Annotated in this window: 59 protein-coding genes (2 of these 59 running past the window's edge); 25 read left to right on the plus strand and 34 right to left on the minus strand. The window is 52.0% G+C overall.

Annotated features, from left to right (window positions below):
* The 4 genes in view from B9P82_RS16855 to B9P82_RS16870 are tightly spaced (at most 10 nt apart) and all read right to left on the minus strand, a layout consistent with a single transcriptional unit that may run on beyond the window.
* Positions 1–384: the 5' portion of a 3-hydroxyacyl-CoA dehydrogenase family protein gene (locus tag B9P82_RS16855; protein WP_016153099.1), read on the minus strand. It extends 540 nt beyond the left edge of the window; 384 of the gene's 924 nt are visible here — the first part of the coding sequence; it begins with the start codon at positions 382–384; its stop codon lies beyond the left edge, outside the window.
* Positions 374–1,579 (minus strand): acetyl-CoA C-acetyltransferase, encoded by a 1,206-nt coding sequence (locus tag B9P82_RS16860; RefSeq protein ID WP_016156539.1) that lies wholly within the window; start codon positions 1,577–1,579, stop codon positions 374–376. Before B9P82_RS16860 ends, B9P82_RS16855 begins: the two co-directional genes overlap by 11 nt.
* A 10-nt stretch (positions 1,580–1,589) precedes the next feature.
* Positions 1,590–2,246 (minus strand): CoA transferase subunit B, encoded by a 657-nt coding sequence (locus B9P82_RS16865; protein ID WP_101700660.1) that lies wholly within the window; start codon positions 2,244–2,246, stop codon positions 1,590–1,592.
* A gap of 2 nt (positions 2,247–2,248) precedes the next feature.
* Entirely contained in the window at positions 2,249–2,956 is a 708-nt protein-coding gene (locus B9P82_RS16870) for a CoA transferase subunit A (protein WP_016153096.1), read from the minus strand.
* A 142-nt stretch (positions 2,957–3,098) separates the two neighbouring features.
* Between B9P82_RS16870 and B9P82_RS16875 the strand changes: the two genes are divergently transcribed.
* Positions 3,099–3,989, plus strand: a complete 891-nt coding sequence (locus B9P82_RS16875) for a LysR family transcriptional regulator (protein ID WP_016153095.1) — start codon at positions 3,099–3,101, stop codon at positions 3,987–3,989.
* A 28-nt stretch (positions 3,990–4,017) separates the two neighbouring features.
* On the opposite strand, the gene B9P82_RS16880 is transcribed toward B9P82_RS16875, so the two are convergent.
* From B9P82_RS16880 to B9P82_RS16910, 7 genes are read right to left on the minus strand one after another with little or no spacing between them, the layout of a single operon-like run.
* The gene (locus B9P82_RS16880; RefSeq protein ID WP_016156538.1) at positions 4,018–4,953 is read right to left on the minus strand and encodes an ABC transporter ATP-binding protein; all 936 of its coding nucleotides are present in this window, start codon (positions 4,951–4,953) and stop codon (positions 4,018–4,020) included.
* Complete coding sequence (locus B9P82_RS16885) at positions 4,946–5,932, minus strand: ABC transporter ATP-binding protein (RefSeq protein ID WP_101700661.1); 987 nt, start codon at positions 5,930–5,932, stop codon at positions 4,946–4,948. The genes B9P82_RS16880 and B9P82_RS16885 overlap by 8 nt, the downstream gene beginning before the upstream one ends.
* Entirely contained in the window at positions 5,929–6,825 is an 897-nt protein-coding gene (ddpC, locus tag B9P82_RS16890) for a D,D-dipeptide ABC transporter permease (protein WP_101700662.1), read from the minus strand. The genes B9P82_RS16885 and ddpC overlap by 4 nt, the downstream gene beginning before the upstream one ends.
* Positions 6,822–7,844 carry an ABC transporter permease gene (locus B9P82_RS16895; protein WP_016153091.1) on the minus strand — a complete coding sequence of 341 codons (1,023 nt, stop codon included), beginning with the start codon at positions 7,842–7,844 and terminating at the stop codon, positions 6,822–6,824. Before B9P82_RS16895 ends, ddpC begins: the two co-directional genes overlap by 4 nt.
* A gap of 43 nt (positions 7,845–7,887) precedes the next feature.
* The gene (locus tag B9P82_RS16900) at positions 7,888–9,450 is read right to left on the minus strand and encodes an ABC transporter substrate-binding protein (protein WP_016153090.1); all 1,563 of its coding nucleotides are present in this window, start codon (positions 9,448–9,450) and stop codon (positions 7,888–7,890) included.
* 15 nt (positions 9,451–9,465) lie between these two features.
* Entirely contained in the window at positions 9,466–10,053 is a 588-nt protein-coding gene (gene ddpX / locus B9P82_RS16905; RefSeq protein WP_016156534.1) for a D-alanyl-D-alanine dipeptidase, read from the minus strand.
* Between the two features lie 14 nt (positions 10,054–10,067).
* On the minus strand, positions 10,068–10,934 hold the full coding sequence (locus B9P82_RS16910) for a MurR/RpiR family transcriptional regulator (RefSeq protein ID WP_016156533.1): 867 nt from the start codon (positions 10,932–10,934) through the stop codon (positions 10,068–10,070).
* A 400-nt stretch (positions 10,935–11,334) separates the two neighbouring features.
* Between B9P82_RS16910 and hdeB the strand changes: the two genes are divergently transcribed.
* Positions 11,335–11,664 (plus strand): acid-activated periplasmic chaperone HdeB, encoded by a 330-nt coding sequence (gene hdeB / locus B9P82_RS16915; protein ID WP_003019999.1) that lies wholly within the window; start codon positions 11,335–11,337, stop codon positions 11,662–11,664.
* A 155-nt stretch (positions 11,665–11,819) separates the two neighbouring features.
* The gene (locus B9P82_RS16920; RefSeq protein ID WP_101700663.1) at positions 11,820–13,763 is read left to right on the plus strand and encodes a methyl-accepting chemotaxis protein; all 1,944 of its coding nucleotides are present in this window, start codon (positions 11,820–11,822) and stop codon (positions 13,761–13,763) included.
* 65 nt (positions 13,764–13,828) lie between these two features.
* Here B9P82_RS16920 and B9P82_RS16925 read toward each other — a convergent pair whose 3' ends face one another.
* On the minus strand, positions 13,829–15,196 hold the full coding sequence (locus B9P82_RS16925) for a glycoside hydrolase family 10-like protein (RefSeq protein ID WP_101700664.1): 1,368 nt from the start codon (positions 15,194–15,196) through the stop codon (positions 13,829–13,831).
* A 12-nt stretch (positions 15,197–15,208) separates the two neighbouring features.
* On the minus strand, positions 15,209–15,496 hold the full coding sequence (locus tag B9P82_RS16930) for a VF530 family protein (protein ID WP_101700665.1): 288 nt from the start codon (positions 15,494–15,496) through the stop codon (positions 15,209–15,211).
* A gap of 454 nt (positions 15,497–15,950) precedes the next feature.
* Between B9P82_RS16930 and B9P82_RS16935 the strand changes: the two genes are divergently transcribed.
* The 3 genes from B9P82_RS16935 (at position 15,951) to B9P82_RS16950 (ending at position 18,703) form a co-directional block, all read left to right on the plus strand.
* The gene (locus B9P82_RS16935; protein ID WP_046276377.1) at positions 15,951–16,667 is read left to right on the plus strand and encodes a YebC/PmpR family DNA-binding transcriptional regulator; all 717 of its coding nucleotides are present in this window, start codon (positions 15,951–15,953) and stop codon (positions 16,665–16,667) included.
* 768 nt (positions 16,668–17,435) lie between these two features.
* Complete coding sequence (gene tam / locus B9P82_RS16945; protein WP_016153083.1) at positions 17,436–18,194, plus strand: trans-aconitate 2-methyltransferase; 759 nt, start codon at positions 17,436–17,438, stop codon at positions 18,192–18,194.
* 131 nt (positions 18,195–18,325) lie between these two features.
* Positions 18,326–18,703, plus strand: a complete 378-nt coding sequence (locus tag B9P82_RS16950; RefSeq protein ID WP_016153082.1) for a GFA family protein — start codon at positions 18,326–18,328, stop codon at positions 18,701–18,703.
* On the opposite strand, the gene B9P82_RS16955 is transcribed toward B9P82_RS16950, so the two are convergent.
* The 6 genes from B9P82_RS16955 to sad all read right to left on the minus strand — a co-directional run bounded on the left by B9P82_RS16955 (position 18,700) and on the right by sad (position 24,839).
* Entirely contained in the window at positions 18,700–19,614 is a 915-nt protein-coding gene (locus tag B9P82_RS16955) for a bestrophin family protein (protein WP_016153081.1), read from the minus strand. The genes B9P82_RS16950 and B9P82_RS16955 overlap by 4 nt on opposite strands.
* A 208-nt stretch (positions 19,615–19,822) precedes the next feature.
* Positions 19,823–21,274: a tagaturonate reductase gene (locus B9P82_RS16960; protein WP_046276380.1), complete on the minus strand. Its 1,452-nt coding sequence runs from the start codon at positions 21,272–21,274 to the stop codon at positions 19,823–19,825.
* A gap of 106 nt (positions 21,275–21,380) precedes the next feature.
* On the minus strand, positions 21,381–21,908 hold the full coding sequence (locus B9P82_RS16965) for a GNAT family N-acetyltransferase (protein WP_049042173.1): 528 nt from the start codon (positions 21,906–21,908) through the stop codon (positions 21,381–21,383).
* A gap of 81 nt (positions 21,909–21,989) precedes the next feature.
* The gene (locus B9P82_RS16970; protein WP_101700666.1) at positions 21,990–22,349 is read right to left on the minus strand and encodes a DUF4186 domain-containing protein; all 360 of its coding nucleotides are present in this window, start codon (positions 22,347–22,349) and stop codon (positions 21,990–21,992) included.
* Positions 22,349–23,275 carry a glutaminase B gene (glsB, locus tag B9P82_RS16975; RefSeq protein ID WP_016153077.1) on the minus strand — a complete coding sequence of 309 codons (927 nt, stop codon included), beginning with the start codon at positions 23,273–23,275 and terminating at the stop codon, positions 22,349–22,351. Before glsB ends, B9P82_RS16970 begins: the two co-directional genes overlap by 1 nt.
* A gap of 175 nt (positions 23,276–23,450) precedes the next feature.
* Entirely contained in the window at positions 23,451–24,839 is a 1,389-nt protein-coding gene (gene sad, locus B9P82_RS16980; protein WP_046276382.1) for a succinate-semialdehyde dehydrogenase, read from the minus strand.
* Between the two features lie 102 nt (positions 24,840–24,941).
* On the opposite strand from sad, the gene B9P82_RS16985 reads away from it, so the two are divergent.
* Both B9P82_RS16985 and B9P82_RS16990 read left to right on the plus strand, forming a co-directional pair.
* On the plus strand, positions 24,942–25,817 hold the full coding sequence (locus tag B9P82_RS16985) for a putrescine utilization regulator PtrR (protein ID WP_016153075.1): 876 nt from the start codon (positions 24,942–24,944) through the stop codon (positions 25,815–25,817).
* 221 nt (positions 25,818–26,038) lie between these two features.
* On the plus strand, positions 26,039–27,235 hold the full coding sequence (locus B9P82_RS16990; protein WP_019076778.1) for a sugar transporter: 1,197 nt from the start codon (positions 26,039–26,041) through the stop codon (positions 27,233–27,235).
* 35 nt (positions 27,236–27,270) lie between these two features.
* Here the strand turns inward: B9P82_RS16990 and B9P82_RS16995 are convergent, their stop codons facing one another.
* Positions 27,271–27,936, minus strand: coding sequence for a MarC family NAAT transporter (locus B9P82_RS16995; protein WP_016153073.1), 666 nt, complete (start codon positions 27,934–27,936; stop codon positions 27,271–27,273).
* 257 nt (positions 27,937–28,193) lie between these two features.
* On the opposite strand from B9P82_RS16995, the gene marR reads away from it, so the two are divergent.
* From marR to marB, 3 genes are read left to right on the plus strand one after another with little or no spacing between them, the layout of a single operon-like run.
* Positions 28,194–28,628, plus strand: coding sequence for a multiple antibiotic resistance transcriptional regulator MarR (gene marR, locus B9P82_RS17000; RefSeq protein ID WP_016156485.1), 435 nt, complete (start codon positions 28,194–28,196; stop codon positions 28,626–28,628).
* A gap of 18 nt (positions 28,629–28,646) precedes the next feature.
* A complete protein-coding gene (marA, locus tag B9P82_RS17005) occupies positions 28,647–29,030 on the plus strand; it encodes an MDR efflux pump AcrAB transcriptional activator MarA (RefSeq protein WP_003032424.1) in 384 nt (127 codons plus the stop codon).
* Positions 29,031–29,060: 30 nt separating this feature from the next.
* Positions 29,061–29,279: a multiple antibiotic resistance protein MarB gene (gene marB, locus B9P82_RS17010; RefSeq protein ID WP_016153071.1), complete on the plus strand. Its 219-nt coding sequence runs from the start codon at positions 29,061–29,063 to the stop codon at positions 29,277–29,279.
* Positions 29,280–29,310: 31 nt separating this feature from the next.
* Here marB and eamA read toward each other — a convergent pair whose 3' ends face one another.
* Entirely contained in the window at positions 29,311–30,210 is a 900-nt protein-coding gene (eamA, locus tag B9P82_RS17015; protein ID WP_019076776.1) for an O-acetylserine/cysteine exporter, read from the minus strand.
* Positions 30,211–30,407: 197 nt separating this feature from the next.
* On the opposite strand from eamA, the gene ydeE reads away from it, so the two are divergent.
* Positions 30,408–31,595, plus strand: a complete 1,188-nt coding sequence (gene ydeE / locus B9P82_RS17020) for an efflux MFS transporter YdeE (protein WP_046276385.1) — start codon at positions 30,408–30,410, stop codon at positions 31,593–31,595.
* A 40-nt stretch (positions 31,596–31,635) separates the two neighbouring features.
* Here ydeE and urtE read toward each other — a convergent pair whose 3' ends face one another.
* From urtE to urtA, 5 genes are read right to left on the minus strand one after another with little or no spacing between them, the layout of a single operon-like run.
* Complete coding sequence (gene urtE, locus B9P82_RS17025) at positions 31,636–32,334, minus strand: urea ABC transporter ATP-binding subunit UrtE (RefSeq protein ID WP_046276386.1); 699 nt, start codon at positions 32,332–32,334, stop codon at positions 31,636–31,638.
* A gap of 9 nt (positions 32,335–32,343) precedes the next feature.
* Complete coding sequence (gene urtD / locus B9P82_RS17030) at positions 32,344–33,141, minus strand: urea ABC transporter ATP-binding protein UrtD (RefSeq protein WP_016153067.1); 798 nt, start codon at positions 33,139–33,141, stop codon at positions 32,344–32,346.
* Positions 33,141–34,214 carry an urea ABC transporter permease subunit UrtC gene (urtC, locus tag B9P82_RS17035; RefSeq protein WP_046276388.1) on the minus strand — a complete coding sequence of 358 codons (1,074 nt, stop codon included), beginning with the start codon at positions 34,212–34,214 and terminating at the stop codon, positions 33,141–33,143. The genes urtD and urtC overlap by 1 nt, the downstream gene beginning before the upstream one ends.
* On the minus strand, positions 34,214–35,788 hold the full coding sequence (urtB, locus tag B9P82_RS17040; RefSeq protein WP_101700667.1) for an urea ABC transporter permease subunit UrtB: 1,575 nt from the start codon (positions 35,786–35,788) through the stop codon (positions 34,214–34,216). The genes urtC and urtB overlap by 1 nt, the downstream gene beginning before the upstream one ends.
* Positions 35,789–35,831: 43 nt before the next feature.
* A complete protein-coding gene (gene urtA / locus B9P82_RS17045) occupies positions 35,832–37,103 on the minus strand; it encodes an urea ABC transporter substrate-binding protein (RefSeq protein ID WP_016156478.1) in 1,272 nt (423 codons plus the stop codon).
* A gap of 486 nt (positions 37,104–37,589) precedes the next feature.
* On the opposite strand from urtA, the gene mgtS reads away from it, so the two are divergent.
* Both mgtS and B9P82_RS29445 read left to right on the plus strand, forming a co-directional pair.
* The gene (gene mgtS / locus B9P82_RS17050; RefSeq protein ID WP_003032406.1) at positions 37,590–37,685 is read left to right on the plus strand and encodes a protein MgtS; all 96 of its coding nucleotides are present in this window, start codon (positions 37,590–37,592) and stop codon (positions 37,683–37,685) included.
* 399 nt (positions 37,686–38,084) lie between these two features.
* Positions 38,085–38,258, plus strand: coding sequence for a YnfU family zinc-binding protein (locus B9P82_RS29445; RefSeq protein ID WP_213083734.1), 174 nt, complete (start codon positions 38,085–38,087; stop codon positions 38,256–38,258).
* Between the two features lie 166 nt (positions 38,259–38,424).
* On the opposite strand, the gene dcp is transcribed toward B9P82_RS29445, so the two are convergent.
* Entirely contained in the window at positions 38,425–40,470 is a 2,046-nt protein-coding gene (gene dcp, locus B9P82_RS17060) for a peptidyl-dipeptidase Dcp (protein WP_101700668.1), read from the minus strand.
* Between the two features lie 136 nt (positions 40,471–40,606).
* Between dcp and ydfG the strand changes: the two genes are divergently transcribed.
* The 3 genes from ydfG to ydfZ all read left to right on the plus strand — a co-directional run bounded on the left by ydfG (position 40,607) and on the right by ydfZ (position 42,518).
* Positions 40,607–41,353, plus strand: a complete 747-nt coding sequence (gene ydfG, locus B9P82_RS17065) for a bifunctional NADP-dependent 3-hydroxy acid dehydrogenase/3-hydroxypropionate dehydrogenase YdfG (protein WP_016153061.1) — start codon at positions 40,607–40,609, stop codon at positions 41,351–41,353.
* An 86-nt stretch (positions 41,354–41,439) separates the two neighbouring features.
* Positions 41,440–42,126, plus strand: coding sequence for a GntR family transcriptional regulator (locus B9P82_RS17070; protein WP_101700669.1), 687 nt, complete (start codon positions 41,440–41,442; stop codon positions 42,124–42,126).
* Positions 42,127–42,314: 188 nt separating this feature from the next.
* A complete protein-coding gene (gene ydfZ, locus B9P82_RS17075) occupies positions 42,315–42,518 on the plus strand; it encodes a putative selenium delivery protein YdfZ (protein WP_003032393.1) in 204 nt (67 codons plus the stop codon).
* A gap of 74 nt (positions 42,519–42,592) precedes the next feature.
* Here the strand turns inward: ydfZ and B9P82_RS17080 are convergent, their stop codons facing one another.
* The 4 genes from B9P82_RS17080 to B9P82_RS17095 all read right to left on the minus strand — a co-directional run bounded on the left by B9P82_RS17080 (position 42,593) and on the right by B9P82_RS17095 (position 47,262).
* Positions 42,593–44,059, minus strand: coding sequence for a mannitol dehydrogenase family protein (locus tag B9P82_RS17080; RefSeq protein WP_101700670.1), 1,467 nt, complete (start codon positions 44,057–44,059; stop codon positions 42,593–42,595).
* Between the two features lie 159 nt (positions 44,060–44,218).
* Positions 44,219–45,553: an MFS transporter gene (locus B9P82_RS17085; protein ID WP_049041486.1), complete on the minus strand. Its 1,335-nt coding sequence runs from the start codon at positions 45,551–45,553 to the stop codon at positions 44,219–44,221.
* 60 nt (positions 45,554–45,613) lie between these two features.
* A complete protein-coding gene (gene rspA, locus B9P82_RS17090; RefSeq protein ID WP_016153056.1) occupies positions 45,614–46,828 on the minus strand; it encodes a starvation-sensing protein RspA in 1,215 nt (404 codons plus the stop codon).
* Positions 46,829–46,935: 107 nt separating this feature from the next.
* Positions 46,936–47,262 carry a YnfA family protein gene (locus B9P82_RS17095; protein ID WP_016153055.1) on the minus strand — a complete coding sequence of 109 codons (327 nt, stop codon included), beginning with the start codon at positions 47,260–47,262 and terminating at the stop codon, positions 46,936–46,938.
* 153 nt (positions 47,263–47,415) lie between these two features.
* On the opposite strand from B9P82_RS17095, the gene B9P82_RS17100 reads away from it, so the two are divergent.
* A complete protein-coding gene (locus B9P82_RS17100) occupies positions 47,416–47,757 on the plus strand; it encodes a DUF1283 family protein (protein WP_046274464.1) in 342 nt (113 codons plus the stop codon).
* Between the two features lie 35 nt (positions 47,758–47,792).
* Positions 47,793–48,353, plus strand: a complete 561-nt coding sequence (speG, locus tag B9P82_RS17105) for a spermidine N1-acetyltransferase (protein WP_006684613.1) — start codon at positions 47,793–47,795, stop codon at positions 48,351–48,353.
* Between the two features lie 7 nt (positions 48,354–48,360).
* Here speG and B9P82_RS17110 read toward each other — a convergent pair whose 3' ends face one another.
* The gene (locus B9P82_RS17110) at positions 48,361–49,071 is read right to left on the minus strand and encodes a YnfC family lipoprotein (protein WP_029139534.1); all 711 of its coding nucleotides are present in this window, start codon (positions 49,069–49,071) and stop codon (positions 48,361–48,363) included.
* Positions 49,072–49,173: 102 nt separating this feature from the next.
* Between B9P82_RS17110 and B9P82_RS17115 the strand changes: the two genes are divergently transcribed.
* The 6 genes from B9P82_RS17115 (at position 49,174) to clcB (ending at position 55,619) form a co-directional block, all read left to right on the plus strand.
* Complete coding sequence (locus tag B9P82_RS17115) at positions 49,174–49,482, plus strand: DUF1161 domain-containing protein (protein ID WP_101700671.1); 309 nt, start codon at positions 49,174–49,176, stop codon at positions 49,480–49,482.
* A gap of 148 nt (positions 49,483–49,630) precedes the next feature.
* Positions 49,631–52,069 (plus strand): selenate/tellurate reductase subunit YnfE, encoded by a 2,439-nt coding sequence (ynfE, locus tag B9P82_RS17120; protein ID WP_101700672.1) that lies wholly within the window; start codon positions 49,631–49,633, stop codon positions 52,067–52,069.
* A gap of 10 nt (positions 52,070–52,079) precedes the next feature.
* Positions 52,080–52,697 carry a DMSO/selenate family reductase complex B subunit gene (locus B9P82_RS17125; RefSeq protein ID WP_046276317.1) on the plus strand — a complete coding sequence of 206 codons (618 nt, stop codon included), beginning with the start codon at positions 52,080–52,082 and terminating at the stop codon, positions 52,695–52,697.
* Position 52,698: 1 nt separating this feature from the next.
* The gene (locus tag B9P82_RS17130; RefSeq protein WP_047417536.1) at positions 52,699–53,553 is read left to right on the plus strand and encodes a dimethyl sulfoxide reductase anchor subunit family protein; all 855 of its coding nucleotides are present in this window, start codon (positions 52,699–52,701) and stop codon (positions 53,551–53,553) included.
* A 42-nt stretch (positions 53,554–53,595) separates the two neighbouring features.
* Positions 53,596–54,210, plus strand: a complete 615-nt coding sequence (gene dmsD / locus B9P82_RS17135; protein ID WP_101700673.1) for a Tat proofreading chaperone DmsD — start codon at positions 53,596–53,598, stop codon at positions 54,208–54,210.
* A gap of 119 nt (positions 54,211–54,329) precedes the next feature.
* Positions 54,330–55,619 carry a voltage-gated ClC-type chloride channel ClcB gene (gene clcB, locus B9P82_RS17140; RefSeq protein ID WP_101700674.1) on the plus strand — a complete coding sequence of 430 codons (1,290 nt, stop codon included), beginning with the start codon at positions 54,330–54,332 and terminating at the stop codon, positions 55,617–55,619.
* Here clcB and bioD read toward each other — a convergent pair.
* Positions 55,575–56,270, minus strand: coding sequence for a dethiobiotin synthase (gene bioD, locus B9P82_RS17145; RefSeq protein WP_065554461.1), 696 nt, complete (start codon positions 56,268–56,270; stop codon positions 55,575–55,577). The two genes, clcB and bioD, sit on opposite strands and share 45 nt — an antisense overlap.
* A gap of 125 nt (positions 56,271–56,395) precedes the next feature.
* Positions 56,396–56,595, minus strand: partial view of a sugar metabolism global transcriptional regulator Mlc gene (gene mlc, locus B9P82_RS17150; protein ID WP_016153045.1) — the end only. Its footprint extends 1,021 nt past the window's final position; 200 of the gene's 1,221 nt are visible here — the last part of the coding sequence; the start codon falls outside the window, past its right edge — the gene reads right to left on this strand; its stop codon occupies positions 56,396–56,398.

A 56,595-nucleotide genomic window follows, 5' to 3' on the forward strand; every position in this document is an offset into this window, starting at 1 on the left:
TTCTGCCAGCGCATCCGGCGGCAGGCCGCTGGTGTTACTGGCAATGACGGCCTCAGGCGCGATCAGTGCTTCCAGTTGTGCATACAACGCGTGCTTGAGTTCGAGTCGCTCCGGGATGGCTTCGATCAGTAACCCGCACGCGGCAATATCGTGCAGCGAGGTAGTACCATGCAGACGACTCACAGCCTGTTCTTTGTCGTTTTTAGGAAACTGTTCGGTGGCAATCAGTTCATCCAGAATACCGCTGGCAACTGCGCCAATGTCTGCAATACGGTTGCTATCAGTGTCGTACAGCCAGACATCGTGACCATAACGGACGAAGTGGGTGGCAATACCGACACCCATTAACCCCGCGCCCAGTACGCAGATATGCTTACTTTTCATGAGATACCTCCTGCGGGCGCTCAACCGCCAGCGCCACCCCCTGACCGCCGCCTACGCACAGCGTAGCCAGCCCTTTGGCAGCGTTACGGCGGGCCATTTCGTGCAGCAAAGTCACCAGAATTCGGCAACCTGACGCGCCAATGGGATGGCCCAGCGCAATCGCGCCGCCGTTTACGTTCACCCGATTGCTGTCCCAGTTCAGGGATTCGCCAACCGCCAGCGCTTGCGCGGCAAAGGCTTCGTTGGCTTCAATGAGATCGACATCATTCAACGTCCAGCCAGCTCGCTTCAGGCACTGAAGTGATGCCTCTACCGGCCCAATGCCCATAATCGCAGGGTCGACGCCGGAGACGGCGTAGCCCGCCACTCTGGCAAGAACCGGCAGATTGAGTTCTGCTGCTTTGGCGGCGCTCATCAACATCACCGCGGCGGCGCCATCGTTGATTGAAGAGGCATTCCCGGCGGTCACCGTGCCGTTACCTGGGCGAAACGCTGGTTTGAGCTGCGCCAGCTTTTCAGCCTGCGTATCCGGACGAGGCTGTTCGTCACGATCCACGACACGCGGCGGTTTTTTGCCCTGTGGGACGCTGACTGGCGTGATTTCCGCGCTAAAACGACCGGCTTCAATGGCGGCGGCCGCTTTTTGCTGTGAGCGCAGGGCAAAGGCGTCCTGCTGCTCGCGACCGATCACGAACTTATCCGCCAGATTTTCCGCGGTAATCCCCATGTGATAGTCGTTAAACGCATCCCACAGACCGTCATGCACCACGCTGTCTTTCATGCTGGCATGACCGAGCCGCAGTCCCGCCCGGGCACCGTCGAGGAAATAGGGCGCATTGCTCATGCTCTCCTGCCCACCGGCAATCACAATTTGCGCATCGCCGCAGCGAATCGCCTGGACCGCCTGATGCACCGCCTTCATGCCCGAGCCGCACACCAGATTCAGGGTTAACGCGGGCGTGGTGACCGGCAGTCCTGCGCGTAACGCCGTTTGCCTGGCAGGGTTCTGGCCGCAGCCTGCCGTCAGAACCTGGCCGAAGATCACTTCATCAATTTGCTCAGGTGCCACGGCGGTTTTTTCCAGCAGCGCACGGATCACCACTGAACCTAGTTCAACCGCGGAAAGCGGCGCCAGCGCGCCATGAAAACTGCCAATTGGGGTGCGCGTTGCCGCGACAATAACAACATCCTGCATGGTCAGCTCCTCAGCTAAAGTGCATTTCGGGGACATTTTTGGGAACGATCAGCTTGCCGGCGGTTCTGGCGACAATCTCATCGACGCTGATGCCCGGCGCTCGCTCGCGCAGAATGAACGCCCCATCGGCAATCTCCAGCAGCGCCAGATCGGTAAGCACGCGTTTAATACAGGCCACGCCGGTCAGCGGCAGGGTGCAGGCGGGAAGCAGTTTCGACTCGCCGCTTTTAGAGGCATGCGTCATCACCACGATGATGTTGTCGGCTCCGGCAACCAAATCCATCGCGCCGCCCATGCCTTTCACCATTTTTCCGGGGATCATCCATGAGGCGATATTGCCGTTAACATCCACTTCAAACGCGCCGAGCACCGTCAGGTCGACGTGACCGCCGCGGATCATGGCGAAGGATTGCGCCGAGTCGAAGATTGCCGCGCCTTTGCGCGCCGTCACGGTCTGTTTCCCGGCGTTGATCATGTCAGCATCAATTTCATCTTCCGTGGGAAACGGGCCCATACCCAGCAAGCCGTTTTCCGATTGCAGCATTACGTCCATGCCTTCAGGAATGTAGTTCGCCACCAGAGTAGGAATACCAATCCCGAGGTTGACGTAATAACCGTCTCGCAGCTCGCGGGCGACACGCATCGCCATTTGTTCACGCGTTAACATGGTCAGGCTCCTTTCTGGCGCAGGGTGCGTTGTTCAATACGTTTTTCAAACTGGCCCTGGATAATGCGGTTAACGTAAATTCCGGGGGTGTGAATTGCGGCGGGGTCCAGCTCTCCGGGAGGGACAATTTCTTCAACTTCCACGACGGTAATACGCCCAGCGGCAGCCATTAGCGGATTAAAATTCTGTGCGGTGTGGCGATAAATAACGTTGCCGTACCAGTCGGCTTTCCAGCCTTTAACCAACGCAAAATCACCGGTTATCGCCTGCTCTAAGATGTAAGGGCGTCCGGCAAACTCGCGAACTTCTTTCCCTTGCGCGACCGGGGTTCCGTATCCGGTCGCGGTAAAGAATGCCGGGATCCCCGCGCCGCCCGCGCGCAGCTGCTCAGCCAGCGTGCCTTGCGGCGTCAGGATAGCTTCCAGTTCACCGCTGAGAACCTGCTGCTCAAACAGGGCGTTTTCACCTACATAAGATGCGACCACTTTGCGTACCTGGCGCGTTTCCAGCAAAACGCCAAGGCCAAAACCATCCACGCCGCAGTTGTTTGACACAACCGTAAGCCCCTGAACCTCCCGACGGCGTACTTCGGCAATCAGGTTCTCAGGGATCCCACATAAGCCAAAACCGCCCGCCAGCAGCGTCATGTTATCGGTCAGTCCTTCCAGCGCCTCTTGATAGGTGGCAACCCGTTTATCCAGTCCAGCCATACACTTGCCCCTCCTGTTGTCCTTGCCGACATCATTGGGGGTGAAAAATGATTTGTTAATTTTAAATTTGTGACTCACTCATTGGGTTTTTTTATCAATTTAATGTTAATTAAAGGTATTCAACAAGTTAAAGGAATGCGAAATGGGAATGAGCATCAAACAGTTACGCGCGTTTTTAGCGGTAGCTCACACTCTGAATTTTGCTCATGCCAGTGAAAGACTGAATATGTCGCAACCCGCTTTAAGCCTGGCGATTAAAGGACTGGAGGATTCACTGGGCGGGGCGTTACTGTTGAGAACCACCCGCAAAGTGACTCTGACGCAGGAGGGGGAAACGCTGCTCAACATGGGGCGACAGCTGCTGGCGGACTGGGAGAATACGGAAGAGGCTATGCGCCAGCGCTTTACGTTGCAGCGCGGGAAAATCTCTATTGCCGCCATGCCCTCATTCGCCGCTAACGTCCTGCCATCGGTACTGAAAACGTTTCGTGATTCCTACTCCGGGATCAACGTAACGGTACATGACGTCATTAACGAACAAGTGATTGAGATGGTCAGTGAAGGGCGGGTGGAGATGGGCATCGCCTTTGAGCCGGACTCTTCAGGGCATCTGCATTTCACCCCGCTCGGCGTGGATCGTTTTATCGCGATTGTTCCGCCGACATGCAAACTGGCGGGCCGGGATCGTATTGCGTGGCGCGAATTACTGACGCTGGATTTTATCACCCTGCAACGTCCTTCCGCCGTGCGCCTGATGCTGGAAGAACAGCTGGTGCAAAGTGGGCATACGCTGGAAGTGGCGCTGGAGAGCCATCAACTGGTGACGGTTGGTCGCCTGGTGGCGAGCGGACTGGGCGGCAGCGCCGTGCCCGCATTGTGCCGCACGCAAATGACAGAGCTGGGTGCAACCTGTATCGATCTGGATACGCCGGTGATCCAGCGTCGGATCGGCGTTTTGCGTTCGGCGCATCATAAGTTATCTACCGCTTCTGAAGTGCTGGTGGATTCACTGAAAAAGGCGTATTGCACCTGACTCTCACGCAATACGCCAACCGTTCAGCTCATGCAACCGCCCGCCAGCAGCGAACTTCACCACCGCTATCACTTTTCAGCAATGCCTGTTTCTTCTCACAGCCGCTGGTTGCCAGTGGGCACCTGTCACGGAAAAAACAACCCTGGGGCAGCGTTCGGTTCCCCGGTAGTTCGGTTTTCCGTAACACCAAATCCTCCGCCAGCGGTGCTCCCGTTTTAGGGACCGAATCCAGCAATAATCGCGTGTAGGGATGGGCGGGCTGCGTGAGAACCTGCTGCGCATCACCCAGCTCAACAATTTGCCCGAGGTACATCACCGCCACGCGGTCGCTCATATGGCGAACCACCGACACGTTGTGCGAGATCAGCACGTAGGTCAGGTTCCTGCGAGCCTGCAATGACACCAGCAGATTGAGAATTTGCGCCTGCACGGAGATATCCAGCGCCGAAGTAGGTTCATCAAGCACAATCACGTCCGGCTCTGATGACAACGCCCGGGCGATGGCAATACGCTGGCGCTGTCCACCGGAAAACGCATGCGGCAGGCGGTCGAGATATTCAGGACGAATTCCCACTTGTCGCGCCAAATCTTCAGCAAGCATACGGCGCTCACGTTCTGCAGGACGTTTTTGGATCCACACCGGTTCGGTGATAATCCGCCATACCGGTAAGCGCGGATCCAGCGATGAAAGGGGATCCTGAAAGACCATTTGCATACCGGTATGCTGCTTGTCACCACGGCGCGCATAGTTGCCCTGACTGGGTTTCAGCATCCCCATCAGCAGTTGCGCCAGCGTACTCTTTCCACAACCGGACTCGCCAACAATCCCCAGCGTTTCCCCCTGACGGATCTGTAAATCCAGACCATTGAGGGCATGCACCCGTTCCGTTACCTTGCCGAGCCAGTTTTTACGCGCAGGGAAGTTGACATGAACATTCTGCAGCGCCAGTAAAAAATCAGACATGTATTGTCTCCAGTTGCGGATACCAGCAGGCAGATTGTTGATCCCCGCCTCCCTGACTGCGTAACGCAGGTGTTTCTTCACAACGGGGGCCAGCGGCAAAGCAGCGCTCGCGAAACGCGCATCCCGTCGGTAAGCAGGTTAAGTTCGGCACGGTGCCGGGAATGGCGGGCAGCAATGCGCGCGGCTCGCCGTGTTCCGGCGCGCATTTCAGCAGACCAATGGAATAGGGATGCGTCGGGCGTTGAATAACGGTTTGCGTTGGGCCACTCTCAATCACGCTTCCGGCATACATGACGTACAACCGGTCGCATAACTGTGAAACCACTGCCATATCATGGCTGATAAATAACACGGCTGTCCCGCTGGCTCGCGCTTTTAACTTCAACAAACGCAGCACCTGCAGTTGCACCGTGACGTCCAGAGCGGTGGTCGGTTCATCGGCAATGATAAGCTCCGGTTCACACGAAAAGGCCAGCGCTATCATTACGCGCTGGCGCATCCCGCCGGAAAGCTCAAACGGGAAACGCTTCATGACTTCCGCCGCATCCGGGATTTGCATCTCCTGGAGTAAAGCGATGGCTTTCTGACGGGCATCCGTGCGGCTTAACGCCTGATGATGGCGGATAACCTCCACCATTTGCTGACCGATGCGTCGGGTCGGATTCAGCGCCGTCATGGGTTCCTGAAAGATCATCGCTACGCGTGCGCCGCGCCATTGGCGCATTTGCTTCTCGCTGGCATTGAGCACATCTTCCCCCAGCAGCGAAACGCGTCCCTGGTGGATATGATAACTGCCTTCCGGCAGCAGACGCATGGTGAGCATGGCCGTCACGGACTTACCGGAACCGGACTCACCAACCACGCCAACGATTTCTCCGCGGTTGATATGCAGCGATACATGGTTAAGCGCATGCACGTCAGCTTTATAGCCGGGAAAACTCAAATGCAAATCTTCGATTTCCAGCACGGGTTGTGTCATGACTGTTTTCCTCCGGCTTTCGGGTCAAGCAGATCGCGAATACCATCGCCAAAGAGATTAAAGCCCACGGCGGTAATCAGAATGGCGGCACCGGGGAAAGCGCAATACCACCACTGATCAAGCACATAGTTACGGCCTATTGCGATCATCGCTCCCCATTCAGCGCTGGGCTGCTGTGCGCCCAGACCGATAAATCCGAGCGTGGCGGCCATCAGGATCGCACTGCCGATATCCAGCGACGCTTGCACAATTAGCGGGGGCAGAGAGTTACGTAAAATGTGCCAGCTAATCAGATGCCAGCGTGATGCGCCGTAGGTCCGCGCCGCCTGCACATAGGTAAACTGGCGCACTACTAACGTTTGACCGCGTGCGAGGCGCACATAAAACGGAATACGTACGATAGCAATCGCCAGCATGGCGTTAAACAGGCTTGGACCCAACGCGGCGGCCAGCGCCATCGTCAGCACCAGCGAGGGAATGGACAGCATAATGTCCATTATTCGCATAATAATTGCATCGGCGCGTCCGCCCATGACGCCAGACAAACAGCCCAGCAGCGAACCCAATCCCCCGGCGATACCCACCACGACCAGACCCGCAATGACCGATTGTTGGCTACCCACCAGAACGCGGCTGAACAGATCGCGGCCGACTTCATCGGTACCAAACCAGTGAGCGGCTGACGGGGGCAGCAGGCGCGCACTCAAATTGATGGCATTAGGGTCGTGAGGGGTTATCCACGGCGACAGCACCATCAGCAGCAGTATCAACACAATGATGACCCCGCCAACCAGCGTCAGCGGGCTGCTTTTCATCATCCAGAACAGTTTAGCCCAGTCCGTGCGACGGCGTGTTGTCTGAGGCGCGGCTGGCGTTTCTTGTGTGAGCATCATTGTGCGTCTCCGCGTCCAATTCGTGGATCGATCCACAAGTAGAGTAAATCCACCACCAGGTTAACCAGCACATAGGCGAAAGAGACCACCACGGCAAATCCCATTACCGCCGGGAAGTCGAGCGCCTGAATCGACGTCACCACCCAGGCGCCCATTCCCGGCCAGGCGAAGACCGTTTCAGTCAGCACCGCACCGTAGAGCAGATCGCCCAATGCCAGGCCGAGAACGGTTATCGAGGGGATAAGCGCATTTGGCAACGCGTAACACAGCACGATGTACCAGCCCGGCAACCCGCTGGCGCGAGCGGTGCGAATGTAATCTTCACTCAGTTGCTCCAGCATGGCGGAGCGAATCTGGCGGGCAACGATCCCCAGGTGCACAAAGGCCAGCGTCAGTGATGGCAGGATCAGGTGCTGAAGCGCATTGAAAAAGACTTCGCCATTGCCTTCCAGCAGTGCATCAATCAGATAGAACCCGGTGACGTGAGTTGGCGGATCCAGCCAGTCATCTAAACGTCCACCGCCGGGTAAAATTTGCAGATGACCATAAAACAGCACAATCACCCCCAGCCCCAGCCAGAATGCTGGCGTGGAGATACCGGTGATTGCCATCAGACGAACGAGGTGATCTAGCCAGCGGTTGCGCCAGACCGCAGATAAAATGCCCAAAGGAATACCGATAACCAGCGCCAGCAACAAGGAGCAGAAAGCCAGCTCAAGGGTGGCGGGGAAGAAGATGCGCAGCTCATCCAGCACCGGACGTCCGGTGCGAATAGAGGTGCCTAAATCGCCGTGAAAAATGTCGCTGACATAGCGAAAAAACTGGACATACAGCGGCTGGTTCAGCCCCAACTGTTGGCGAATATTTTCGACAATTTCATCACTGGCGCGATCGCCCGCCAATAGCCGCGCGGGGTCGCCAGGTATCAGGTGCGAAATAATAAAAGTGATTACGCAAACACCGATAACCACCAGAATAAGTCCCCAGCATCGCTGGCGTAAAATGCTCCAGAACGTCATTAGTTCCCCTTGCGGAGCCAGAGCGGCTCCGCATTAACTTGGCTTATTTACTCATGGTGGAGATATTGAAGACCTGTTCCAGCATGGGGTTGAATACAAATCCTTTGACGTCTTTGTTCATCGCCAACTGATAGTTTTTCTGGAATAAATAGACGTAGGCGGCTTCATCAATCACGATAGTTTGCGCCTGCTGGTAGTCATTGGTTCTGGCAACCTGATCGGTCGTGGCCAGCGCGCTACGCAGTAGCTTATCGACCTCACCGTTTTCATAGAACGAACGGTTACCCGGCAAGCCTTTCTTATCTGACTCAAACCAGTAGTTCATAAACATGTACGGATCGGCGAAATCTGGGCTCCAGTTGCCAATGGCAATGTCGTAATCTCCTTTGCCCACGCGGTCACGCATGGTGGCGTTCGCCAGTTTTTCCAGCTTGACCTTAATGCCCAGTTTGCCAAGGCTTGCCTGGGTCGCGAGCGCGATAGGTTCCCAGTTAGGGTCATTATCCGAGTACAGGAAGCTCAGGCTGTCAGGTTTGGTGGCAACTTTCTCCCACGCCGCTTTCGCTTTGGCTTCATCGAAACTGTACTGCATGGCCTTGTCGTCAAAACCCCACATGCCTTCAGGGATCGGACCCCGCATTTGCTTACCGTTGCCGCTCAGGATCCCGTTTACCATGCCTTTATAATCGGTGGCCCACGAGATGGCGCGGCGTAAATCCACCTGATTGAGCGGCGCTTTACTGTTATTCAGATACAGATAGGTCACGCGCAACGAGGGATAATCCGCCACGTTAACTTTGCCTTCCTGTTTTAAGGCGGCAAGCTGGTCAACCGGAAGCGCATCGGCAATGTCGATATCACCCCGCGACAATTGCAGACGGCGAGAGGCGCTTTCACCGATGATTTTTACCGAAACCCGCTTAAACGCCGGTTTTGCACCGGCATAATATGGGTTAGGAACCAGCACCAACTGCTGTCCCTTTTGCCAGCTTTTGAGCATGAAGGGACCGGAGCCTGCCGTGTTCTGCGCCAGGAATCCGCGGGCATCGTCTGCGGCATGCTCTTTTAAGACGGCCGGGTTAATAATTGAAGCCCCGTCATTGGCCAGCGTATACAGGAACGGCGCAAATGGCTGGCTGAGGGTAAACTTCACCGTATTGTTATCGATAGCCTCGACCTTCAGATCTTTCGGGAACGCTTCTGCAGGCCCCTGGCCGATTTTGAGCAAGCGTTCAAAAGATTGCTTTACCGCATCAGCCGTCACCGGCGTTCCGTCGGCGAATTTGGCATCGTTTTTCAGGATAAACGTCCACTCTTTCTGGTCGTCAGAGGCCTTCCAGCCGCTGGCCAAATCGCCTTCAACTTCCGTGGAACCTTTACCGCCATCCGTTTTGTACTGAACCAGCCGCTGATAAGAGGGATAGGTGACCGTCCAGTCGTTGTTATCGATGGTCACGGCGGGATCGAGCGTCTGCGGATCGGCAGCTTTGCCGATCACCAGCATATCTTTGGGAACGGCGGCCTGCGCAGCGGGCAGGGCAAACGCCAGCGCAACGGCTATCAGAGCGGGGCGAAAAAACGCGTTTAACGCAGGTGTAGTCTTCATAACCAGGCTCCAGAATTAAAGGGAATGTTGTGTTGTTATGGGTGTGACAGTGTAACAATCTATCTGATCGTCAAGCAGCGGATAGCGGGCGGCATCAGGTAATTCAAAATGCCACCACTCGCTGGTGATACCGACAAAACCGCCGCCAAACATAATGGCATTGAGCAGCAGGCGGTTGCGCTGCGCAGCCGGAGGAACAGAAGGGTGCCAGGCATGGGAACGGTCGTGCATCTCATCAAAGCCCGCGCCCATATCGAGAAGATTGCCACGATCGTCCATTAGCGTAACGTCAATGGCCGTCCCGCGGCTGTGATTGGATCCTATCGCCACATCGACAACATACTGAGGATCCGGACACGCATTCCACAGCACCGCCTGCGCCTGCTGCGGGCGATACGCGTCGTATACCACAAGTTTCAGGCCCGCCAGTTGCGCAATACTGATGCTTTTCGCCAGCGCAGTGACCGCCTCGGTGTGCAACAGGCAACGAGCTTCCCGGTAGATAGGGGCGCCGGTAATGTTGTCTGCCGTAGCGTATTTAAGATCGATATGCAGCGACGGGAATATCACCGACAGATCGACCAGTTCTGGGGTTTCTGACATAGCACGTTTCCTGTTTATTGTTCGAATTGACCAAATTGTTGTTGTAACTGGCGATTGGTTTGCAGGCGTTCTGCGAGGGAGTCACCCAGTTGTGCCACCACCGCAGAGAGTAATAAGTTGAACAGACAGCTCACCGGAGCCAGTGAGTCCCAGAAATGTCCGGTGTCAGTTTTCACCTGAAGTAAGTCAATGGAATAGTCTCTGGCCCACGGGCACCACACATCGGTGATTAACGCCAGCGGAATGCAGCGTTCTGTGGCAACGCGGCAATATTGTCGCGAGATAGCGGAATAGGCGCGCATATCGGTGATCACCACGTAAGGCTGGGTGAATCCTGAATTCAGCGACTCGACCCAACTGCCGGAAAGCCCTTCGGAGTAGCTGACTTTAGGCCGCAGGTATTCCAGGTGACTGAAAAAGGCGTTAGCGATCCCGCGGGTGGACTGGATCCCAAGGATATACACGGCTTCCGCATGCGCCAGCCGCTGCGCTATGCGTAAAAACGTTTCGCCTTGCGCGAGTTGATAGACATAGGTAATGGCGTCGATTTCCAGTAACAGCGACTGCTGCGCGCGATCTGGCAGGCTTTGTTGCTGGTGCCAGGAGTCCAGCCGCTCGTTCATCCCCCAGGGTTGATAGGCGACGACGGGTAGCTCCCGCAGGCTGGCTTTTGCATCTTCCAGATTGCGAAAGCCCAGTTTACGCAGATAGCGTCCAACGGTAATGCCGCTGGTTCCGGTCGCTTTAGCAATACCATCCGCGGTTTCAAAAGGGATCTGCACAGCATGGGCTAACAGCCACCCGGCCACGCGCTTTTCGCTGGGCGTCAGTTGGCTAAAGGTCTGCTCTATGCGGGTAAATAACTCCGGTTTCGCTGTCATTACCTTCTCGCTGTTAATTGTTTGTCAGAGTACGGTTCACTGTTAGCAAATTAACAATGCAGGACGCGTGCCATGTTGGTAACAGCGGCACGCTGACCATTTTTGTTAAAAATCAGCCCATATCCGTTAACTAATGATCAACATTTGTGCAGCGTAGTTCAGTTTTGGTGCAGCGACAGGGGAAGAGGGGTATGAATCTGCTGATTTCGTCGGAACGATCACATTGTGGCCACGTTTTACGCCCAGACATCAGAATCAGTAATGTGAAATATAAATTTCAGCCATATCAATGGTGGCAATCTTTATTCTTATGACGTTAGGGGTATTATTTTTTGCGAACTACATTAACGGTTTGAAGCGCAAGTGTAGATATTATTTATATTATAAATGGAGTACTACAATGAATAAATTCTCCCTTTCTACAGCAGGTATTCTGGTCGCAGCGCTGTTAACCAGTGTCAGCGTCAATGCAGCAACTGATAACGCTAAAACTGAAGTGACTCCAAAAGGCATGAATTGCCAGGAGTTTATTGATTTGAACCCGCAAACTATGGCCCCGGTGGCTTTCTGGGTGCTCAATGAAGATGAAGATTTCAAGGGTGGCGATTACGTAGACTATAACGAAACCGTGACGACTGCAGTTCCTCTGACCGTTGAACTTTGTAAAAAACATCCGCAGAGCGAATTAAGCAAAATAAAAGACGAAATCAAAAAAGAATTATCCAAATAAGATTAAGTCATTATTAAAACCCAGCCAAAGTGCTGGGTTTTGCTATTTGTGACAATGTCACCTATTTATTTTGTGATACTTAAGAAAACTTTATAAAGATATAAACGCCTGTGCCGATACTGGATAAAAGTTAGCCTTTTGCAGAAGGAGTTTGTATGGCCTGGTATCCTACTCGTATTTCAACGCGTTTAACCATCGGCGGCATTCTGCTGCTTGCAGTCACGACCCTTGTTATTGTGGTGATTATGCTCTGGCGTGGTCAACCGCGCGTCGTTGAAATCAACACCGCCCTGATCGAAGAAACAGGGCAAGGTTTAACCCGCCAGTTGAGTACCGTATTGTCCCGAATTGAAGGTGAGACCGTCAGCTTGTCACGACTGGCTGAGGTGCTGCCAAATGATGAATCTCTTTACCAAAGCGTCGTTCCGCATCTGATTGGTGAAGATAAAGATTCGATTATTACCGGCGGCGGCATCTGGCCAGAACCAGACGCTTTCACCGCAGGTGTGGAGAAAAGAAGCTTTTTCTGGGCGCGTAATGCTGAAGGTAAACTGGTGTATTCCAACGACTATAACGTCGAAGGGTCAAGCGGATACCACAATGAAAACTGGTATCAGCATGCTAAAGGGCATTCACAAAACAGTTGCCTATGGTCTGATGTCTACCAGGACGCCAGTTCAGGCGTCAACATGGTAACGTGCAGCGTACCTTATCAACTGGCGGGCAAGTTTGCCGGTGTCGCCACCACCGATATTCGCCTGGATAACGTCGCCACTTTCATGCAGCAGCAGGGAAACAGCACCGGTGGTTACGCGTTTGTGGTGGACAAGCAGGGACAAATCCTCTATTTCCCGCAGGCCGATCTGGCGAAATATAAAACCATTAACGATCTGGCGCAAAGCGCGCAATGGCTTATCCCGGTGGAAAACGGTCTGAAATCTCTGCGCCCAGCGGACGGGGTGAAAACGATTACGCTTGCAAATGATAACGTCCTGAATTCGGCTTCACGGGTGATGCTGTTCCCGATGGCGGATACCGGTTGGGTTGTTGGTCTTGCGACGCCTGAATCGCGTATCGTCGGCCTTGCCAAAGTGATGATGCAGGACGTGCTGGAAGTGTTGATCCCGATCATGACCCTGTTGCTGGTGGGATCCTGGCTGGTGGTTCGCCGACTGATTTCGCGTCTCGATGATACCCGTCAGGCTCTCGATGACATTGCGCAGGGAGAAGGCGATCTTACCCGTCGCCTGGATGTGCGTGGCAAAGATGAGATTTCCGCTATCGCCGAAGCGTTTAACCTGTTCGTCGATAAAATCTCAGCCATTCTGATCACTGTCAGAAGCAGTAGCGTAGTGGTGGCGAATAACGCTGTCAGCCTGGCAGACAGTAATATGGAACTTTCATCTCGCGTGACTGAACAGGCCGCTGCGCTGGAAGAGAGTTCGGCGGCGATGGAACAGTTAAATGCGACCGTTCATCAAAATGCCAGTAATACACAACTGGCGGATGAACTCTCTGATAGCACCGCGCAAACGGCCAACCGCTGCGGCGATGTTATGCAGGGTGTTATCTCTACAATGGATAACGTCAGTGCCTCATCCGGCAGAATGGTGGAAATTGTCGCGGTTATCGACAGCATTGCGTTCCAGACCAATATTCTCGCCCTGAATGCCGCGGTTGAAGCCGCCAGAGCAGGTGATGCCGGGAGAGGGTTTGCCGTTGTGGCCTCCGAAGTGCGCACGCTGGCCCAGCGCAGCGCCACCGCCGCGCAGGAAATAAAAGCATTGATCGATGAATCCGTTTCTCATGTAGGTAGCGGAAGTCAGCAAATTCACAATGCGGGCGAACGTCTGGGAGAACTGGTCAGTAATGTACGTCAGGTACGTCAGTTGATGGGGGAAATACGCGTTGCGGGTGAAGAACAACGCAAGGGCGTTTCCGAAGTTACGCTGGCCGTTACCGAAATGGACAGCACCGTTCAGCAAAACGCCTCGTTAATAGATGATGCCGCCGCGCGAACGCAGGCGCTGAAAGAGGAGGCGGAACAGCTGGCGATGCTGGTCTCATCATTCAGATTGCCTGAGCCTTCAGTTGCCTGATGGATCGGTTAAGAGCGTCCGTATTACCGGACGCTCTTGCGTTATAAATCCAATACGGACGACCATTAACGCCCCCAACGACTGCGAATATAGGTCACGGCTTCCTGCGTTTGCGGCTGATTAAGGTAATCTTCGCGAAACAAAATTGTGCCGTTAATGTGCGGTTCAGATTCGTTCAGATCGAGCTGTTTTTTCAGCTCCGGCACACCGCCTTTGACCGTCCAGTCAGGTTCTTTTCGCGACGGCTCACCGACTTTGTACAACGCCACCCCAATATACAGGCGGGTGTTGGTTGATTTGACGACATCTGCCCACCATTTTGCCAACACATCGTAACGCGCCGCGTCGCGGGCAAAAGGCCAATACAACTGCGGGGCGATGTAGTCCAGTAAGCCTTGTTGCACCCAGCGGCGGGTGTCCGCATACGATTCATCATAGGCTGCCGCGCCGCGCGTGTCGGAGCCTGCCGGATCGTGCGAACGGTTGCGCCACACGCCCGCAGGGCTGACGCCAAATTCAACTTCAGGTTTGAGTTTCTTGATAGTTCGTGAAACCTGCGCGATCAGGCGTTGCGTGTTATCGCGCCGCCAGTCAGCTTTGGAGACAAATCCCTGGCCGTATCTTCTGAAGGTCTGGCTGTCGTTGAGCGCAGAGCCGGGAGACTCGGTATAGAAGTAATCATCGAATTGCACGCCGTCAACCGGGTAATTCTCAACGACTTCAGCCACGATGCTGGTTATCCAGTCACGCACTTCGGGAATACCGGGATCTAACACAAAACGCTCGCCCGAGGTACGGATCCAGTCCCGATGCAGGACATAAACGCTGGAAGGCGTCTGTGACAGCGTGTTGTTTAATTCGGTAACCGTTGCAGGTTTAGTGTTAACGGACACGCGGTAGGGGTTAAACCAGGCATGGACTTTGATTCCGCGTTTATGCGCTTCATCGAGCATAAACCGTAACGGATCGTAACCAGGATCCTGACCAATTTTACCGGTCAGGGTATCTGACCACGGCAAGATTGTAGATTGCCACAGCGCAGTGGCATCGGGCTTCACCTGGAAAAAAACGGTGTTAATACCAAGACGTTTCAGGTTATCCAGCTTGTCAGTCAGCGCCTTTTGCTGCTGGCTGATACGAACAGCAGGCGAGCTGATGTTGACGGATGAAATCGGCGGCCAGTCAAGACGCGAAACCGTTGCCAGCCAGATACCGCGCACCGGCTCCTTAGTCTGCTGTGGTTTGCCCACCGGGGGCAGTGGGGTGATTTTTGAACCGGGCGGCTGTGAAGAACAACTGCCAAGTAGCAACATACTGCCTACGAGCAGCGCGAACCATGTCATGTTGGTTCGCGGCAGCCTGGCTCGGGAACGGGCGAGAATATTCGCCAGTTTTTTCTGATAATTTGCTGAAATAAAACCGGATGCTGACATCAGATTTTGCTCTTAATTCTTCTTGTTGCGGCTGTTAGCCCAGGGATCGAACGCCGGTTCGGTGGTGTTATTTGAGGCCAGATCATGCAGTGAATCCAGGTACAGCGCTTCGACTTCTGCCCGCGCCCACGGCGTGCGGCGCAGAAACTTCAGACTGGATTTAACGCTCGGCTCATTTTTAAAGCAGTTGATATTAATGCTTTGCGCCAGCTCAGCCCAACCATAACGATCAACCAGTGCATTGACCTGCATTTCAAGCGTTACGCCATGTAAAGGGTCTTTAGAAATATGAGCATTCATATGAAGTCCAGTTCAGTGGTTCCAGATTTTGTCAGTAGTGCAACGGGAAGAAGGTTACAAGAAAGCGGGGCGACCAGCAATGGCATCTGTTCCTCGGGCTTTCATGATTAAGAAGTAAACACCAGCCAGACATTGCTGAAGAAAAGATCTGGATTAGATGCGTTCATTAATCTTAAGTAGGTATTTATACCTGGATTGTTACTTCAGTTTCTCTTTATTTATGTATTATTGCTGTCATTCGACTATTAAAATTAAAAAAACAAAAGATCTAAAAAAACGAAAATAACATATCCATAATGTTAACCATTGATAAAATTAAAGTAACATTTAGTAAAACATGGATATTTTGTTTTTCATGGACGAGAGTTTACATATCATGATATAATATTGCGGAAAAATTTGCAGGTTATTAATCTGCGTGTAATGTAAATGAATTTCTGAGGAGACTATTCCAGTGGGACGTAAATGGGCAAATATTGTTGCTAAAAAAACTGCTAAAGACGGTGCAACGTCTAATATATATGCAAAATTCGGTGTAGAAATCTATGCTGCTGCCAAACAAGGTGAACCAGACCCAGAATCAAACTCAGCTTTAAAATTCGTTATTGAACGTGCGAAACAAGCACAGGTTCCTAAACACGTTATTGATAAAGCAATTGATAAAGCCAAAGGCGGCAGCGATGAAACGTTCGTGCAAGGGCGTTATGAAGGCTTTGGTCCAAGTGGTTCACTGATTATCGCTGAAACGTTGACGTCAAATGTTAACCGTACGATTGCTAATGTCCGCTCAATTTTCAACAAAAAAGGCGGGAATATCGGAGCGGCAGGTGCTGTCAGCTATATGTTTGACAATACCGGGGTGATTGTATTTGCAGGAACAGATCCTGACCATATTTTTGAAATTTTGCTTAATGCTGATGTAGATGTTCGCGATGTAACCGAAGAAGAGGGAAACATCGTTATTTATACTGAATCTACAGACCTTCATAAAGGAATTGCAGCCCTGAAAGCCGCTGGGATTAATGAATTCTCAACAACAGAATTAGAAATGATTGCTCAATCAGAAGTTGAACTTTCACCAGAAGATTTAGAAATCTTTGCAGGACTCGTTGATGCCCTTGAAGATGACGATGATGTTCAAAAAGTCTATCACAACGTTGCAAACCTCTAATTATAAATAAAGGAATCTGTTATTGCGGCAGATCTTTAACTTATAAAGTTGTTACAAAAATATCTAGCCCGATACATTGATTATAAAAAAAGAAAAAACTTACGGTAGAAAATCAAAGTGACTGTCTGCTTTTGCTCAAGGCAGACAGTCATGTCCAGCAGTTTTCAGTCAGGATTAGCACGGGGAGCTTTTCCAGGAATGAAAAAAACCGCTTCCTGGCTTCCTGACTCGAAGGCGACAACAGCTCTGACCTTATCGTTTTTCATCACTGTGTACCAACCGGAACCGCCAAACTGAGAATGGCTAAAGAGGGATCTGCATTCGGGGTCATCTGACGAAAACTTTTTACCGTAACAGATAAGGGAAGGGTAAGGATTTGATGGAACGGCGTCAGCTAAGGGGTATGAACTAAGCATCCATCAAATACCAAATTGCATTTAACATAATATACATTATGCGCACTGGAGTTGAGTAAGGTAGAATCTGATGCTTTATAGTAATCCTTGTGCTGCTCGATAATGATGGCCAAACCTCTTTTAAAATGCCGTTACCAGCGCTAACCATTTTCGACCTGCGCCACATCACTCACTGAACATCAAAATTGATAACTGTAGTTCACGCAGGCAAACCACAGACATGCCAATCTGTCTTCCTGGCATATTTCTGCCCTTATCCTTCATTATCATATAATCTTCTAAATGAAATGGCTCACCGGCAAGGACTTATGCGGCCCTTTCTGCCTTTTTCTCTCATACTGGAGATTCATTCATGGCTGACTGGAACCCTTCGCTTTATCTGCAATATGAAACTGAACGTTCAAGACCCGCAGCGGAATTACTCAACAGAGTGGCGTTAGAGAGTGTTCGTTCAGTTGTTGATCTTGGCTGTGGTCCGGGAAACAGCACGGCATTACTGCATCAGCGCTGGCCTTCGGCTGTAATAACCGGGGTTGATTCCTCACCCGCCATGCTGAATGAAGCGCGCAACGCATTACCGCAATGCCATTTTATTGAAGCGGATATCAGTCAGTTCCAGCCCGAGCATCCTGTGGATCTGCTTTACGCAAATGCGTCTTTACAATGGGTACCCGATCACTATGAACTATTGCCGAACCTGGTATCGCTGCTGGGTCGCAACGGCGTTCTGGCCGTACAAATGCCGGATAACTGGCTGGAACCCACGCATGTTCTGATGCGCGAAGTGGCTTATGAACAGGGTTTCCCGGACCGGGGCCGTGCGCCACTGCCTGGCGTACATGCCTACTATGATATTTTGACCGAAACTGGCTGTGAGGTGGATATCTGGCGCACCACGTATTATCACATTATGGATTCTCATCAAGCAATTATCGACTGGGTAAGTTCTACAGGCCTGCGCCCCTGGTTGCAGGATTTGAGAGAAAGCGAGCAATGTCAGTATCTGGCGCGCTACCACGAACTACTTCAGGAGCAATATCCACTGCAGGAAAATGGCAAAATTTTACTGGCATTTCCCCGATTGTTTATTGTTGCGCAACGCAATAATTAAGCATTTATCATCAGATAGATCACAGGAATAGAGGATCGCCTATGAGCGCCCTCGCCTTTTTAACATAAGGATCTAGTGACAATGCGAGGCATCTGCTAGTGTCTTGCCACGTGTTTCCGACGGGAGTTGTTATGTCTAAAGTCTACATTGGTGGGTGTCTTTGTGGTTCGATCCGCTTCACGGCCAGCAGTCCTAATAATTCCCATACCTGTTCCTGCGATATATGCCGGAAACATACGGGCGCACCGACCGTCGTCTGGATTGAGTTTGATGCAGAAAATGTAGAATGGACGGGAAAAGCCGGAAAACCGACAACCTGGCGCTCGTCAGAAACGAGTTGTCGAGCCTTTTGCCCTCAGTGCGGCAGTTCCGTGGGCGCTATTGATGACGCCCCGGTAATTGCACTTTTAGCCGGGGCTTTTGATGACCCTAACGATGAAGACCTGGCGCCAGAGTTTCATTCGTTTTCCGATATGCAGCCAGCCTGGTGGCAAAACGAACGTAACTAAGTTAGTTGGTAATGCTTATCAGGCATGTGTTTTGCTGGCACATTTGTTTCATCGTTCATCTGCAGCAAATCGATTTCGATCGCATTGCAAATCGCATCCAGCGGCAGGTCATTGTTCTCTGTCCCAAACGGATCTTCAAGCTCTTCTGCAAGCGTGTCGAGCGAGATAAATGTATAGGAAATAAGCACAGAGATAAACGGTGTCATGTAGTGCAAATCCACCACTAACGCGAATGGCAGCATGATACAAAACAGGTATACCGTGCGATGAAGGATCAAAGTATAAGCAAACGGGACCGGCGTATTCGCAATCCGCTCACAACCAGCCAGTACCGCAGACATATCGTTTAACCTATTGTTTAAACTATGAAATAATATGTCTGACAGTTGACCATTACGCCTGCGCACGGCCAACCACTCTCCCATCAACAACAAAATGCGGTTTGCTGGAGATTGTGAGGCAAATACCGTCTGCAGATCTTTCTCGCTGAGGTACTTCGCCAACGGCTCTGCCTGTGGCTTTCGACGTAAAGTCATGCGTAAACAGTGGGCAAACGCGATTTGCAGACGAACAAACTGCCCTAATTCGGCGTCATCCGGTAAGGTGGTTTTTACCTCACGCAGTAGCGATCGGGAAGCAATCATCAACTGCCCCCACAGGTGTCGGGCCTCAACGTAACGTGAATAACAGGCGTTATTGCGAAAACCTAAAAAGATTGCAATCGCCACGCCGAGAATGCTGAATGGCGCCAGGGTGAATTTGATTCCCAGCATCGTATACCACGGAAGCATGATAATAACGGCGATGGAGAGCAGGAAGTTTAGCAGCAGTCGTGAAAAGATTTTGGATAATACTGACCCATGCCAAACGAATATCAGGCGTAGCCAGTGTTGTTGGGGGCGAACGATCATGGTTTTCTTCGGGAAAATGTGAAATCCATCACATTAGACGCGATCATGATCAATGTTGCAAGTTAATCGCAACATTAACTAAACAACTTTTGCGCTGCCAGAACCACCGCGCACCGGAGTTACAGAACGGTGTAGTTATTAATAAACAATAGTATGTTGTAACTAATGAATGTTCTATAAAAAACCCGGCCTGAGCCGGGTTGTCTTCTTAGCACAATGGCTTAACGGCTTCACGCATGCCTTTGGCCAGAATGGTATCCAGATCGGCTGAAACCTGCTCCACGAGTCCGGAAACCTGAGTCAGATCCTGTTCCCAGTGTTCTTTAACGCCCAGTACCGATTTGACTAACTCGTCGGTGCTTATCTGGCGGTCATGATGCTGGGACCACAGCTGTTGAAAACGTGCCACCCAGTGCGCATCATCCTGGACCGGATAAGCCTCACCGTTACGCTCTCCACGATAGAAAGCAATCAGCGCGGCAAGCGCAAACGTCAGGCGCGCCGGCAGTTTGCCGCTGGCCTGTTGCCCTGCCAGCAGCTGCGGCAAAATACGGGTACGGAATTTAGTCATGCCGTTCAGGGCAATAGACAGCAACTGATGCTTGATGTACGGATTGCAGAATCGACCGGTCACCGCGCTGGCGAAAGACGCCAGCTCATCGCGGGGTAAATCCAGTACCGGAATGATCTCTTCATAAATCGCTTTTTCAACGAAGGCGCAAATCTCTGCGTCATTCATCGCCTCGCCCACGGTGTCCAGCCCTGCCTGCCAGGCAACGGGAACCAGTGCGGTGTGTGCGCCGTTGAGAATCGCCACTTTCCGTTCTTTGTACGGTTTGATGTCATCAACAATCAGGACATTGAGCGGATATTTATCCAGGCGCAGCTCTGCAGCTAATGACTTCGGTCCCTGAATAACGAACAGATAGAAGTGTTCTGCAGTGTCGAGGAAGGCATCGTGATAGCCCAACTCAGCTTCCAGTTTCTCCACTTCGTCACGCGGATAACCGGTAACAATGCGGTCCACCAGCGTGGAGCAAAATGCGTTGGCCTGATCCAGCCACTGAATAAATGCCTCCGGCAGCGCCCACTCCTGAGCATAGCGCAGGACCAGTTCACGCAGCGCATCACCATTGTAATCAATCAGTTCACAAGGAATGATAATCCAGCCTTTATCCGACGCGCCATTAAAATGGCTGAAGCGTTCGAACAACAGTCGGGTCAGTTTAGCCGGATAACTCACGGCCGGTGCATCCTCAAACTTATCGCCCGCGTGGTAGCTGATGCCCGCTTCAGTCGTGTTGGAGAACACAAAACGCATATCTGGATTATGCGCCAGCTTCAGGAACTCATCGTATTCGCTATAGACGCTGATTTCGCGGTTAACCGAACGGATCAAACGGGCATCGCTTACGGCCTCGCCCTTCTCATTCAAACCACGAATGATGGTGGTATAAAGACCATCCTGCGTACTCAGCGATGGCGGGAAGGTACTTTCGATGGGACGAACAATGACTACACCAGCGTTCAGATCGGTATGTTCGTTCAGCAAATCGACTTGCCAGTCAACAAAGGCGCGCAGGAAGTTTCCTTCACCAAACTGAATAATGCGTTCAGGATACTGAGCACCGGGGAAATCGCGACGATTTAGTGTTTGCACAATGGGTTCCCTTTTTAATTAGTCATACAACCTGATTGAATTGGTCCAATAGGTTAGCAAACTTTAATACATTGAAACCCTGTTTTGATCAATCCCCGGCGACAAATTAGAGAGTTTTGTAGAAAAGTGTGGTTCCGGTCAGCTTCCCGTCAGGCATTTTTGCATAGTCCGGTATCACCCCTACTTTTTGCCATCCACAATTGTGGTAGAACAACTCAGCGTCACTCCCCGTCGCTGTATCAAGCACCAGCAGCGTTTTCCCTTGCTGACGCGCGTAGTTTTCGAGTTCGTTCATCAACGTCCGGGCAACACCACCGCGCCGCGCTGAGGGGTGAACCAGCAGCTTGGCGACATCAGCACGATGAGGTTGGTTTTCGGGTTGATCGATAATGAGCTGGACGGTACCGACCAGCACCCCCTGTGCGTTCTGCGTACCCAGAACAATCCTTTCTCCACGGTCCACGCTTTGCGCGACACTTATCCAGAAAGGCCGTGATTTATCACCACTAAAAGGGAGCATAAAGCTGACAGAGGCGCCATCATTGACGCATGTTTCAAGGATGTCGCTGAATTCATCGATTCTCGACAGAATCTGGGCTGCGCTCAGCACAAAGCAGGGTTTACAGGAAGCCATTTTTTTCTCCTTAGAATGACCCCTTCATACTGCTTTTAACAATTGCACAACACAAGGAGTCATATCATAGGATTATGTTATCTATGGCTTGTTCATCTGGATCACTAGCCAGTGATAGATAACCGTGACAACGTAACGCTGCTGTTCATCGTTTAACGCCACACCCTGAGGGATATCATGCCATTTCGCCAGACATCCCCGACAACAGGTCGCCGAAGCATGTTGAGCGATAAATACCGGATGCCCGCGCATGGGTGTCTGCTTACCGTCATTGGCAGGAAACGCGGGCGCCAGCCGTTTGGCAATAAAATCCGTGGCGTGTTGTTCGATAACCGGCGCGCCTTTATCCAGACAATACTGCCTTTCTTTCTGGCCAAGGCGAAATCGCGAGCGAAACGTTGATTTCGCCAGCCGGGCAAAAAGAGGATCGAGCGTGTTCATCAGTAAACCGAGCGCCCCAGTTGTTGCGTTAATTGCTCCAGCACGGCGATACCCGCCAGCGAATTTCCCGCCGCATCCAGTTCCGGACTCCAGACGGCAATCGCCATCTCGTGAGGCACGATAGCCACGATACCGCCCCCCACACCAGATTTCGCCGGTAAGCCCACTCGCCAGGCAAATTCCCCTGCGTTCTGATACATGCCACTGGTCGCCATCAGCGCGTTGATCTGTCGGGCCTGCATGGGCGTCACCACGGGCTCAGCAAGATGAAAAGCATGTCCCTGATTTGCCAGAAAGACGAACGTGCGCGCCAGCTCCACACAGCTCATTTTCAGTGCGCAGTAGTGAAAGTAATTTTGCAAAACGGTGGTCACGTCGTGGTGAAAATTGCCAAAGGACTTCATTAGCCAGGCAATAGCCGCGTTACGCGCCGAGTGCTCAAACTCAGAACGCGCCACCGTCGCATCATAGGCGATATCCGAAACGCCGCTTAGCGCCCGTACCACTTCCAGCATCCGTTGACGCGGTGCGCTCAGACGTCCTTGCAGCATATCGCAAACCACCAGCGCCCCGGCGTTGATAAAGGGATTGCGTGGGATCCCTTGCTCCATTTCCAGCTGCACCAGGGAGTTAAAAGGGTGACCGGAAGGATCCTTGCCGACACGTTGCCAGATCTCATCTTCCTGATAGTGACGCATCGCCACGACCAGACTGAGCACCTTTGAAATTGACTGAATAGAAAAGCGCTCTTGCGCATCCCCCGCCTGATAGTGCTGTCCATCGACGGTGCAAATAGCGATACCCAGTTTTGAACCGTCGACAGAAGCTAAGGCAGGAATGTAATCAGCGACTTTACCCTGACCAATCAGCGGACGAACCTGCTGCACAATGGTCTCTAAAATTGAATTGTCCATGGCCCTGGCCACAACATGCTCCTTGCTCGCAGGTATGAAAGGCCTGCGAGTATAACAGAGCTGAATACGCAGCGTCAGGCCGGAAGGCGGAATCTGCCCACGGTCTGCATGAGCGGGTGAGATTCATGCCGTAGACAGAAACATTGCAGAATTAAGGCCGGTGCCCCCGTCGGAGGCACCCAAACCATCAGAGGCGGTTTTTCCAGACGGTCTGTACATTACAAAACTCATGCAGACCAAAGTGTGAAAGCTCGCGGCCAAAACCACTTTTCTTCACGCCGCCAAATGCAACGCGGGCATCGCTGGCGCTGTAACCATTGATAAATACGCCCCCACACTCCAGGCGTGACGCCATCTTCTGCGCCAGAGCTTCATCCGCGGTGAACACCGTGGCTGATAAGCCGAAATCACTGTCATTAGCCAGCGCTAAAGCATGTTCCGCATTCTTTGCAACGGTAATCGCTGCAACCGGGCCAAACAGCTCCTGACGAAAAGCCGTCATCTCCGGGGTGACATCCCCCAGAACCGTCACGGCATAGTAATTGCCCTGACCCGCGATTTTTTCCCCGCCGAGAAGTAACCGCGCGCCTTCGGCAAGGGAGGCTTCGACCTGCTGATGCAGCTCATCGCGCAGATCAAATCTTGCCATCGGACCCAGATCGTTTTCTTCGTTCAGCGGGTCGCCCATTTTGAGCGCGCTCGCGGCCGCCACAAAACGAGCCGTAAATTCTGCCGCAATTCCTTCTTCGATAATAAAGCGCTTTGCTGCCGCACAAACCTGCCCGGTATTCTGATAACGACCGGCGACCGCCGCCTTAACGGCCAGATCGAGGTCAGCATCATTAAGAACAATAAACGGATCGGAACCCCCCAGTTCAAGCACGCATTTTTTCAGCGCCGCACCCGCCTGAGCACCAATCGCCGCACCGGCTCGAACGCTGCCCGTCACCGTTACCGCCGCGATACGCGGGTCATTGATCATCTGACTTACCCCGGCGTTATCGGCATTCACCCAACCATAAACACCCGCGGGAACGCCCGCATCAGCAAAAACCTGCGCGATAATCGCAGCACAGCCGGTTACGTTTGGCGCATGCTTTAACAGATAGCCATTTCCGGCCAGCAGAATTGGAATGGCGCCGCGAAGTACCTGCCAGAGCGGGAAGTTCCACGGCATGATCGCCAGAATAGTTCCAACGGGGCGATACTCAATCACCGCCTGGTTGTTCTCCACCAGCGTAGGTTCCGGGTTGAGCATCGCCGGTCCATGTTCGGCGTACCAGTCACACAATGCGGCTGATTTGGCAACTTCACCACGCGCCTGCTTGATGGGTTTCCCCATTTCACGTGAGATACACTGCGCCATCTCTTCGGCGCGATGACGCAGAGCCTGCCCGATATGACGCAGCGTTTGCGCACGGTGCTCAACGGCAGTGTGTTTCCATTCACTGTAGCCATTCGCGGCAAGGCTCAGCGCATGTGCAATCTCTTCAGTACTGGCCCACGGCATTGCCGCCAACCTTTCACCGTTGGTAGGGTTAACGGAAATCGCATGTGTTGCTGCTGTGATAGTCATAAGTGCCTCTCTTTATCGCAGGGTATGGTCATATCATGCGCATATTTACTCTTTCTGAAAAATGAATAATATTAACCACACCATTCACGAACAGAGAACATTATGGATCTGACGCAACTGGAAATGTTCAACGCCGTCGCGGAGACAGGCAGTATTACGCAGGCCGCCGCGAAGGTGCATCGCGTGCCATCCAATCTCACCACCCGTATTCGCCAGCTTGAAGCCGACCTTGGCGTCGATCTGTTTATTCGTGAAAATCAGCGTTTGCGGCTTTCCCCGTCCGGGCACAATTTTTTACGCTACAGCCAGCGGATCCTCGCCCTGGTTGACGAGGCGAGAATGGTCGTCGCCGGCGATGAACCGCAGGGGTTGTTCTCTCTTGGCTCGCTCGAGAGTACTGCCGCTGTGCGGATCCCCGCCACGCTGGCTGAATATAATCAGCGTTACCCCAAAATTCAGTTTGCGCTGGCGACAGGTCCTTCAGGCACGATGCTGGACGGCGTGCTCGACGGGACGCTGAACGCCGCCTTTGTCGACGGCCCAATTACTCATCCAGGTCTTGAAGGAATGCCGGTCTACCGTGAAGAGATGATGATAGTCACTCCGCACGGTCATCCCCCTATCCAGCGGGCCAGCGACGTTAACGGTTGCAGCATTTACGCCTTTCGCGCCAACTGTTCCTATCGTCGCCATTTTGAAAGCTGGTTTCATGCCGATCGCGCAATGCCTGGCACCATTCATGAAATGGAGTCGTATCACGGCATGCTGGCTTGCGTCATTGCCGGTGCGGGTATCGCGCTGATCCCGCGTTCGATGCTGGAGAGCATGCCAGGACACCATCAGGTCCACGCCTGGCCGCTAAGCGAAAACTGGCGCTGGCTGAATACGTGGCTGGTCTGGCGCAGAGGGGCAATGACGAGGCAACTGGAAGCGTTTATTGAGGTATTGAACCCTCAGTTGTCGAAAAGCACGGAATAATTCGCGATTCTCAAACAACGCCATAAATAGCGTTCCGGGTGAATTCTCACGCCCGGAATTTCATTAATAATGAAACAGTTAAAATTACGCGAAATGTTCGGCAGTCAATTTTGCCACCCAGTCAATGAAATGAGATCTGCATCACGAAATGATTGTATTTTAGCCAGCAAAAGTTTTAAGATCGTGGCCTTACCTTTTCGCAGCTAATCCACCTAATTGATATGACAACAGACACTGTTTCCCGCAAGGTCGCGTGGCTTCGGGTAGTTACGCTTGCCATTGCCGGTTTTATTTTCAATACCACTGAGTTTGTCCCTGTCGGTTTGTTATCCGACATCGCACAAAGTTTTAATATGCAGACCGCTCAGGTCGGGATCATGCTGACGATCTACGCCTGGGTTGTCGCCCTGATGTCGCTGCCTTTCATGCTGCTTACCAGCCAGGTAGAACGCCGCAAACTTCTGATCTGCCTGTTTGTCGTTTTTATCGCCAGCCACGTTCTCTCTTTCCTGGCATGGAATTTTACCGTGCTGGTAATCAGTCGTATCGGTATTGCTTTTGCCCACGCTATTTTCTGGTCGATCACCGCATCTCTGGCGATTCGCCTGGCTCCTGCCGGGAAACGCGCGCAGGCTCTCAGCCTGATTGCGACCGGCACCGCGCTGGCGATGGTGCTGGGCCTGCCTATCGGGCGCATCGTTGGCCAGTATTTTGGCTGGCGTACCACGTTCTTCGCCATCGGTATGGGGGCGTTAGTCACCCTACTTTGCTTGATTAAGCTCCTGCCAAAATTACCCAGTGAGCATTCCGGTTCATTAAAAAGCCTGCCGGTTTTATTCCGCCGTCCGGCATTGATGAGCCTGTATCTGCTGACGGTGATTGTGGTCACCGCGCATTACACGGCCTACAGCTATATCGAACCGTTTGTACAGACCGTCGCCGGGCTGAGCGCAAACTTTGCCACCGTGCTGCTGCTGGTTCTGGGTGGCGCAGGTATTGTCGGTAGCGTCATTTTTGGCAAGCTGGGTAATCAACATGCTTCCGTATTGATTAGTAGCGCCATTGCCCTGCTGACGGTGTGCCTGGTGCTGTTACTGCCCGCAGCGGACAGCGAAATGCATCTGGCCGTCCTGAGTATATTCTGGGGCATCGCCATTATGTTGATAGGCCTGGGTATGCAGGTGAAAGTGCTGGCGCTGGCCCCGGATGCCACCGACGTCGCAATGGCCCTTTTCTCTGGTATCTTTAATATTGGGATAGGCGCTGGCGCGCTGGTGGGAAATCAGGTGAGTCTGCACTGGTCAATGTCTACGATTGGTTACGTAGGTGCAGTGCCTGCGGTTGTGGCGTTCATATGGTCGGTGATTATCTTCCGTAAATGGCCAGTATCACTGGAAGAGCAGCCTCAGCATTCATAAAAGCGTGCCCGGTAGACAATACCGGGCACGTTGTTTTAAGCGTAAGTTTTAATGATTTCCAGCACGCCGTTAATAATAAACTGCACGCCCATACATACCAGCAGGAAGCCCATCAGACGGGAGATCGCCTCAATACCGCCTTTGCCGACCAGGCGCATAATTCCGCCAGAACTGCGCAAACAGCCCCACAAGATAACCCCGACCACGGCAAAAATAATCGGCGGTGCGACCATTATCACCCAGTCCGGAAACTCAGCCCCATGACGCACGGTGGACGCCGAGCTGATGATCATTGCAATCGTACCCGGACCCGCGGTGCTTGGCATGGCCAGCGGAACAAATGCAATATTCGCCGTCGGTTCATCTTCCAGTTCTTCTGATTTGCTTCTCGCTTCCGGAGAGTCATGTGCCTTCTGCTGTGGAAACAACATTCGAAAGCCGATAAACGCAACGATTAACCCGCCCGCGATACGTAACCCGGGAATCGAAATCCCGAAGGTATTCATCACCAGTTGTCCGGCATAATACGCCACCATCATGATGGCAAACACGTAAACGGACGCCATGAGTGACTGACGGTTACGCTCCGCGCTGTTCATGTTGCCGGCAAGGCCGAGGAACAACGCCACGGTGGTTAACGGGTTTGCCAACGGTAACAGGACTACCAGCCCCAGTCCTATTGCTTTAAACAAGTCCATCATAATGTCATCTTTCCTGTGCGTTAATCGTCAACGGCAAGTATACGGTGAAATCCGGGAGATAAGCCATTTTCGCGGTGTAAGGATTCATTTTTCATCCGCACGTATAAGCCATAATTTTCAAACCGTTAAAATTCCACTCGCCAGAAATTGAGTCTGATGATTTAGCAAAACGTGGCATTTGCTGACCCATTCATTTGACTTATATTTGCCTAAGCAATAATATCAGCCGTGACTAACTACTTGCCAGGGCAACCATTGTGAAAAGCACCAGTGATCTGTTTAACGAAATCATCCCACTGGGTCGTTTGATCTACATGGTTAATCAGAAAAAAGATCGTTTGCTAAACGACTATCTGTCACCGCTGGATATCACGGCATCGCAGTTCAAGGTGCTCTGCTCCATCCGTTGCGCGGTGTGTATTACCCCTGTCGAATTGAAAAAAGTGCTGTCTGTCGATCTCGGCGCCCTGACGCGGATGCTGGACAGGCTGGCCTGTAAAGGCTGGATAGAAAGGCTTCCGAATCCACATGACAAGCGAGGCGTGCTGGTGAAACTCACCGAGCATGGCGCGGCAATTTGCGAGCAGTGTCATCAATTAGTAGGGCAAGACCTGCACCAGGAACTAACAAAAAACTTAACGGCGGATGAAGTGACCACGCTTGAGCATTTGCTGAAGAAAATCCTGCCGTAAACAGAAAGAGGTATGACGATGTCCAGACGCAATACTGACACAATCACTATTCATAGCATTTTGGACTGGATCGAAAATAACCTTGAATCGCCGCTCTCGCTGGAAAAGGTGTCAGAGCGTTCAGGTTACTCCAAATGGCACCTGCAACGGATGTTTAAAAAAGAAACCGGCCATTCACTGGGTCAATACATCCGTAGCCGTAAAATGACTGAAATAGCGCAAAAATTAAAAGAGAGTAACGAGCCGATCCTTTATCTGGCGGAGCGTTACGGTTTTGAGTCCCAGCAAACGCTAACCCGGACATTCAAAAACTATTTTGATGTTCCACCGCATAAATACCGTATGACGAATATGCACGGCGAATCACGCTATTTGCTGCCACTCAATCAATGTAATTGCTAATCGCCAGTTAACGACGTAACCGAGGAAATCATGAAACTTCTGTCTTATGCGATGCTGGCCCTGCTGTATGTTGTTTCGGGCCAGAGCATGGCGGAACAGACCGCGCAACCTGCCACACAAAACAGTCGTGACGCGATGATTATGCCGCCTGCGCACGATCGGTCCCCGTTCGATTTTAATCATATGGGTGCAGGCAGCGACAAATCCGACGAATTAGGTGTGCCTTATTACAATATGCGCAACCTGTAATTTTTTTGCCCCGTCACTGCGGGGCTTTTTTTTACCCTCTCGCCTGCGCAGTCTTACGCAACCGAAAGCCAAACACATTAATGTACAATCCTGCCATGATCAGCAGCGCACCGAGCAGTTGTAATCCGGTAAGCGTTTCATCCAGCAGCACGGCCGCGCTCGCCAGTCCAACAACCGGCACCAACAGCGACAACGGCGCGACACGCCATGTCTCATAACGCCCGAGTAAAGATCCCCAGATGCCATAACCCACAATGGTTGCCACAAACGCCAGATAAACCAGTGACAGAATGGTGGTCATATCTATCGTCACCAGACTTTGGATAATTTGCGTTGGGCCATCGAGAAGTATTGAGGCGAGGAAGAATGGGACAACAGGAATCAACGCACTCCATACCACCAACGACATCACCGCCGGGCGTGACGTATGCTGCATGATTTTTTTATTAAAGATATTCCCGCTGGCCCAGCTTAGCGCCGCCGCCAGCGTCAGCATAAAACCGAGCATGCCGACATGCTGTCCGTTCAGACTGGCCTCAATCAGCACCAGCACGCCAAATATGGCCAGCGCAATCCCTACCCGTTGTTTACCTTGCAGACGTTCACCAAAGGCGAATGCCCCCAGAATGATGGTGAAAAACGCCTGAGCCTGTAATACCAGAGAAGCTAACCCGGCAGGCATACCGAATTTGATGGCGCTAAAGAGAAACGCGAACTGCCCAAAACTGATGGTCAGCCCATAGCCGAGCAGCAGTGAAAGCGGAATTTTCGGCCGGGCAACAAAGAAAATCGCCGGAAATGCCACCAGTAAAAAACGCAACCCAGCCAGCATTAAGGGTGGCATATTGTGTAGCCCGACTTTGATGACGACAAAGTTCAGCCCCCAAACCACAACGACCAGTAACGCTAATAACCCGTCTTTACGCGACATACCACCGCCCCTGCGAATATTAAATTTTTGTAAACAAATTAAAGTAACGGAAATCGTTGTGCCGTAACAGATCATTAATTCAGGTAGGCCACACAGGGCATTTTCGGACAACTTATTGAGTGTACATCACACTTTTAGCATGCTATTTGTTTCTGATATCTAAAAAAACATAACAACATGCATTGTCGGGCAGGAAAATGAATATCTCTCTGAGAAGGTCCACTCTCGCGTTACTCGCGTCATCATTGTTATTAACGATTGGGCGTGGCGCCACGCTGCCCTTTATGACGATCTACCTCAGCCGACAGTACAATCTGAGCGTCGACCTGATCGGTTATGCGATGACGGTCGCACTGACCATTGGCGTCGTGTTCAGCCTTGGCTTTGGTATTCTGGCCGACAAGTTTGATAAAAAACGCTATATGCTGCTGGCTATCTGCGGCTTTGCCTCTGGCTTTATTGCTATTCCACTGGTGCAAAACGTAGTGGTAGTGGTTTTGCTCTTTGCCCTGATCAACTGCGCCTACTCCGTCTTCGCCACGGTGCTGAAAGCCTGGTTTGCCGATAATCTCTCGGCGACCAACAAAACAAAAATTTTCTCGCTTAACTATACCGTGCTGAACATCGGCTGGACTGTAGGCCCACCGCTGGGCACGCTACTGGTGATGCAAAGCATTAACCTGCCGTTCTGGCTCGCTGCTGCATGTTCAGCACTCCCTCTGGTGTTTATCCAGACCTGGGTAAAACGTTCACCGGCAGCATCAGAAGGTTTGAACGCGGCAGTTTGGTCCCCCTCGGTACTGCTGCGCGACAGAGCATTATTCTGGTTTACGCTGTCAGCATTTTTGGCGTCATTCGTTGGTGGTGCCTTTGCGTCCTGTATTTCGCAATACGTTATGGTGGTTGCAGACGGCGATTTTGCCGAGAAAGTGGTGGCAGTCGTCCTGCCTGTTAACGCCGCCATTGTGGTATCACTGCAATATGCCCTCGGGCGCAGGCTCACCGCCACCAATATTCGCCCGCTAATGACTGTAGGCACGCTGTTCTTTGTAGTCGGTCTGGTTGGCTTTACCTTCTCCGGCAACAACCTGGTGTTATGGGGCATTTCTGCGGCCTTTTTCACTATCGGCGAAGTCATTTACGCGCCGGGTGAATACATGCTCATCGACAACATCGCGCCTGCAGGAATGAAAGCCAGCTATTTTTCCGCCCAGTCGTTAGGCTGGTTGGGCGCAGCGGTAAACCCATTAGTCAGCGGCGTCATTTTAACCACATTGCCGCCGTGGTCGCTGTTTGTGGCGCTGATGGTGGCGATCGTTCTTGCCTGGGCGCTAATGATAAAAGGTATGCGCGCCAAACCCTGGGGCCAGACGGCGGTCTGCTAATGATGATCGCGACAGAGCCAAAGCCGCTCTGTCGCGAATCTCAAATGGCGACCAGCCCTCGAACGCCTTCGGATTCCATATTTTTACCGTCACCGCTTTGAATAATGCTGCCTCGCGACATGAGTAAGTATTTGTCGGCCAGTTGCTGCGCAAAATCATAGAACTGCTCCACCAGCAAAATGGCCATGTCACCCCGGTGCGCCAGTTGAGAAATCACCTGCCCAATTTCTTTAATCACTGACGGCTGGATCCCCTCCGTGGGCTCATCGAGGATCAACAACTGCGGGCGACTGGCCAGCGCTCGCCCAATCGCCAGTTGCTGCTGTTGCCCGCCGGACAAATCTCCGCCCCGCCGATGTTTCATCTCCTGTAGCACCGGAAAGAGCGCATAGATATCATCCGGCACACGTCTGGCCTCCTGTGCTGAAAAACGGGAAAGGCCGAGCAGCAGGTTCTCTTCTACCGTCAGACGCGGGAAAATATCGCGACCCTGTGGTACATACGCCACCCCGGCCCTGACCCGCTGATGCGGCTTCCAGTGAGTGACATTTTTCTCCTGCCAGAACACACTCCCACTGCGGGCAGGAATAAGCCCCATCAGGCACTTCAGAAGCGTCGTTTTCCCCACGCCGTTACGCCCCAGCAGACATGTCACCTCGCCGATACGCGCCTCAAAGTTCACACTTCGCAGAATATGGCTGCCACCATAATATTGATTCAGTTCTTTCACCTGCAGCATCTGTGCTCCTTAACGCCCGAGATAAACTTCAATAACCTGCTCGTTGGCCTGCACTTCGCGCAGACTTCCCTGAGCCAGAACGCGTCCCTGATGTAAGACCGTGACGCGATCGGCAATGGTTTCGACAAATCCCATATCGTGCTCAACAACCATCAGCGAGTGCTTCCCGGCAAGCTTACGAAACAGTTCCGCAGTGTATTCCGTCTCCGCATCCGTCATGCCCGCCGCGGGTTCATCCAGCAGCAGTAAATGCGGCTCCTGTACCAACAGCATGCCAATTTCGAGAAACTGTTTTTGCCCGTGAGAAAGCAGCCCGGCGCGGCGGGCTCGCTCGTTGCCCAGCCGCAACAGCGCCAGTATTTCATCTATACGATCCCGTTGTTCGCCGGTGAGGCGCGCCCGTAAAGAGCCCCAGACAGATTTATCGCTTTTCAGCGCCAGCTCCAGATTTTCCTCCACCGTTAACGCTTCAAATACCGTGGGTTTCTGAAACTTCCGCCCAATTCCCTGACGTGCAATGGCGATGGGGTCCAGCGTTGTTAAATCGGTCGACTGATCGTATATCGCCCGACCACTTTGCGGCCTGGTTTTGCCGGTAATAACATCCATTAGCGTCGTTTTTCCGGCACCGTTGGGACCAATGATGCAACGCAGTTCCCCAACGCCAATATTGAGCGTGAGATCCGTTAACGCCTGGAAGCCATCGAAGTTAACGTTAATTTTTTCCAGCTGGAGCACCGGGTCCGTTTGGTTGCGAAACCGATCGCCTGGCATCTGGCGAGTAAAAAGCCCTTCATCTGGCTGCATTATTTGTCTCCCTTGCGAAACAGACCCATCACGCCACGAGGCAAAAAAAGCGTAACGCCAATAAAGATCAGGCCAAGAAACAGCTGCCAGTATTCCGGCATAATGACGGTAAACAGGCTTTTAGCGCCGTTCACCAGTACGGCGCCAAATACCGGGCCAATCAGGGTTCCACGCCCGCCGAGGGCAACCCAAATCGCCGCTTCTATCGAGTTGGTCGGCGACATTTCGCTGGGGTTAATGATTCCCACCTGCGGGACATACAACGCCCCCGCCAGGCCGCACAGCACGGCGGAAAGCGTCCACACCAGCAGCTTGAAACCTTTCGGATCGTAACCACAGAACATCAGTCGGTTCTCGGCGTCACGCACGGCGGTGAGAATTCGACCAAACTTACTGCGGGCCAGCGCCAGTCCCAGCCATATTGCCAGCACCAGCAGCATGACCGTCGCCAGAAACAGCGCGATACGGGTTGAGGTCGCGGTCACCGGAAATCCCAGAATGGTGGTAAAGCCGGTAAAACCGTTATTTCCCCCAAAGCCGGTTTCGTTGCGGAAAAACAGTAACATTCCGGCGAAAGTCAGGGCCTGGGTCATGATGGAGAAATAAACCCCTTTGATTTTTGAACGGAAGGCAAACCAGCCAAATACCAGCGCCAGCAGGCCCGGCACCAGCACAACCAGCAACATCGCCCAGATAAAATGTTGCGTTCCCCACCAAAACCAGGGCAGCTCGGTCCACGACAGAAACGACATAAAGGCCGGTAATCCTTCGCCGGAAGCCTGGCGCATCAGGTACATTCCCATCGCATATCCCCCCAGCGCAAAGAAAATACCGTGGCCCAGCGAGAGCATTCCCGCATAGCCCCACACCAGATCCAGCGCCACAGCCACAATGGCATAGCAGAGAATTTTCCCGGCCAGAGTCAATGTCCACACCGATATGGCCAGCGGATGATCCGCAGGTAACAGCGCCAGAAACGGCAGAATAATCAGCGCCAGCAGTAAACCCAGCCCCAGGATGCGTGTCGCGCGCGGCGCTTTACGCGCCAGCGTTAATGTCATTGGCATCGTCATCAGTCAATAACCCTCCCTTTCAACGCGAACAGCCCCTGAGGACGTTTCTGAATAAACAAAATAATCAGCACCAGAATCATAATCTTACCGAGAACCGCTCCCACCTGTGGCTCAAGAATTTTGTTGAAGATCCCAAGCCCAAACGCAGCGGCTACACTCCCCGCGAGTTGTCCCACGCCGCCCAGCACCACCACCAGAAACGAATCGATAATGTAGCTTTGCCCCAGCTCCGGTCCTACGTTGCCTAACTGCGAGAGCGCTACGCCCCCCAGTCCGGCAATCCCTGAACCAAGACCAAAGGCCAGCATATCCACACGTCCGGTAGGTACGCCGCAGCAAGCCGCCATATTGCGATTTTGCGTCACCGCACGTACGCGCAGTCCGAGACGGGTTTTATTCAACAACAGCCAGGTGAAGAACAGCACCAGAATGGCAAAGCCAAGCACCACAATTCGGTTCCACGGCAAAATCAGATTGGCATAAACCTGAATGCCCCCGGAAAGCCATTCCGGATTTGCGACTTCAAGGTTTTGCGCGCCGAAGGACATACGCACTAACTGGATAAGCATCAGACTGATCCCCCACGTTGCCAGCAGGGTTTCGAGCGGACGCCCGTATAAATGGCGGATCACTCCGCGCTCGAGTAGCATTCCAACCCCAGCGGTAAGCAAAAAGGCGACCGGAAGCGCAATAACCGGATACCAGGCCAACCATTGCGGGAAAAACTGGCCCATCAGCTGTTGCACCATCCAGGTACCGTAAGCGCCGAGCATTAACATCTCACCATGCGCCATATTAATGACGCCAAGTAAGCCGTAGGTTATCGCCAGACCCAATGCCGCCAGCAGCAAAATGGAGCCCAGCGACAATCCCATAAATGCCTGTCCAAGAAGATCGCCAACCTTCATGCGATGCGCGATGGAATTCAGGCTTTCGTCAGCGGCAGCACGAACGCGGGCATCAGGTTCATGTTCAGCATGGGTGAATGGCTGCAGGCGCGCCTGGGTTTCAGGATCGTTCGACGCCCCTAGCAGTTCGATTGCCTGACGTCTGATCTCAGGCGAGGTGCTGGTCAGTTGCAGGTTTGCCAGTGCAATAGCCAGTAAGGATTTCACGTCAGCATCGGGCTCCTGGGCCAGTCGTTGCTGCAAAAACGGCAGCATCCCCGGCAGGGCCTCACGCTGTAATGTACGCGCTGCCCCGCTCCTTTGCGTGACACTGTCACTTAATAGCTGGTGGACGGCCAAGGTTCCGGCAACCAGATTACGCAGGCGGTTAGTCAGGCGGATTTTTTTTAGCTCGCCGTTCGGACCTGCCGCCGTTCCTAGCGGTTGTACGTGCGACCCGTTCATGATGAACGCGTTTTTCGCGTTATCTGTCAGCAGGTTCTCGTCACTCAGCGCTTTGAGCACCGGCAAGCGTTGAACATCGGGTTTTACCGACCATTGTTCTAGCAAGGCGGCCTGCTGAGTCCGGTTGGCGGCGGTAAAGGTATCGGCATCTGCGGCCTGCGCTATCCACGGCAAAAGCCACGTCAGCAACAACACACCACGAATAAAGCGCATGGCTTTCATGAGCATTCTCCAAAGCGTTGCCCTCCCGCTGGAGGGCGTAAGATCAGTTGCTGGCGGTTTTAACGGGCTGTTCAGATTTTTTATCATTACCGGCGATATACGGACTCCACGGCTGGGCGCGAACCGGCGCTTCGGTTTGCCACACCACGTTAAACTGGCCGTTGCCTTCAATCTCGCCAATCATGACGGGTTTATGCAGGTGATGGTTGGTCGCATCCATGGTCAGGGTAAATCCTGATGGTGCCGCGAATGATTGTCCTGCCATAGCCGCCCGGACTTTATCCACATCGGTAGTTCCGGCTTTTTCTACTGCCTGCGCCCACATATGCAGGCCAACATAAGTGGCTTCCATAGGGTCGTTGGTCACCACCGAATCAGCATTCGGCAGCTTATGCGCTTTGGCATACGCCCGGTAATCCGCGACGAACTTCTTGTTGGCCGCATTATCTACGGACTCAAAGTAGTTCCACGCAGCCAGGTTGCCCACCAGCGGTTTAGTATCGATACCGCGCAACTCCTCCTCACCCACTGAGAATGCCACCACCGGAACATCCGTGGCTTTCAGGCCCTGGTTCGCTAACTCTTTATAGAATGGAACGTTAGAATCCCCGTTGATGGTCGATACCACCGCCGTTTTTCCCCCTGCGGCGAATTTTTTAATACTGGCAACAATGGTCTGGTAATCGCTGTGTCCGAATGGGGTATACACCTCTTCGATGTCTTTATCGGCCACGCCTTTCGAATGCAAAAAGGCGCGTAAAATTTTGTTAGTCGTACGCGGATAGACATAGTCCGTACCCAGCAGGTAGAAGCGCTTAGCGCTGCCGCCGTCCTCACTCATCAGATACTCAACCGCCGGGATCGCCTGCTGATTAGGCGCAGCGCCGGTATAGAAGACGTTAGGTGACATCTCCTCACCTTCATATTGCACCGGGTAAAACAGCAGACCGTTCAATTCTTCAAATACCGGTAAAACCGATTTACGCGAAACCGATGTCCAGCAGCCGAAAACCGCCGCTACCTTGTCCTGGCTCAGTAACTGACGTGCTTTTTCAGCAAATAACGGCCAGTTCGAAGCCGGGTCAACCACCACCGGTTCCAGCTTTTTGCCCAATACACCGCCCTGCGCATTGATTTCATTAATAGTCATCAACGCCACATCTTTCAGCGGCGTTTCGGAAATAGCCATGGTGCCGGATAACGAATGCATGATGCCAACCTTAATAGTGTCGGCCGCCTGAACACTAAAACTCATTCCCATTGCGACAACAGAGGCGGAAAGCGCAAAAGCTTTTAAAAATGTACGACGCTGCATAGTTTCACTCCTGAAATTAGTCTTGTTGAAAGCTCCGGTGCAGCCGGGCAGACAAAACGGTGCAAATTAAGGGTATTCAGAAGTGATAAGGCAAAAACGATGCCAGATATTCAAACATCATATAAAATCAATGAATTAGAATTTTAGGCACAAAAATCAGTATTAATTTTTGCCGCCAGAAGGATTAATCGCGTGAAAGATTGAACCACAATGAGACAACTCTGCATTATAAACGTGCAACAATCTGTGTCTGTCACACACGGTCATAACGGCGTGCCCCAGTATAAAAACGTGGTTATTTGTTCGCAGATAACCGTGCCTTGTCACTATTATTTATTTTTCCCGACGTAATCACGTCAAAATTTTACTTTTCCGCCGAAATAATCACACAGTTCAGCCTTTGTTTAAGATTGAATTGCTACTATAGTCATAAGCGAGGTGAACTTAAGGTAAGAGAGGAAACTCACAAATAAAGGAGCATTTACTATGCTGGGTAATATGAATATTTTTATGGCTGTTCTGGGAATTATTTTATTTTCCGGTTTCCTGGCCGCGTATTTTAGCCACAGATGGGATGATTGATGAACGGAGATAGTCCTGAACCGACCCGGCCCCTTGCTGCGTAGCTGCACAAGGGGCCATTTTTTTACCTGAATTCCCCCTCCCGGCACCTTTTCCCTGATGTACAGATAAAAAAAACCGCCGGATAAACCAGCGGTAAATGCTTGCATGGATAGATTTGTGTTTTGCTTTTATACGCTACCTGGCAATTCCCTGCGAAGATAACGGATAGTTGGCTAATCTATCATCGACAACCCCAATGAACGTTAAACGAAACGTAACTACCTTCTATAAGTGATGTTGGCCGCTAATGAGATTCCTGCAAACCGTACTGTAATCCATGTCATCGCAATGGTTATAAAATGAGCTATTTATTGCTTCATAGTGTATGGTAAGCACCCCATCACAAGGACAATCAATATGTCGATACTCAAAGATATTAAGATGCGTACTTTACGACCAGTGAAAAGTACCTGTCCTCACTGCTGCCGCCAGTCAATGCACAGCCTGTCGAGAATAAAAAACAACATAACGTTAGTCTGCCCCAACTGCGGCAATACCTACCTTCCTTCCCAAAGCAAACCAGTCAAGTAACGTAAGAACAGGAAAACAATGCCGACCTTTCACCAGCAGCACTCCCTACCCGAGCGTCTCTATGAGATGCAAGGCATCAATACCCAACAACGATTCATTTTGCTGAAGAAAAAATCCAGCTAACAACCGGGCACCACGCCCGGTTCAATTTTCTGGCTGACCTGTCTTAAGCGCTCAAGCCACGATGTTCCAGCATGGGTTCCATGCGCGGTTCACGCCCGCTCCACTGGCGATAAAGTTCAGTTAAATCAGTGCTGTTTCCGCGGGACAAAATTGCTTCGCGGAATTTCTGTCCGTTTTCACGGGTTAATCCGCCCTGCTCTACGAACCACTGATAGCCGTCATCGGCCAGCATTTGCGTCCACAGATAGGCATAATAACCTGCGGCATAACCGCCACCGAAGATATGGGCAAAATAACTGCTGCGATAACGCGGCGGCACGGCCTTGAGATCCAAACCTTCCGCCGCCAGCGCCTGCTGTTCAAATTGATCGACCGGATGAGATGACTCGCTCAACTCCAGAGAGTGCCAGCGCATATCCAGCAATGCCGCGCTGAGCAGTTCGGTCATGTCGTAACCTTTGTTAAACAGACTGGCCCGCTGCATTTTATCCCGCAATGCCTGCGGCATTTGCTCCCCGGTATCAACATGTCGGGCAAAACGGGCAAAGACCTGAGGATGGCTCGCCCAGTGTTCGTTGATCTGTGAAGGAAACTCGACAAAATCACGCGGAGTGTTGGTCCCAGAAAGCGTGGCATAACGCTGAGTGGCGAACAGACCGTGCAATGTATGTCCAAATTCATGAAATAGCGTAATAACATCATCCCACAGCAGCAATGCAGGCTGATCCTGCGCAGGTTTTTGATAATTACAGACGTTGTAAATAACCGGTCTGGTTTCTTTAAGCAGCGATTGCTCAACAAAATTGCCCATCCAGGCTCCGCCGCTTTTTGATTCCCGGGCAAAGAAATCACCGTAAAATAGCGCTAACCCTACGCCATCATGATCGAATATTTCCCATACCCGAACATCCGGGTGATAAACCGGAAAGTCGAATCGCTCAACGAATTTGATGCCAAAGAGTTGATTGGCCGTCCAGAAAACGCCCTCGTTCAGCACCGAATCCAGGGCAAAGTAAGGTTTGAGCTGTGCCTCATCAAGGTCATATTTCTCACGACGGACCTGCTCGGCATAAAACGACCAGTCCCAGGCCTCGGCGCTAAACGACTCGTGTTCTTGAAAGATAACGTTCTGGATTTCAGCCTGCTCATCCAACGCCCGCGCCCGCGCGGCTGGAACAATAGATCGCATAAATGTCAGTGCCGCTTCCGGCGTTTTTGCCATCTGGTCGGCAATTTTCCAGGCTGCGTAATTGGCAAAACCAAGCAGTTGCGCCTGCTGCATCCGGATTGCTACCAGTCGCTGAATAATAGCTCGCGTGTCGTTGGCATCATCATTTTCAGCCCGCGTCCATGCGCGGGTGAACAGTTTTTCGCGGGTCTGACGATCGCGTAAAACCGCAAGCGCCGGTTGCTGTGTTGTGTTTAATAGCGGGATAACCCAACGCGCTTCAAGCCCTTTCGCCCTTGCAGCTTCGGCGGCAACGGCAATTTCTTCTGTGCTCAGCCCCTCCAGATGCCGGATATCATCCACCACCATAGCACCTGACGTGTTGGCTGCCAGCAACCGTTGATTGAACTGGCTGGTCAGCGTGGCGGACTCCGTATTGAGCGCTTTAAGTTTGGCTTTATCGGTCTCGTTCAGACGGGCGCCGGCCAGTACAAAACGCTGATACACGACCTCCAGCAGACGTATTGATTCGCTATCCAGACTTAACGTACCACGCCGTTGCCAGACAGCTTCGACACGGGCGAAAAGCGCGCCATTGAGATAAATATCATTGGCAAGGTTCGCCAGCTCTGCGGAAAACTCTTCGTCAAGGCGCTGTAGTTCATCGTTGGTGTGCGCCGCCGTCATCGCGAAGAAAACGCTGGTCACGCGCGTGAGCAGCCCCCCGCTTTGTTCAAGCGCCAACAACGTATTAGCAAAATCAGGAACCTGTGAGTTTTGCACAATAGCGTCGATCTCGGCGCGTTTTTGCCGCACGCCTTCATCAAACGCTGGACGATAATGCTGCACGTCGATCTGATCAAACTGCGGTGCCTGATACGGCAATGTGCTGTGATGTAAAAATGGATTCGTTAACGACATCTTTCACTCCTGAAAACGATTTGTTTACCAGAGTAGACTTCCCGGGAATCGACCGCAATCGCGTTAAGCAGGAATAGCTCTGAACGGAAATGACGTGCTATGGTAGTACTACATAAAAAGCGTTGAGGAACAGTGAATGATCGTTTTAGTAACCGGAGCAACCGCAGGTTTTGGTGAGTGCATTACGCGTCGTTTTATTGAGAATGGGCATAAAGTTATTGCCACCGGACGCCGCCAGGAGCGCCTGCAGGAACTCAAAGATGAGCTGGGTGACCGCCTCTATACCGCGCAACTGGACGTACGTAATCGTGCATCAATTGAAGAGATGCTGAACGCCTTACCCGCTGAATGGCGCGATATTGATGTTCTGGTCAACAATGCGGGTCTGGCGCTGGGCCTTGAGCCAGCCCACAAGGCCAGCGTTGAAGACTGGGAAAATATGATCGACACCAACAACAAAGGCCTGGTTTATATGACCCGTGCCGTTCTGCCAGGCATGGTTGAGCGCAACCGCGGTCATATTATCAATATCGGTTCTACCGCGGGAAGTTGGCCATACGCTGGTGGGAACGTCTACGGTGCGACCAAAGCGTTTGTTCGCCAGTTTAGCCTGAATTTACGTACTGACTTACACGGCACTGCGATTCGCGTTACCGACATTGAACCGGGTCTGGTTGGCGGTACGGAATTCTCTAACGTACGTTTCAAAGGCGATGATGCTAAAGCTGAAAAAGCCTACGAAAATACCACTGCGCTGACCCCGCAAGATGTTACAGAAGCGGTATGGTGGGTGGCGTCCTTACCCGCTCATGTCAACATTAACACCCTTGAAATGATGCCTGTCACACAGTCTTTTGCCGGACTGAGTATTCATCGGAGCTAATTTCTCTGCCCGGCCTTGCGCCGGGTATAGATAGCCTGAAATAAGTGATAAGATCTCCGGGTTAACTCTCTAAAAAGTAAGAATGAATGACCGTAGAAACGCAGCTAAACCCTACACAACCGGTAAATCAACAGATTTACCGTATTCTTCGTCGTGATATCGTGCACTGTCTGATTGCACCCGGTACGCCGCTGTCGGAAAAAGAGGTTTCCGTACGCTTTAATGTGTCACGCCAGCCGGTACGAGAAGCATTCATCAAACTGGCAGAGAACGGTCTGATTCAGATCCGCCCGCAGCGTGGCAGCTACGTAAACAAAATTTCGCTGTCGCAGGTGCAGAACGGCTGTTTTGTTCGCCAGGCAATTGAATGTGCCGTGGTCCGCCGCGCCGCATCACTGATCACCGATAAACAGTGCTATCAGCTCGAACAAAATCTGCATCAGCAGCGCATCGCGATTGATCGAAAACAAATCAATGATTTCTTCCAGCTAGATGACGAATTTCATCAGAAACTGGCTTTAATCGCTGAGTGCCAGCTCGCCTGGGACACCGTTGAGAATATTAAGGCCGCGATTGACCGCGTTCGCTATATGAGCCTGGATCATATCTCTCCGCCTGAAATGCTGCTGCGTCAGCATCACGATATTTTTACCGCACTTGAGAAACATGATGGCGATGCCGTTGAGCGCGCAATGATGCTGCATCTCCAGGAAATTGGTGAGTCCGTTCAGCTAATCCGTCAGGAAAATAGCGACTGGTTCAGCGAAGATTAATATTACGCTCACCTCACACCGAGGTGAGTTTCTCCTGCCTTCCCCTCTCCCGCACATCTGCATAAAAAAAGCTGTGATTTTGATCGAAAACAAAAAAAATCATTAACGAGAAGCGTATTTATATTGCGCCCGTTACGTGGGACTAGAGCCCACGGGCTTTGACGGTAAGTTGGAAAGGAGAAAACACCATGAAAACATACGATCGTAACCGTAACGCAATCACCACTGGCAGCCGCGTCATGATTAGCGACACCGGACTTACAGGCCGCATTACAGCGATAGATACCGATGGCCTGACCGCTGAGCAAATTCGCCGCGGGAAAACAGTGGAAATCGAAGGGTGTGAAGGTAAATATGCCCCCCTCGAACTGATTCGTTTGGGCATGAACTAATTGGTGTGAATGCCAAAAAACAATGCGCCATCTGGCCCGTTTATAGCCAGATGGCGACTTAAATGATGTTCTCGTTACTTCAGTTTTGCTGCATACTTCGCAACGGTTGCTTTCGCCCCTTTAGCCAGTAAAGCAAGATAGGCTTGTGTGACCTGATTCTTGAACAATTCTACCTGCGGCAGTTCACGACCAAAAATAGCATCGATCGCCAGCAGCGCCTGGACACGATCTTCGCCCTCGTTACTGCTATGCACCGCTTTCTGGATCACCGGTAACAGCGGATCGCTGATTTCAATCGCCTGGCCCTGATCATCCACACCGCCGACGTAACGCATCCAGCCAGCCACGCCCAGCGCCAGCAGTTCAAAGTGGCTACCGTGCACAATGTGCCAGCGAACGGAGTCCAGCATACGCTGCGGCAGTTTTTGACTGCCGTCCATCGCGATCTGCCAGGTGCGATGACGCAGTGCCGGGTTGCTGTAGCGCTCAATTAACAGATCGGCATAGTGCGGAAGATCCACACCTTTCACTTTTAACGTGGGCGCTTGTTCCTGCAACATCAGCGCGCGAGCGGCGAGGCGATAATTTTCATCGCCCATGCAATCGTTAATGTGCTGATATCCCGCCAGATACCCCAGATAAGCAAGGAAAGAGTGGCTGCCGTTGAGCATACGCAGTTTCATCTCTTCAAACGGAATGACATCAGCAACCAGCTCCGCTCCCGCCTTCTCCCATTCAGGGCGGCCAGCGACAAAGTTATCTTCAATAACCCACTGACGGAACGGTTCACATGCCACGCCTGCCGGATCGCGTACGCCGGTAATGTGTTCAATTTTGTCCAGCGTATCCTGGGTAACTGCAGGGACAATGCGGTCAACCATTGTCGACGGGAATGTGACATGTTGTTCGATCCACGCAGCCAGTTCCGCATCCACCGCCCGGGCATACGCGGTGACAACATTGCGTATCACATGACCGTTTTCCGGCATGTTGTCGCAGGACATCACGGTAAAGGCGGCTAAACCCGCAGCTTTGCGGCGTGCAAGCGCCTCAACCACAACGCCTGGCGCAGTTTTTGGCTGTTTTGGGTTTTGTAGATCGGCGGCAATCATTGGGTTGTCTAACATCAATTGACCGGTCGCCGGAGAATGGCAATACCCTTTCTCGGTAATGGTCAGGGAAACAATCGCAACCTGCGGTTCACTCATCGCAGCCAGTACGCTTTCCAGACCATCAACCTGCGCATGCAGCGCATTTTTCACCACGCCCACGACTCTTGCAGTCCAAGCATCCGCAGACATTTCTGCAACGGTATACAGGTTATCTTGCTGTTTCAGATCGGCAATCTGCTGCTCGCCGCCAATCAGGTTCACTTCGCAATAGCCCCAGTCACTGCCGTGATCCGCAGCGAGAATGTCAGCGTAAACCCCCTGATGTGCGCGGTGAAATGCGCCAAACCCCAGATGAACAATACGCGGAACCAGTTTTGTACGATCGTAGTCGGGAACTGCAGCCTTTGCCGTTAAGAGCTTGTTTTGCATGGTATGACCTACTTATCAATGAAATCAGGATTGATTCAGAGTAACGCCTGTATGGTTGTATGTTTTGATTTGCATTAAGCTTTTAATGATTGGTATGACATCACTTAAAGCTGTGTACCATAAAAGGTAAATTTGGCGGCATATTGCCGCCAAAGGATATTAATGTTTCTGCCACTGCTGGTATTCACGTTTAAGCCTTTGCGGTGCAGTTTCCGGCATCATCAGCAAACCAATAACTGAGATGACGCCAAGTACAATCACATAGGTTGCGAGTCCATAATAATGTCCACCAGTTACTTGCAGAATTTTTACTGCTACTAAACCAAGAATCCCACTACCAATTAGCGATCCCAACTGCCAAATTAATGCTATTCCGCTACAACGAATATGAGTCGGGAAAAGCTCTGGGAAATAAGATGCCTGAGGTGCATAACACATACTATGCCCAACGCTCAGTACCAGGATCATTACTATTTGCGTAAGCCAAAAGCTATCCTGATTGATTGCAAGGAAGAAAGGAATAATCATAACAACCTGGAGCAATGCGCCGATAATATAAACTGGTTTACGCCCAATTTTGTCGCATAGCGAGCCCATCATCGGTATTGCAATTATTTCTATAATCACCGCAACAATCATTGTCTCCATCAAGATATTTGCATCGAGATTGTTTGCCTTACCGTATGCAAGGACAATCACTGTAAACATTGCAAATGTGCAGGCCTCAATCAGCTTCGCACATACTCCCTTAACGACAATTCCCGGAAAATCACGGATAACTTCAACTAATGGACGTGATTCTTCTGCTTTTGTCTCCCTAATCTGAGCAAAGACTGGTGATTCATCAATTTTTAAGCGGATAAATAACCCAACAATAACCAGCAACAGACTTAACAGGAACGGTATACGCCACCCGTAATCCATCATTGCCTCTGGAGAAAGTGTGGCATTTAACAACGCAAAGAGTGCTAACGGCAGAAGAAAACCAACTGGGGCACCGATTTGAACCCAACTCGAAAAAAATCCACGATGTTTGGGCTCAGAATATTCAGCAGTCATCAATACTGCACCGGCTTGTTCTCCTCCAACACCAAAGCCCTGTAATACACGAATAAATATAAGTAAAGCTGGAGCCCATACACCTATTTTTTCATATGTAGGTAACAACCCAATACAGAATGTCCCTAAGCCAACGATTAATATAGTAATAACCAGTGCTTTTTTGCGCCCGACCTTATCGCCAATATGCCCAAAGACAATTCCTCCTAATGGTCTAGCCAGGAAACCAACGGCATAGGTTGCAAAAGCAGCCAGCGTACTAATTAACGGATCGTCACTTGGGAAAAATAAATGACCAAAAAAGAGTACAGCTGCTGTCCCATATGCAAAGAAGTCATAGTATTCGGCAGCAGTACCAATTGCGGAGGCTGAAGCCACTCTGCGAATAATGGGTTTATTATCTACGTTATTTTTAATATCGACTGAACTAACCATAAGTTTTACCTTCTGTAGGGTATTGAGTTAATCAACATCTTTCGTACGTAAAATTTATATTTACCAGTTCCACAACGTGCCATCTTCCAGACGAGCAACAGGCAGATATGCAGGGTCATACGGATATTTCGCCGCCAGCTTTTCATCAAACTCGATCCCAAGACCTGGTTTGTCTCCAGGATGCATATAGCCGTTATCAAAGGTCCAGTTGTGCGGGAACACTTCCAACATTTGCTCGGAATACCCCATATATTCCTGTACGCCGAAGTTCGGCACCCACAGATCAAAGTGCAACGCAGCGGCCATGCATACTGGGGACAGATCGGAAGGTCCATGCGAACCGGTACGTACCTGATACAGCGACGCGAAATCGGCAATTCGACGCATGCCAGTGATACCGCCCGCATGGGTGATGGTGGTGCGGATATAGTCGATCAATTGCTCTTCGATAAGCTGTTTGCAGTCCCAGATGCTGTTGAAAACTTCCCCTACCGCAATCGGCGTGACCGTATGCTGGCGGATCAGGCGGAAGCATTCCTGGTTTTCAGCCGGGGTTGGGTCTTCCATCCAGAACAGACGGTATTGCTCGATGCTTTTGCCGAAACGGGCCGCTTCAATTGGCGTCAGACGGTGGTGCATATCGTGCAGAAGATGTTCGTTGAAACCAAACTTGTCGCGCACGGCTTCAAACAGTGTTGGTGTGAAATCGAGGTACTTCTCCGTTGACCATAACTGCTCTTCTGGCCACTGCCCTTTGGTAGCGGGTTCGTAGGCCAGTCCTTTGCCTTTAGACATACCGTAAGTGGTTTTCATACCCGGCACGCCGCACTGCACGCGAATTGCTTTAAAGCCCATCTCTTTATGACGCGCATAATCTTCGAGTACGTCATCAACGGTATGGCCTGTGGTGTGACAGTAAACCATAACGCCTTCACGAGATGCACCGCCGAGCAACTGGTACAACGGCATATTCGCCGCTTTCGCTTTGATGTCCCACAATGCCATATCCACCGCGGAAATCGCCGACATGGTGACCGGACCACGACGCCAGTACGCGCCTTTGTAGAAAAACTGCCAGATGTCCTCAATTCGGTGCGCATCGCGACCAATCAGTTGCGGACAAACATGATCTTTCAGATAGGACGCTACGGATAACTCGCGTCCGTTTAACGTGGCATCTCCCAGCCCAGTGATCCCATCGTCTGTGGTAATTTTCAACGTGACAAAATTACGCCCCGGACAGGTGACAAACACTTCAGCCCCAACAATCTTCATCTCTTATTCCTTGCATTTGTTCTTGTGATGCAGGAAATTTACCCAACTGAGCTACTACCATACAAGTATGAAGATCAAAAAAACGCTGATTGATCACAAAAAAGGCGCTATGCGCGCCCCCACCCAGCCACAATAATCAGCATGCCGCACAATGCCACCAGCGCGCCTGACCAGTCGTACAGGCTAAGTTTTACGCCGTCAACAATACGTAGCCAAAGCAACGCTGTCACCACGTAAACTCCACCATAGGCCGCGTACACACGCCCGCTTGCTGCCGGATGTAGCGTCAGTAACCAGACGAATAAGGCCAGTGACATCCCGGCGGGTATCAGCAGCCAGGCCGTAGCCCCTCGCTTAAGCCAGAGCCAAGGTAAAAAGCAGCCAATGATTTCGCATAACGCGGTGATGAAAAAAAGGAATGTGGTCTTAAGCATTGATGTTATTCAGTTACTTTCGGTTTAACCATGATACGACAGAATGTCGTTAGCGTATCCATCTCCGCTGAGTGGGTATGCCCGCAAGCCGGAATAGTGTAGAATTTAACCCTGTTTTATTGTTTTTTCCCTTTCCCATAAAAGGAATTCGCCATGAATATGACACTGACCAAACGCCTGTGCCTGACGGCTATGCTGACGCTGGCTGCGGCTGTGTACACCTCTTCCGCATTTGCTGAAACCAGTAAACTGATCATTGAATCCGGGGACAGTGCGCAAAGTCGTCAACAGGCAGCAATGGAAAAGGAACAATGGAACGATACGCGTCAGCTACGCCAGAAGGTCAACAAGCGTGCAGAGAAAGAGTGGGACAAAACCGACGCTGCTTTCGATAGCCGTGATAAGTGCGAACAGAGCGCTAATATTAATGCGTACTGGGAGCCCAACACCCTGCGCTGCCTCGACCGCCGCACTGGCCGCACCGTTGCCCCATAATGATTGCACTTTGAAAGATATTGAAAGGATACGATATGACTAGCGCCCTCAGTGTTAAGCTGCGCCCGCTGGAGCGTGAAGATTTACGATTTGTCCATCAGCTTGATAACAACGCCAGCGTAATGCGTTACTGGTTTGAAGAACCTTACGAAGCATTTGTTGAGCTGTCAGATCTGTATGACAAGCATATCCACGACCAAAGCGAACGTCGCTTTGTTGTGGAATGCGACGGTGAAAAAGCCGGACTGGTGGAGCTGGTTGAAATTAACCATGTGCACCGCCGGGCAGAATTCCAGATCATTATTTCGCCGGAATATCAGGGCAAAGGTTTGGCTTCCCGGGCTGCTAAGCTGGCGATGGATTACGGCTTTACCGTACTTAACTTATATAAGCTGTATCTGATCGTTGATAAAGAGAACGAAAAAGCCATCCACATCTACCGTAAACTCGGCTTTATGGTCGAAGGCGAGCTGATTCATGAATTCTTTATCAACGGTCAATACCGCAACACTATCCGCATGTGTATCTTCCAGCAGCAGTATCTGGCAGAACATAAAACGTCAGGTCCTAACCTGCTGCAACCTACCGCTCAGTAAAGACTGACTAATAGTAATCGATGGTGTTTTCAATCGAGTAATGGTGTTCAACTGCCGGCTTCACGCTCTCGTCAACGATAACAAGCTGGCAGTTGACCGGATTAGCATAGTCATCATACTTGCACGTTTGTTTTACATTACCTAACGGATGGTTATTGAGCAGACTTACCGCGGTGTAATCCAGCTTCTTTAACGGGTCAACCGACGGTTTGGCATCAACCTGCAAGGTATTGTCCTTATTGACGGTGGTTTTACCCAGCGGGTAGCCTTCCGCATCATAGCGATATTGCACCTTCATCTCTTTTCCCGTGGCGGAAACGACAAAACCGTTATCGTCGGTATCCCATACCACGCCCGCCGCAGGCAGTTCTGCTAACTGACATTTACCCTGTAAGCGGATCCGTTTTTCCAGCGTTTTGGCGTCCCGGTAATAGTTAGCATCCAGGACCAGCGCCATGCCGGTATTGCTTTCAATATCATGCAATTCAAGCGTATCGAAGCACCCTTCCTGTGAGAGCGTACCGACAACGCGCTTGGTGACTTCACCTTTGTCATTAAGCAGCGTCTGGCTGAAATCTTTTACTGGCCCGCGCAGCGGATCGAAATCAAATTCATTGGAAAAACTGGCCATTTCCGGCGTAAAGGAATCCAGGCCTTTGGCGTTATCACACCCGGCCAACACGACGCACAGGAAACCTAACAAGATCTTTTTCTTCACATTTTTCACCGGGATAAGAAGATAATTCTCAATCATATTAGCAAATACAGTTATTTACACCAGAAATGCTAATCTTAGTCCAGGTCGATCATAAAGGAGCTGATGATGAAATACATAACAGGAATTGCCGCGCTCTTACTGGCCGTCGCGTCCCCGCAGGTTTTGGCGGCACCGGCGTCATGTGAACGCGTGAAAAGTGATATCGAACAGCGCATCATTAATAATGGCGTTGCTGAATCCAGCTTTACGCTGAACATTGTTCCCAACGATCAGGCCGATCAGCCTGATTCACTGGTCGTGGGACATTGTGCAAACGATACGCACAAAATTCTCTATACCCGAACCAACAGTGGCAACGCCCCTGCCAATAGCACCCCTGCCCATGACGGGCACGTCGCCGAACCGCAATAAATCACGCCCTCCGTGCGCGGAGGGTCACTCCAGTTTGATATGCATTAAGATGACATACCCATAAGTGGGTAAACTCAAACCATTATTAGCATGCTATTAATTTCGTTATAGAAATTAATATATAGCGATAACTATAATGGGGTGAGTAATGTCAAAAACTGAGCAATATGGAGGCATTAGCCGCAGGACGTTAGTGAAATCCTCGGCAATCGGTTCGCTGGCGCTTGCCGCGGGTGGGCTGTCGTTACCTTTCGGAATGCGCACTGCCGCCGCAGCGGTACAGCAGGCGATACAACCCGTTGAAGAAAAAGTGGTTTGGGGCGCTTGTTCCGTAAACTGCGGCAGCCGTTGTGCCCTGCAACTCCACGTTAAAGATAATGAAGTCGTTTGGGTGGAGTCCGATACGACCGGGGACGATATTTATGGTCAACACCAGGTTCGCGCCTGTTTGCGTGGGCGCTCAATCCGTCGACGGATCAATCATCCGGATCGCCTGAATTACCCCATGAAGCGCGTGGGCAAACGTGGTGAAGGTAAATTTGAGCGTATAACCTGGCAGGAAGCACTGGACACCATCAGTGCCAGTTTGAAAAATACCGTGCACAAATACGGTAACGAGGCCGTGTATATCAACTACACCTCTGGCATTGTAGGCGGCAACATTACTCGCTCCTCCCCTTATGCCTCGCTGGTCGCTCGCCTGATGAACTGCTATGGCGGATTCCTGAGTCATTACGGCACCTACAGTACCGCACAAATCGCGGCGGCAATGCCTTATACCTACGGTTCAAACGAAGGCAACAGCACCTCCGATATCGAAAACACGAAGCTGGTGGTGATGTTCGGCAATAATCCCGCCGAAACGCGTATGAGCGGAGGTGGAATAACTTACTTCCTGGAACAGGCCAGGGAGCGCTCTAATGCCCGGATGATCGTCATCGACCCGCGTTATACCGATACCGCAGCGGGTCGTGAAGATGAATGGATCCCTATTCGTCCAGGCACCGATGCTGCATTAGTATCCGGAATCGCCTGGGTCCTGATTCACGAAGATCTCGTTGACCAGACGTTTCTGGATACATACTGCATTGGTTACGACGAGAAAACCCTGCCCGCCGACGCACCCGCTAATGGGCACTACAAAGCCTATATTTTGGGCAACGGTGATGACGGTATCGCTAAAACACCCCAGTGGGCCTCACATGTTACCGGGATCCCAGCCGAGCGCATTATCAAACTGGCTCGGGAAATCGGCAGTACAAAACCCGCATATATTTGTCAGGGCTGGGGTCCGCAACGCCAGGCTAACGGCGAGCTGACCTCACGCGCAATCGCGATGCTGCCAATCCTGACTGGCAACGTTGGCATCAACGGCGGCAATAGCGGTGCACGAGAATCAACCTACACCATCACGATTGAGCGTATGCCGCTGCCAGAAAATCCCATTAAGACCCAGATATCCTGCTTTAGCTGGACCGACGCAATCGTCCGGGGCCCGGAAATGACCGCTACCCGCGATGGCGTACGTGGGAAAGATAAGCTCGACGTGCCGATTAAATTTATCTGGAACTACGCGGGCAACACCATCACCAATCAGCACTCAGATATCAATAAAACGCATGAGATCCTTCAGGACGACACGAAATGCGAAATGATTGTGGTCATTGAAAACTTCATGACCTCTTCGGCCAAATATGCCGATATTCTGCTGCCTGATTTAATGACCGTCGAACAGGAAGACATCATTCCTAACGATTATGCAGGCAACATGGGTTACCTCATTTTTATTCAACCCGCGACGTCGCCTAAGTTCGAGCGCAAACCGATCTACTGGATAATGAGTGAAGTCGCAAAACGTCTTGGCGATGATGTCTATCAACGGTTTACTGAAGGCCGTACCCAGGAGCAGTGGCTTCAGTATTTGTATGCAAAAATGCTGGCTAAAGACCCCGCGCTCCCGACTTATGACGAGCTGAAAAACATGGGGATCTATAAGCGCAAAGATCCTAACGGACACTTTGTCGCCTATAGAAAATTCCGCGAGGATCCACAGGCCAACCCGCTCAAAACGCCGTCTGGCAAGATTGAAATTTACTCCAGCCGACTGGCGAAAATTGCCAGTACATGGGTACTGCAAAAGGACGAGGTAATCAGTCCGCTTCCCGTTTATGCATCCACGTTTGAAGGGTGGGATGACCCGAAACGCAGTTCATACCCGCTGCAGATGTTTGGTTTCCACTACAAATCCCGCACCCACTCCAGCTACGGCAATATCGATGTTCTCCAGGCGTCCTGTCGTCAGGAAGTATGGATAAATCCCGTCGATGCCCAAAAACGGGGGATTGCAAATGGCGATATGGTGCGAGTCTTTAACGATCGCGGTGAACTGCGTATCCCGGCAAAAGTCACGCCACGAATTTTGCCCGGAGTAAGCGCAATGGGCCAGGGTGCATGGCACGATGCCGATATGGCTGGCGATAAGATTGACCATGGCGCCTGCGTCAATACGCTGACAACTCAGCGCCCGTCGCCGCTGGCAAAAGGCAACCCACAGCATACTAACCTGGTCGAGATCGAGAAGGCATAAGGACTAACCCATGACAACTCAGTATGGATTTTTTATTGATTCCAGCCGTTGCACGGGGTGTAAAACCTGCGAGCTGGCCTGCAAAGATTACAAGGATCTCACTCCCGACGTCAGTTTCCGGCGTATTTACGAATACGCTGGAGGCGACTGGCTGGAAGATAACGGCGTCTGGCAACAGAATGTCTTCGCCTACTACCTCTCCATTGCCTGTAATCACTGCGAAGATCCGGCCTGCACCAAGGTTTGCCCCAGCGGCGCTATGCATAAGCGTGAAGATGGTTTTGTGGTGGTGGATGAAGACATATGCATAGGCTGTCGCTACTGCCACATGGCCTGCCCGTACGGCGCACCGCAGTACAATGCCGCCAAAGGTCATATGACCAAGTGCGATGGCTGTCATGACCGCGTGGCCGACGGCAAAAAGCCCATCTGCGTCGAATCCTGTCCGCTGCGCGCGCTGGACTTTGGTCCAATTGATGAGCTGCGCAAAAAGCACGGTGAACTGGCGGCGGTCGCTCCGCTGCCAGGTGCGCACTTCACCAAACCGAGTATTGTGATCAAACCCAACGCCAATAGCCGCCCGACCGGGGATACCACGGGTTATCTGGCGAATCCGCAGGAGGTGTAACATGGGCAATGGATGGCATGAATGGCCGCTGGTCCTGTTTACGGTGCTGGGCCAGTGCGTGGCCGGAGCGCTGATAGTGAGTGGCTATGGCTGGCTGACCGCTAAAGACGAGGTGGCAAAACAACGTATCGTGCGCAGCATGTTTTTTCTGTGGCTGGTAATGGGCATCGCCTTTCTCGCCTCGGTAATGCACCTGGGTTCGCCACTGCGCGCCTTTAACTCGCTGAACAGAGTTGGCGCATCTGCGCTGAGTAACGAAATCGCCAGTGGTTCACTGTTTTTCGCCGTCGGTGGCCTGTGGTGGCTGGTGGCGTTTCTCGGTAAAATGCCCGCAGCGTTAGGTAAAATCTGGCTGCTGGTGGGCATGCTGCTGGGTCTGGTATTTGTGCTGGCGATGACCAGCGTCTACCAGATAGACACTGTCCCGACCTGGTATAACGGCTACACTACGGTGGCATTTTTTATGACGATGTTGCTGAGCGGACCGCTGTTTGCCGCCCTGCTGCTGCGTGCTGCGGGTGTTTCCTCTGGCACCGCCAGATTCGCCTACGTGAGCGTTTTGGCCCTACTGGTGATCGTGGCGGTTATTGTTCTGCAGGGACTGTCGCTCGGCGGGATCCACAGTTCGGTACAATCCGCCAGCGCGCTGGTTCCCGACTACGGAAGCTTGCAGGTCTGGCGCATCATTCTGCTGGCCGCCGGTCTGGGCTGCTGGATATGCCCGCTGATCCGTCGTAAAGCACCATCCGTCGGCGGCCTGGCGCTGGGCTTAGTGTTAGTCCTCGCCGGTGAAATCATTGGCCGCGGATTGTTTTATGGTTTACATATGACAGTCGGAATGGCTGTTGCAGGTTAACTTTCGGGTGCGGGGCAACCCGCACTGTTCAGGATTGTTTGCATGACCCATTTTTCGCAAGTTGACAACTTTTCTACCGCGGCGCGCGTACTCGGCGCACTGTTTTACTATGCGCCAGATAGCGCGGAAACCTCTGCATTAGTCAGTGCGTTAAGAGCCGATGGCTGGCAGGCGCAGTGGCCGCTCGATCAGGCAATGCTTTTCCCGCTGGCAGCACGGCTACAAGCCGAGGTCGATGAGCCTCTCCCGCAGGCCTGGCAACGCCTGTTTGTCGGTCCATATGCGCTACCCTCTCCGCCCTGGGGATCTGTCTGGCTGGATCGCGAAAACGTGTTGTTTGGCGACTCTACGCTGGCACTTCGTCAGTGGATGCGGGACAACGGCATCCAGTTTGCCATGCAGCAAAATGAGCCAGAAGATCACTTTGGTTCACTGCTGTTGCTGACGGCCTGGCTTGCTGAAAATGAACGCCACACCGAGTGCGAACAGCTGCTGGCCTGGCATCTGTTCCCGTGGTCATCCCGCTTCCTTGATGTGTTTATCGAAAAAGCTGATCATCCGTTTTACCAGGCGCTGGGGGAGCTGGCCCGTATGACGCTGGCGCAATGGCAGTCGCAGTTACTGATCCCGATAGCCGATAAGCCACTTTTTCGTTAGTTTCACCACAGGCAGGATGTGTCCTGCCTGTGTAGCATTCCGTTGCGCACGCTGAGCTTTTGCTTCTGTTGCCAAATAGCCGCAAAATAAAGCGTCTGAAATTTCCTGTCTGGCCACTCATGCATCATTTACATGCTTATCCTGACCTGCGCGCCATGTTCCGCCGCCTGCTGATTGCTGCGGTGATTGGTATCCTTGCTGCGTTGGCCGTCGCAGGATTTCGCCACGCCATGCTCCTTCTTGAATGGTTGTTCCTGAGCAATGACACAGGGAGTCTGGTCAACGCGGCAACAAACCTTTCCCCTGTAAGACGCATGCTGACACCTGCGTTAGGAGGGCTGGCGGCGGGTTTGCTGCTTTGGGGATGGCAAACGTTCAACCGGTTACGCCCGCAGGCTCCCACTGATTACATGGAAGCCTTGCAAACTAACGGACAATTTGACGTCAGTGCAAGCCTGGTGAAATCGCTGGCCTCGTTACTGGTCGTCGCCAGCGGGAGCGCCATCGGGCGCGAAGGTGCCATGATTTTACTGGCAGCGCTGGCAGCCTCCAGCTTTGCTCAACGCTTCACCCCGCGCACGGAATGGAAGTTATGGATTGCCTGCGGAGCCGCTGCGGGTATGGCCGGAGCGTATCATGCCCCACTGGCGGGCAGTCTATTTATTGCTGAAGTGTTGTTTGGCACGCTGATCCTCGCTTCACTGGGACCGGTGGTGGTATCCGCCGTCGTCGCCTTGCTCACCACCAATATGTTGAGCGCCAGCAATGCGCTGCTGTATGCCGTGCACTTCACACGGGAACTGCATGCGCTGGAATACGTCATGATCATCAGCACCGGTCTGGCTGCCGGCGTTTGCGGACCGCTATTCATGTGGTTGATGACCGCCAGCCATAATGGGTTTTTGCGCTTAAAACTCTCGCCCCCGTGGCAACTGGCGCTCGGCGGGCTGATCGTTGGCCTGCTGTCATTGCTCACGCCTGCGGTCTGGGGTAACGGCTACAGCGTGGTGCAGTCATATTTACTCTCCCCACCGCTGCTGGCCGTGGTGAGCGGGATCTTCATCTGCAAATTACTGGCGGTGCTTGCCAGCAGTGGTTCCGGTGCGCCTGGCGGTGTATTTACGCCAACGCTGTTTGTCGGTCTTTCGGTGGGTATGCTGCTGGGACGAGTGTGGGGATTATGGCTTCCGGGTCCGGATGAGATTGCCATTCTGCTGGGATTAACGGGGATGGCCACGCTGCTGGCAGCGACCACGCATGCGCCAATAATGTCGACACTGATGGTTTGTGAAATGACCGGGGAGTATCGTCTGCTCCCCGGATTGCTGATTGCCTGTGTGGTGGCGTCTGTGCTGTCGCGAACGTTACGCCAGGACTCTATCTACCGACAACACGCTGCCGAGCATTGACAGACGGATGTACTGAGACAGCTCGCGCTGCTCTGCGCGAGGCAGATAAGGCAGTTCACCGATCAGCGGTGCGGGTAATTTTTTGCCCAGCACATCAATGATTTCCGCATAATGCGCTAGCCCCGGGTTGATTCGGTTCGCGACCCAGCCAATCAAAGGCAGTCCGTCACTGGCAATCGCCTGCGCGGTGAGAATGGCATGATTAATACAGCCTTCCTGGATACCCACCACCATCAGCACCGGCAGTTGTTCCTGCACCACCCATTCAGATAACGGACGCAGATCGTTCATCAGGCTCCGCCAGCCTCCGGTGCCTTCCACGACAACGTGATCCACTTTTTCGCTGAGGCTTGCGAGGCCGTTGGATAACAGGGTGTAATTGACCGGACCACTATGCGCTACGCTGCTTTCATCCTCACTCAACGCAATCGGGTTGATCGCCTCGTAGGGCAGTTCGATAGTGGACACGCTTTGCAGCACCAGCGCATCTTTGTTGCGCAGACCTTCAGGTGTCTCTTTGCTTCCTTTAGCCACGGGTTTGTAGCCCGCAACGCTTTTACCCCCTGACGCTAACGCTTGTAGTAATGCGCGGGAAACCACGGTCTTCCCAACAGAAGTGTCTGTACCTGTAATAAAGAAACGCTTCAGCATCACTAACTCCACCGTTATGCTTTGAAAATATAAGTCAGGAAAATAATACAGTGGAGAAAGTCTAAGGTATGACGACGAGAATCGGCTTGAGATAGCGCAATTTTTCGTACAACAGTTAAAAAATGTTAACCCTGTAATAGACGAATCAACAAAGAACCGTTATACATCGCGTCCTTCACGAGCGCCGCCCCTGCCATCGTCCCTTGATTGGTGAACTGCGTACTTTCGACGACAATATGCTGACTGTAGGCCGGGAGCGCTTGCTGACGAATGCTGTCAGCAATAGTGGGAAACAAAATATCCGCCGCTTTACTGAGCGGAGAAC

The organism is Citrobacter sp. L55 (assembly GCF_002850715.1).
GTDB classification, from domain to species: Bacteria; Pseudomonadota; Gammaproteobacteria; order Enterobacterales; family Enterobacteriaceae; genus Citrobacter; species Citrobacter braakii.

Bases quoted from the DNA above. Each gene is read 5' to 3' on its own strand.
- B9P82_RS16860 (WP_016156539.1), bottom strand. From the start codon at position 1,579: ATGCAGGATGTTGTTATTGTCGCGGCAACGCGCACCCCAATTGGCAGT.
- B9P82_RS16865 (WP_101700660.1), bottom strand. From the start codon at position 2,246: ATGTTAACGCGTGAACAAATGGCGATGCGTGTCGCCCGCGAGCTGCGA.
- B9P82_RS16870 (WP_016153096.1), bottom strand. From the start codon at position 2,956: ATGGCTGGACTGGATAAACGGGTTGCCACCTATCAAGAGGCGCTGGAA.
- B9P82_RS16875 (WP_016153095.1), top strand. From the start codon at position 3,099: ATGGGAATGAGCATCAAACAGTTACGCGCGTTTTTAGCGGTAGCTCAC.
- B9P82_RS16880 (WP_016156538.1), bottom strand. From the start codon at position 4,953: ATGTCTGATTTTTTACTGGCGCTGCAGAATGTTCATGTCAACTTCCCT.
- B9P82_RS16885 (WP_101700661.1), bottom strand. From the start codon at position 5,932: ATGACACAACCCGTGCTGGAAATCGAAGATTTGCATTTGAGTTTTCCC.
- ddpC (WP_101700662.1), bottom strand. From the start codon at position 6,825: ATGATGCTCACACAAGAAACGCCAGCCGCGCCTCAGACAACACGCCGT.
- B9P82_RS16895 (WP_016153091.1), bottom strand. From the start codon at position 7,844: ATGACGTTCTGGAGCATTTTACGCCAGCGATGCTGGGGACTTATTCTG.
- B9P82_RS16900 (WP_016153090.1), bottom strand. From the start codon at position 9,450: ATGAAGACTACACCTGCGTTAAACGCGTTTTTTCGCCCCGCTCTGATA.
- ddpX (WP_016156534.1), bottom strand. From the start codon at position 10,053: ATGTCAGAAACCCCAGAACTGGTCGATCTGTCGGTGATATTCCCGTCG.
- B9P82_RS16910 (WP_016156533.1), bottom strand. From the start codon at position 10,934: ATGACAGCGAAACCGGAGTTATTTACCCGCATAGAGCAGACCTTTAGC.
- hdeB (WP_003019999.1), top strand. From the start codon at position 11,335: ATGAATAAATTCTCCCTTTCTACAGCAGGTATTCTGGTCGCAGCGCTG.
- B9P82_RS16920 (WP_101700663.1), top strand. From the start codon at position 11,820: ATGGCCTGGTATCCTACTCGTATTTCAACGCGTTTAACCATCGGCGGC.
- B9P82_RS16925 (WP_101700664.1), bottom strand. From the start codon at position 15,196: ATGTCAGCATCCGGTTTTATTTCAGCAAATTATCAGAAAAAACTGGCG.
- B9P82_RS16930 (WP_101700665.1), bottom strand. From the start codon at position 15,496: ATGAATGCTCATATTTCTAAAGACCCTTTACATGGCGTAACGCTTGAA.
- tam (WP_016153083.1), top strand. From the start codon at position 17,436: ATGGCTGACTGGAACCCTTCGCTTTATCTGCAATATGAAACTGAACGT.
- B9P82_RS16950 (WP_016153082.1), top strand. From the start codon at position 18,326: ATGTCTAAAGTCTACATTGGTGGGTGTCTTTGTGGTTCGATCCGCTTC.
- B9P82_RS16955 (WP_016153081.1), bottom strand. From the start codon at position 19,614: ATGATCGTTCGCCCCCAACAACACTGGCTACGCCTGATATTCGTTTGG.
- B9P82_RS16965 (WP_049042173.1), bottom strand. From the start codon at position 21,908: ATGGCTTCCTGTAAACCCTGCTTTGTGCTGAGCGCAGCCCAGATTCTG.
- B9P82_RS16970 (WP_101700666.1), bottom strand. From the start codon at position 22,349: ATGAACACGCTCGATCCTCTTTTTGCCCGGCTGGCGAAATCAACGTTT.
- sad (WP_046276382.1), bottom strand. From the start codon at position 24,839: ATGACTATCACAGCAGCAACACATGCGATTTCCGTTAACCCTACCAAC.
- B9P82_RS16985 (WP_016153075.1), top strand. From the start codon at position 24,942: ATGGATCTGACGCAACTGGAAATGTTCAACGCCGTCGCGGAGACAGGC.
- B9P82_RS16990 (WP_019076778.1), top strand. From the start codon at position 26,039: ATGACAACAGACACTGTTTCCCGCAAGGTCGCGTGGCTTCGGGTAGTT.
- B9P82_RS16995 (WP_016153073.1), bottom strand. From the start codon at position 27,936: ATGATGGACTTGTTTAAAGCAATAGGACTGGGGCTGGTAGTCCTGTTA.
- marA (WP_003032424.1), top strand. From the start codon at position 28,647: ATGTCCAGACGCAATACTGACACAATCACTATTCATAGCATTTTGGAC.
- marB (WP_016153071.1), top strand. From the start codon at position 29,061: ATGAAACTTCTGTCTTATGCGATGCTGGCCCTGCTGTATGTTGTTTCG.
- eamA (WP_019076776.1), bottom strand. From the start codon at position 30,210: ATGTCGCGTAAAGACGGGTTATTAGCGTTACTGGTCGTTGTGGTTTGG.
- ydeE (WP_046276385.1), top strand. From the start codon at position 30,408: ATGAATATCTCTCTGAGAAGGTCCACTCTCGCGTTACTCGCGTCATCA.
- urtE (WP_046276386.1), bottom strand. From the start codon at position 32,334: ATGCTGCAGGTGAAAGAACTGAATCAATATTATGGTGGCAGCCATATT.
- urtD (WP_016153067.1), bottom strand. From the start codon at position 33,141: ATGCAGCCAGATGAAGGGCTTTTTACTCGCCAGATGCCAGGCGATCGG.
- urtC (WP_046276388.1), bottom strand. From the start codon at position 34,214: ATGACGATGCCAATGACATTAACGCTGGCGCGTAAAGCGCCGCGCGCG.
- urtB (WP_101700667.1), bottom strand. From the start codon at position 35,788: ATGAAAGCCATGCGCTTTATTCGTGGTGTGTTGTTGCTGACGTGGCTT.
- urtA (WP_016156478.1), bottom strand. From the start codon at position 37,103: ATGCAGCGTCGTACATTTTTAAAAGCTTTTGCGCTTTCCGCCTCTGTT.
- mgtS (WP_003032406.1), top strand. From the start codon at position 37,590: ATGCTGGGTAATATGAATATTTTTATGGCTGTTCTGGGAATTATTTTA.
- B9P82_RS29445 (WP_213083734.1), top strand. From the start codon at position 38,085: ATGTCGATACTCAAAGATATTAAGATGCGTACTTTACGACCAGTGAAA.
- dcp (WP_101700668.1), bottom strand. From the start codon at position 40,470: ATGTCGTTAACGAATCCATTTTTACATCACAGCACATTGCCGTATCAG.
- ydfG (WP_016153061.1), top strand. From the start codon at position 40,607: ATGATCGTTTTAGTAACCGGAGCAACCGCAGGTTTTGGTGAGTGCATT.
- B9P82_RS17070 (WP_101700669.1), top strand. From the start codon at position 41,440: ATGACCGTAGAAACGCAGCTAAACCCTACACAACCGGTAAATCAACAG.
- ydfZ (WP_003032393.1), top strand. From the start codon at position 42,315: ATGAAAACATACGATCGTAACCGTAACGCAATCACCACTGGCAGCCGC.
- B9P82_RS17080 (WP_101700670.1), bottom strand. From the start codon at position 44,059: ATGCAAAACAAGCTCTTAACGGCAAAGGCTGCAGTTCCCGACTACGAT.
- B9P82_RS17085 (WP_049041486.1), bottom strand. From the start codon at position 45,553: ATGGTTAGTTCAGTCGATATTAAAAATAACGTAGATAATAAACCCATT.
- rspA (WP_016153056.1), bottom strand. From the start codon at position 46,828: ATGAAGATTGTTGGGGCTGAAGTGTTTGTCACCTGTCCGGGGCGTAAT.
- B9P82_RS17095 (WP_016153055.1), bottom strand. From the start codon at position 47,262: ATGCTTAAGACCACATTCCTTTTTTTCATCACCGCGTTATGCGAAATC.
- B9P82_RS17100 (WP_046274464.1), top strand. From the start codon at position 47,416: ATGAATATGACACTGACCAAACGCCTGTGCCTGACGGCTATGCTGACG.
- speG (WP_006684613.1), top strand. From the start codon at position 47,793: ATGACTAGCGCCCTCAGTGTTAAGCTGCGCCCGCTGGAGCGTGAAGAT.
- B9P82_RS17115 (WP_101700671.1), top strand. From the start codon at position 49,174: ATGATGAAATACATAACAGGAATTGCCGCGCTCTTACTGGCCGTCGCG.
- ynfE (WP_101700672.1), top strand. From the start codon at position 49,631: ATGTCAAAAACTGAGCAATATGGAGGCATTAGCCGCAGGACGTTAGTG.
- B9P82_RS17125 (WP_046276317.1), top strand. From the start codon at position 52,080: ATGACAACTCAGTATGGATTTTTTATTGATTCCAGCCGTTGCACGGGG.
- B9P82_RS17130 (WP_047417536.1), top strand. From the start codon at position 52,699: ATGGGCAATGGATGGCATGAATGGCCGCTGGTCCTGTTTACGGTGCTG.
- dmsD (WP_101700673.1), top strand. From the start codon at position 53,596: ATGACCCATTTTTCGCAAGTTGACAACTTTTCTACCGCGGCGCGCGTA.
- clcB (WP_101700674.1), top strand. From the start codon at position 54,330: ATGCATCATTTACATGCTTATCCTGACCTGCGCGCCATGTTCCGCCGC.
- bioD (WP_065554461.1), bottom strand. From the start codon at position 56,270: ATGCTGAAGCGTTTCTTTATTACAGGTACAGACACTTCTGTTGGGAAG.